General features: G+C 52.5%; 59 protein-coding genes and 6 tRNA genes (2 of these 65 running past the window's edge). 37 read left to right on the top strand and 28 right to left on the bottom strand.

What is annotated here, in order from left to right:
- Positions 1-2,346, bottom strand: the 5' portion of a protein-coding gene (locus M1158_04340) for a right-handed parallel beta-helix repeat-containing protein (protein MCL5100311.1). It extends 636 nt beyond the left edge of the window; only the first 2,346 of its 2,982 coding nucleotides appear in the window; the start codon lies at positions 2,344-2,346; its stop codon lies off the left edge, out of view.
- Between the two features lie 90 nt (positions 2,347-2,436).
- Here M1158_04340 and M1158_04335 point away from each other — a divergent pair.
- The 10 genes from M1158_04335 to M1158_04290 all read left to right on the top strand — a co-directional run bounded on the left by M1158_04335 (position 2,437) and on the right by M1158_04290 (position 10,673).
- Positions 2,437-2,508 (top strand) — tRNA-Thr (locus M1158_04335).
- Between the two features lie 213 nt (positions 2,509-2,721).
- On the top strand, positions 2,722-3,900 hold the full coding sequence (locus tag M1158_04330) for an AAA family ATPase (protein ID MCL5100310.1): 1,179 nt from the start codon (positions 2,722-2,724) through the stop codon (positions 3,898-3,900).
- A 172-nt stretch (positions 3,901-4,072) separates the two neighbouring features.
- Positions 4,073-4,570: a hypothetical protein gene (locus tag M1158_04325; GenBank protein MCL5100309.1), complete on the top strand. Its 498-nt coding sequence runs from the start codon at positions 4,073-4,075 to the stop codon at positions 4,568-4,570.
- Positions 4,571-4,682: 112 nt separating this feature from the next.
- On the top strand, positions 4,683-5,078 hold the full coding sequence (locus M1158_04320; GenBank protein ID MCL5100308.1) for a metal-dependent transcriptional regulator: 396 nt from the start codon (positions 4,683-4,685) through the stop codon (positions 5,076-5,078).
- Between the two features lie 11 nt (positions 5,079-5,089).
- Entirely contained in the window at positions 5,090-6,079 is a 990-nt protein-coding gene (locus M1158_04315; protein ID MCL5100307.1) for a hypothetical protein, read from the top strand.
- Between the two features lie 100 nt (positions 6,080-6,179).
- Positions 6,180-6,530 carry a translation elongation factor-like protein gene (locus tag M1158_04310; protein ID MCL5100306.1) on the top strand — a complete coding sequence of 117 codons (351 nt, stop codon included), beginning with the start codon at positions 6,180-6,182 and terminating at the stop codon, positions 6,528-6,530.
- Positions 6,531-6,592: 62 nt separating this feature from the next.
- The gene (locus M1158_04305) at positions 6,593-8,611 is read left to right on the top strand and encodes an MFS transporter (protein ID MCL5100305.1); all 2,019 of its coding nucleotides are present in this window, start codon (positions 6,593-6,595) and stop codon (positions 8,609-8,611) included.
- 41 nt (positions 8,612-8,652) lie between these two features.
- Positions 8,653-9,735 (top strand): tyrosine--tRNA ligase, encoded by a 1,083-nt coding sequence (locus tag M1158_04300; GenBank protein ID MCL5100304.1) that lies wholly within the window; start codon positions 8,653-8,655, stop codon positions 9,733-9,735.
- A 162-nt stretch (positions 9,736-9,897) separates the two neighbouring features.
- Positions 9,898-9,996, top strand: a tRNA-Leu gene (locus tag M1158_04295).
- A 20-nt stretch (positions 9,997-10,016) separates the two neighbouring features.
- Positions 10,017-10,673, top strand: coding sequence for a peptidase C39 family protein (locus M1158_04290; GenBank protein MCL5100303.1), 657 nt, complete (start codon positions 10,017-10,019; stop codon positions 10,671-10,673).
- Between the two features lie 140 nt (positions 10,674-10,813).
- On the opposite strand, the gene M1158_04285 is transcribed toward M1158_04290, so the two are convergent.
- From M1158_04285 to M1158_04275, 3 genes are all read right to left on the bottom strand, one after another.
- Positions 10,814-11,119 (bottom strand): hypothetical protein, encoded by a 306-nt coding sequence (locus M1158_04285; protein MCL5100302.1) that lies wholly within the window; start codon positions 11,117-11,119, stop codon positions 10,814-10,816.
- Between the two features lie 171 nt (positions 11,120-11,290).
- On the bottom strand, positions 11,291-12,394 hold the full coding sequence (locus M1158_04280; GenBank protein MCL5100301.1) for a hypothetical protein: 1,104 nt from the start codon (positions 12,392-12,394) through the stop codon (positions 11,291-11,293).
- A complete protein-coding gene (locus M1158_04275; GenBank protein ID MCL5100300.1) occupies positions 12,391-12,630 on the bottom strand; it encodes a DUF357 domain-containing protein in 240 nt (79 codons plus the stop codon). The genes M1158_04280 and M1158_04275 overlap by 4 nt, the downstream gene beginning before the upstream one ends.
- 56 nt (positions 12,631-12,686) lie before the next feature.
- Between M1158_04275 and M1158_04270 the strand changes: the two genes are divergently transcribed.
- On the top strand, positions 12,687-13,286 hold the full coding sequence (locus M1158_04270) for a hypothetical protein (GenBank protein MCL5100299.1): 600 nt from the start codon (positions 12,687-12,689) through the stop codon (positions 13,284-13,286).
- Complete coding sequence (locus M1158_04265; GenBank protein MCL5100298.1) at positions 13,273-13,863, top strand: AAA family ATPase; 591 nt, start codon at positions 13,273-13,275, stop codon at positions 13,861-13,863. The genes M1158_04270 and M1158_04265 overlap by 14 nt, the downstream gene beginning before the upstream one ends.
- Position 13,864: 1 nt before the next feature.
- On the opposite strand, the gene M1158_04260 is transcribed toward M1158_04265, so the two are convergent.
- Together M1158_04260 and cca are read right to left on the bottom strand one after the other, a co-directional pair.
- Positions 13,865-14,674: a hypothetical protein gene (locus M1158_04260; GenBank protein ID MCL5100297.1), complete on the bottom strand. Its 810-nt coding sequence runs from the start codon at positions 14,672-14,674 to the stop codon at positions 13,865-13,867.
- Positions 14,641-16,044 carry a CCA tRNA nucleotidyltransferase gene (cca, locus tag M1158_04255; GenBank protein MCL5100296.1) on the bottom strand — a complete coding sequence of 468 codons (1,404 nt, stop codon included), beginning with the start codon at positions 16,042-16,044 and terminating at the stop codon, positions 14,641-14,643. Before cca ends, M1158_04260 begins: the two co-directional genes overlap by 34 nt.
- 104 nt (positions 16,045-16,148) lie before the next feature.
- Here cca and M1158_04250 point away from each other — a divergent pair, with 104 nt between their 5' ends.
- The gene (locus M1158_04250) at positions 16,149-16,727 is read left to right on the top strand and encodes a hydrolase (protein ID MCL5100295.1); all 579 of its coding nucleotides are present in this window, start codon (positions 16,149-16,151) and stop codon (positions 16,725-16,727) included.
- A 44-nt stretch (positions 16,728-16,771) separates the two neighbouring features.
- Here the strand turns inward: M1158_04250 and M1158_04245 are convergent, their stop codons facing one another.
- Both M1158_04245 and M1158_04240 read right to left on the bottom strand, forming a co-directional pair.
- Positions 16,772-17,443, bottom strand: coding sequence for a DUF973 family protein (locus M1158_04245; protein ID MCL5100294.1), 672 nt, complete (start codon positions 17,441-17,443; stop codon positions 16,772-16,774).
- A 37-nt stretch (positions 17,444-17,480) separates the two neighbouring features.
- Complete coding sequence (locus tag M1158_04240) at positions 17,481-18,116, bottom strand: DUF973 family protein (GenBank protein MCL5100293.1); 636 nt, start codon at positions 18,114-18,116, stop codon at positions 17,481-17,483.
- Positions 18,117-18,231: 115 nt separating this feature from the next.
- Here M1158_04240 and M1158_04235 point away from each other — a divergent pair.
- The 4 genes from M1158_04235 to M1158_04220 all read left to right on the top strand — a co-directional run bounded on the left by M1158_04235 (position 18,232) and on the right by M1158_04220 (position 23,084).
- Positions 18,232-18,303, top strand: a tRNA-Ala gene (locus M1158_04235).
- A gap of 21 nt (positions 18,304-18,324) precedes the next feature.
- Positions 18,325-20,361, top strand: coding sequence for a prolyl oligopeptidase family serine peptidase (locus M1158_04230; GenBank protein ID MCL5100292.1), 2,037 nt, complete (start codon positions 18,325-18,327; stop codon positions 20,359-20,361).
- Between the two features lie 97 nt (positions 20,362-20,458).
- Positions 20,459-22,204 carry a 2-oxoacid:acceptor oxidoreductase subunit alpha gene (locus M1158_04225; GenBank protein ID MCL5100291.1) on the top strand — a complete coding sequence of 582 codons (1,746 nt, stop codon included), beginning with the start codon at positions 20,459-20,461 and terminating at the stop codon, positions 22,202-22,204.
- A 4-nt stretch (positions 22,205-22,208) separates the two neighbouring features.
- Entirely contained in the window at positions 22,209-23,084 is an 876-nt protein-coding gene (locus tag M1158_04220) for a thiamine pyrophosphate-dependent enzyme (GenBank protein ID MCL5100290.1), read from the top strand.
- 60 nt (positions 23,085-23,144) lie between these two features.
- On the opposite strand, the gene M1158_04215 is transcribed toward M1158_04220, so the two are convergent.
- Complete coding sequence (locus M1158_04215) at positions 23,145-23,711, bottom strand: DUF981 family protein (GenBank protein MCL5100289.1); 567 nt, start codon at positions 23,709-23,711, stop codon at positions 23,145-23,147.
- 155 nt (positions 23,712-23,866) lie between these two features.
- On the opposite strand from M1158_04215, the gene M1158_04210 reads away from it, so the two are divergent.
- Complete coding sequence (locus tag M1158_04210) at positions 23,867-24,211, top strand: winged helix-turn-helix transcriptional regulator (GenBank protein MCL5100288.1); 345 nt, start codon at positions 23,867-23,869, stop codon at positions 24,209-24,211.
- Positions 24,212-24,216: 5 nt separating this feature from the next.
- On the opposite strand, the gene asnS is transcribed toward M1158_04210, so the two are convergent.
- The 6 genes from asnS to gatC form a co-directional block, all read right to left on the bottom strand.
- A complete protein-coding gene (gene asnS, locus M1158_04205) occupies positions 24,217-25,524 on the bottom strand; it encodes an asparagine--tRNA ligase (GenBank protein MCL5100287.1) in 1,308 nt (435 codons plus the stop codon).
- Positions 25,525-25,641: 117 nt separating this feature from the next.
- The gene (gene aspS, locus M1158_04200) at positions 25,642-26,934 is read right to left on the bottom strand and encodes an aspartate--tRNA(Asn) ligase (GenBank protein ID MCL5100286.1); all 1,293 of its coding nucleotides are present in this window, start codon (positions 26,932-26,934) and stop codon (positions 25,642-25,644) included.
- Positions 26,935-26,980: 46 nt separating this feature from the next.
- A tRNA-Asn gene (locus tag M1158_04195) sits at positions 26,981-27,053 on the bottom strand.
- A complete protein-coding gene (gene gatB, locus M1158_04190; GenBank protein MCL5100285.1) occupies positions 27,044-28,444 on the bottom strand; it encodes an Asp-tRNA(Asn)/Glu-tRNA(Gln) amidotransferase subunit GatB in 1,401 nt (466 codons plus the stop codon). The genes M1158_04195 and gatB overlap by 10 nt, the downstream gene beginning before the upstream one ends.
- Before the next feature lie 4 nt (positions 28,445-28,448).
- Positions 28,449-29,699, bottom strand: coding sequence for an aspartyl/glutamyl-tRNA amidotransferase subunit A (locus tag M1158_04185; GenBank protein MCL5100284.1), 1,251 nt, complete (start codon positions 29,697-29,699; stop codon positions 28,449-28,451).
- A 154-nt stretch (positions 29,700-29,853) separates the two neighbouring features.
- Positions 29,854-30,147 (bottom strand): Asp-tRNA(Asn)/Glu-tRNA(Gln) amidotransferase subunit GatC, encoded by a 294-nt coding sequence (gene gatC / locus M1158_04180; protein ID MCL5100283.1) that lies wholly within the window; start codon positions 30,145-30,147, stop codon positions 29,854-29,856.
- A 166-nt stretch (positions 30,148-30,313) separates the two neighbouring features.
- Between gatC and pdhA the strand changes: the two genes are divergently transcribed.
- From pdhA to M1158_04150, 6 genes are read left to right on the top strand one after another with little or no spacing between them, the layout of a single operon-like run.
- A complete protein-coding gene (pdhA, locus tag M1158_04175) occupies positions 30,314-31,384 on the top strand; it encodes a pyruvate dehydrogenase (acetyl-transferring) E1 component subunit alpha (protein MCL5100282.1) in 1,071 nt (356 codons plus the stop codon).
- Between the two features lie 9 nt (positions 31,385-31,393).
- The gene (locus tag M1158_04170; GenBank protein MCL5100281.1) at positions 31,394-32,359 is read left to right on the top strand and encodes an alpha-ketoacid dehydrogenase subunit beta; all 966 of its coding nucleotides are present in this window, start codon (positions 31,394-31,396) and stop codon (positions 32,357-32,359) included.
- 8 nt (positions 32,360-32,367) lie between these two features.
- Positions 32,368-33,597 carry a 2-oxo acid dehydrogenase subunit E2 gene (locus tag M1158_04165; protein ID MCL5100280.1) on the top strand — a complete coding sequence of 410 codons (1,230 nt, stop codon included), beginning with the start codon at positions 32,368-32,370 and terminating at the stop codon, positions 33,595-33,597.
- 13 nt (positions 33,598-33,610) lie between these two features.
- Positions 33,611-34,978, top strand: coding sequence for a dihydrolipoyl dehydrogenase (gene lpdA, locus M1158_04160; GenBank protein MCL5100279.1), 1,368 nt, complete (start codon positions 33,611-33,613; stop codon positions 34,976-34,978).
- Positions 34,979-34,982: 4 nt separating this feature from the next.
- A complete protein-coding gene (locus M1158_04155; GenBank protein ID MCL5100278.1) occupies positions 34,983-35,738 on the top strand; it encodes an alpha/beta hydrolase in 756 nt (251 codons plus the stop codon).
- 35 nt (positions 35,739-35,773) lie between these two features.
- Positions 35,774-36,505 carry an FAD-binding oxidoreductase gene (locus M1158_04150; GenBank protein ID MCL5100277.1) on the top strand — a complete coding sequence of 244 codons (732 nt, stop codon included), beginning with the start codon at positions 35,774-35,776 and terminating at the stop codon, positions 36,503-36,505.
- Between the two features lie 42 nt (positions 36,506-36,547).
- Here the strand turns inward: M1158_04150 and M1158_04145 are convergent, their stop codons facing one another.
- Together M1158_04145 and M1158_04140 are read right to left on the bottom strand one after the other, a co-directional pair.
- Positions 36,548-37,240 (bottom strand): helix-turn-helix domain-containing protein, encoded by a 693-nt coding sequence (locus M1158_04145; protein ID MCL5100276.1) that lies wholly within the window; start codon positions 37,238-37,240, stop codon positions 36,548-36,550.
- 9 nt (positions 37,241-37,249) lie between these two features.
- Positions 37,250-38,023: a hypothetical protein gene (locus M1158_04140; protein MCL5100275.1), complete on the bottom strand. Its 774-nt coding sequence runs from the start codon at positions 38,021-38,023 to the stop codon at positions 37,250-37,252.
- 159 nt (positions 38,024-38,182) lie between these two features.
- On the opposite strand from M1158_04140, the gene M1158_04135 reads away from it, so the two are divergent.
- Together M1158_04135 and M1158_04130 are read left to right on the top strand one after the other, a co-directional pair.
- Positions 38,183-39,235 carry a hypothetical protein gene (locus M1158_04135; GenBank protein MCL5100274.1) on the top strand — a complete coding sequence of 351 codons (1,053 nt, stop codon included), beginning with the start codon at positions 38,183-38,185 and terminating at the stop codon, positions 39,233-39,235.
- Between the two features lie 29 nt (positions 39,236-39,264).
- Positions 39,265-40,656, top strand: a complete 1,392-nt coding sequence (locus M1158_04130) for a hypothetical protein (GenBank protein MCL5100273.1) — start codon at positions 39,265-39,267, stop codon at positions 40,654-40,656.
- Here the strand turns inward: M1158_04130 and M1158_04125 are convergent.
- Positions 40,643-41,869: a replication factor C large subunit gene (locus tag M1158_04125; GenBank protein MCL5100272.1), complete on the bottom strand. Its 1,227-nt coding sequence runs from the start codon at positions 41,867-41,869 to the stop codon at positions 40,643-40,645. The genes M1158_04130 and M1158_04125 overlap by 14 nt on opposite strands.
- A 165-nt stretch (positions 41,870-42,034) precedes the next feature.
- Between M1158_04125 and uppS the strand changes: the two genes are divergently transcribed.
- From uppS to M1158_04110, 3 genes are read left to right on the top strand one after another with little or no spacing between them, the layout of a single operon-like run.
- Positions 42,035-42,748, top strand: coding sequence for a polyprenyl diphosphate synthase (gene uppS / locus M1158_04120; GenBank protein MCL5100271.1), 714 nt, complete (start codon positions 42,035-42,037; stop codon positions 42,746-42,748).
- An 11-nt stretch (positions 42,749-42,759) separates the two neighbouring features.
- Complete coding sequence (locus tag M1158_04115; GenBank protein ID MCL5100270.1) at positions 42,760-44,604, top strand: DUF2070 family protein; 1,845 nt, start codon at positions 42,760-42,762, stop codon at positions 44,602-44,604.
- Between the two features lie 16 nt (positions 44,605-44,620).
- Positions 44,621-45,436: a hypothetical protein gene (locus tag M1158_04110; protein MCL5100269.1), complete on the top strand. Its 816-nt coding sequence runs from the start codon at positions 44,621-44,623 to the stop codon at positions 45,434-45,436.
- Here the strand turns inward: M1158_04110 and M1158_04105 are convergent.
- The gene (locus M1158_04105) at positions 45,412-46,287 is read right to left on the bottom strand and encodes a deoxyribonuclease IV (protein MCL5100268.1); all 876 of its coding nucleotides are present in this window, start codon (positions 46,285-46,287) and stop codon (positions 45,412-45,414) included. The two genes, M1158_04110 and M1158_04105, sit on opposite strands and share 25 nt — an antisense overlap.
- Before the next feature lie 132 nt (positions 46,288-46,419).
- Between M1158_04105 and M1158_04100 the strand changes: the two genes are divergently transcribed.
- Positions 46,420-46,746, top strand: coding sequence for a hypothetical protein (locus M1158_04100; GenBank protein MCL5100267.1), 327 nt, complete (start codon positions 46,420-46,422; stop codon positions 46,744-46,746).
- A gap of 23 nt (positions 46,747-46,769) precedes the next feature.
- Here the strand turns inward: M1158_04100 and M1158_04095 are convergent, their stop codons facing one another.
- A complete protein-coding gene (locus M1158_04095; GenBank protein MCL5100266.1) occupies positions 46,770-47,834 on the bottom strand; it encodes a hypothetical protein in 1,065 nt (354 codons plus the stop codon).
- A gap of 75 nt (positions 47,835-47,909) precedes the next feature.
- On the opposite strand from M1158_04095, the gene M1158_04090 reads away from it, so the two are divergent.
- Positions 47,910-47,983, top strand: a tRNA-Arg gene (locus M1158_04090).
- Positions 47,984-48,094: 111 nt separating this feature from the next.
- On the opposite strand, the gene M1158_04085 is transcribed toward M1158_04090, so the two are convergent.
- The 4 genes from M1158_04085 to M1158_04070 all read right to left on the bottom strand — a co-directional run bounded on the left by M1158_04085 (position 48,095) and on the right by M1158_04070 (position 50,090).
- Entirely contained in the window at positions 48,095-48,403 is a 309-nt protein-coding gene (locus tag M1158_04085; GenBank protein ID MCL5100265.1) for a hypothetical protein, read from the bottom strand.
- Between the two features lie 16 nt (positions 48,404-48,419).
- Positions 48,420-48,659: a hypothetical protein gene (locus M1158_04080; protein ID MCL5100264.1), complete on the bottom strand. Its 240-nt coding sequence runs from the start codon at positions 48,657-48,659 to the stop codon at positions 48,420-48,422.
- Between the two features lie 14 nt (positions 48,660-48,673).
- Complete coding sequence (locus tag M1158_04075; GenBank protein MCL5100263.1) at positions 48,674-49,315, bottom strand: hypothetical protein; 642 nt, start codon at positions 49,313-49,315, stop codon at positions 48,674-48,676.
- 109 nt (positions 49,316-49,424) lie between these two features.
- Positions 49,425-50,090 carry a GTP cyclohydrolase II gene (locus M1158_04070; protein ID MCL5100262.1) on the bottom strand — a complete coding sequence of 222 codons (666 nt, stop codon included), beginning with the start codon at positions 50,088-50,090 and terminating at the stop codon, positions 49,425-49,427.
- A 79-nt stretch (positions 50,091-50,169) separates the two neighbouring features.
- Between M1158_04070 and M1158_04065 the strand changes: the two genes are divergently transcribed.
- Positions 50,170-50,243: transfer RNA gene (locus M1158_04065), tRNA-Arg, on the top strand.
- A 135-nt stretch (positions 50,244-50,378) separates the two neighbouring features.
- Here the strand turns inward: M1158_04065 and M1158_04060 are convergent.
- The gene (locus M1158_04060; GenBank protein ID MCL5100261.1) at positions 50,379-50,657 is read right to left on the bottom strand and encodes a hypothetical protein; all 279 of its coding nucleotides are present in this window, start codon (positions 50,655-50,657) and stop codon (positions 50,379-50,381) included.
- A gap of 110 nt (positions 50,658-50,767) precedes the next feature.
- Between M1158_04060 and M1158_04055 the strand changes: the two genes are divergently transcribed.
- Entirely contained in the window at positions 50,768-51,346 is a 579-nt protein-coding gene (locus M1158_04055) for a hypothetical protein (protein ID MCL5100260.1), read from the top strand.
- Between the two features lie 44 nt (positions 51,347-51,390).
- Positions 51,391-51,996: a hypothetical protein gene (locus M1158_04050; GenBank protein ID MCL5100259.1), complete on the top strand. Its 606-nt coding sequence runs from the start codon at positions 51,391-51,393 to the stop codon at positions 51,994-51,996.
- A gap of 21 nt (positions 51,997-52,017) precedes the next feature.
- Here the strand turns inward: M1158_04050 and M1158_04045 are convergent, their stop codons facing one another.
- Together M1158_04045 and M1158_04040 are read right to left on the bottom strand one after the other, a co-directional pair.
- On the bottom strand, positions 52,018-52,884 hold the full coding sequence (locus M1158_04045) for an NUDIX hydrolase (GenBank protein MCL5100258.1): 867 nt from the start codon (positions 52,882-52,884) through the stop codon (positions 52,018-52,020).
- A gap of 183 nt (positions 52,885-53,067) precedes the next feature.
- Complete coding sequence (locus M1158_04040; protein ID MCL5100257.1) at positions 53,068-53,382, bottom strand: hypothetical protein; 315 nt, start codon at positions 53,380-53,382, stop codon at positions 53,068-53,070.
- 249 nt (positions 53,383-53,631) lie between these two features.
- Between M1158_04040 and M1158_04035 the strand changes: the two genes are divergently transcribed.
- Positions 53,632-54,243 (top strand): NADPH-dependent F420 reductase, encoded by a 612-nt coding sequence (locus tag M1158_04035; protein ID MCL5100256.1) that lies wholly within the window; start codon positions 53,632-53,634, stop codon positions 54,241-54,243.
- A 2-nt stretch (positions 54,244-54,245) separates the two neighbouring features.
- Here M1158_04035 and M1158_04030 read toward each other — a convergent pair whose 3' ends face one another.
- Positions 54,246-55,691 carry an RtcB family protein gene (locus M1158_04030; protein MCL5100255.1) on the bottom strand — a complete coding sequence of 482 codons (1,446 nt, stop codon included), beginning with the start codon at positions 55,689-55,691 and terminating at the stop codon, positions 54,246-54,248.
- A 159-nt stretch (positions 55,692-55,850) separates the two neighbouring features.
- On the opposite strand from M1158_04030, the gene M1158_04025 reads away from it, so the two are divergent.
- Positions 55,851-56,072: an ATPase gene (locus M1158_04025; GenBank protein MCL5100254.1), complete on the top strand. Its 222-nt coding sequence runs from the start codon at positions 55,851-55,853 to the stop codon at positions 56,070-56,072.
- Between the two features lie 18 nt (positions 56,073-56,090).
- On the top strand, positions 56,091-56,425 hold the 5' portion of the coding sequence (locus M1158_04020; protein MCL5100253.1) for a V-type ATP synthase subunit E family protein. The gene runs 256 nt beyond the window's last position; 335 of the gene's 591 nt are visible here — the first part of the coding sequence; the start codon lies at positions 56,091-56,093; its stop codon lies beyond the right edge, outside the window.

Genomic DNA, 56,425 nt, shown 5'->3' with positions numbered 1-56,425 from the left:
TGTAAACTGGTAGGTCGTAGGGGACGTGAATGCAGTGCATATGCTCATTACGGGCTGCGTGATGGCGGCCAGCCACGAGCAGCCGCTCTTCTTCGTGCCGTAGTTCACGCCACCGTTCTCCGCTTCGAGCGAGCTGGCCGATGGGCTGCAGGCGTAGTCGTAGGTGCCGCTGAGCTGCACCATATTGTTAGACACAGTATTGTTCAGCGAGCCCTGGCCGAAATACATGCCCATCGAGTCACCGGACATGAAATTGCTGTAAACGTCATTGTTGAGCGATGCATTCATCGTTATGCCAATACCAGGCGAGCCCTGTGTCACGTTGTTAGAGTATATGCTGGTGTTGCTGACAGACAGCATGCTTATTCCTGCAACAGAGCTTGAGGATATGCGATTGCCATGCACAGATGAGTTTGACACCCTGTAGAGTGATATGCCTGTAGGGCTGGAGCTTATGCGCGATGAGTTGACGTGTACGCCAGTTGCGTTCCTTACCGTAATTCCGCGCGTGAACGATACGATCGTGCAGTTAGATAGTGATACGTTGTTCACATTTGCGATCTGGAATGCCGTGCTGTTGATGCTGGGCTTCAACTGAGTTATGGAGAAGCCGTTGCACGAGAACCGAACATCGTTGGCGGTTATGCCCAGGCACTCCGGCGAGCCTGTGAGCACGTTGCTTGTCAGCGTGTAGTTGCCTGACCTGCTTACTATCATGCATCCGTTCACCGGATAGTACTTGAGCAATGGGGAATAATGCTGCGCGCATGTGGCCCATGCAGCATCGGTTAGGCCGCAGGACGTGCCCTGCATCAGGTTGTAGTTCTGGCCTGCTGAGCTGTTAGTCGCGAAGACGTCCATCCGGCTGTTATTCTGGGCCACGCCGCGCGTGAAGACATTGCCGGTCGAGTTTGCCAGGTATATGCCGTACGTGTTGCCCGATGCATTGAATGACTGCACCGTGTTAAGCGTTGAGTTGGACAGGTATATGCCGCTGGCATAGCCGGTGGCCTTCAGGCCGAGCAGCGTGTTGTCCCTTGATTTCTGGATAAGTACACCTGTGCTCCCGGTGGCGAGCGTGCTGTTGGTGACGTTCGAATGAACCACGTTGTCGAACGCTATGCCTATCTGGGAATCGCTTATGTTGCAGTCGCTGAGCTGTATTCCTGATTCAGAGGCCGCGCTTATCCCTATATATGCGCCGGTTATCGGCATGCGGTTGCAGCTGAGCTCCACATTGCTGGCGTTCACCGTTATGCACGGCTGCACGGACAGGCTGCGGCTTGCATTGAGGCCGTTCTCCAGGCTGTACAGGCCTGGCGAGTTTATCGAGCCGCACGTGCGTATTGAGCTGCCAAGCGATATGGCCGAGAAGTTGAGCGGCATGTTCGTGCCCATGCACGTGGCAAAGTCACAGCCGTTGTTGTTGTAGCATGTGTTTGACAGCGCTGTGCTGCTGTTGGGGAATCCATACACAGGCACACAAGTGAAAGAGTACTGCGACCCGTTAATGTAATTATCTTTGAATGAGTTGCCAGACGAATCAATGTAGATGCCAGACTGAGTGTTGTTCGTTATAGTGTTGTTGTACACGCTTGTGCCAGCAGTGTCGCCAGACATGTAGAGGGCGCCCTGGTAGCTCGGTGCCTTTGATAGGTAGTTCATGCTCAGCGTGCTGTTCGGCGAATTGTAAAGGTACACGTCAGCCATTGCGTTCTGCGAGACGTTGTTGCGCGTAAGGGTTAGAGAAGGGGCGTACGTTGCGTATATGCCGTATGAGAATGCGCTGACAACGCAGCCGCTTATGGTGTCATCGCTGCCGTTGACCGCGATCCCATACGTGTAAGGCGTCGAATTGCCGTACGGCCCAGAGCCGGTTATGCGGTTCTGGTTGCATATCAGCGAGACGTCGCTTGCTTTTATCGTTATGCATGCGCCAGAGCCATGCGATGACACGTCGCCCGACAGGTAATACGAGCCTGACGCGTTTATTGCCTGGCACGATGATATTGCGCCGACGGGCATTGCCGTAGTAGTGGCTATTGTCGTGGTTACAGTGCGGTGGGTTAGCACACCTGACGCGAATAGTACGCCGATTACGGCAACCACCACGATAACGCCTATTATCGCTATATTGCGCACAGGCGGCCCGAACCGCGCGGGCTTGTAGTATTGGGGCTGCACGGGGCGGGATGGCGTCACATCGAATTTCGTGCCTTGGCTCTGCCAGTCCTGCTGCGGTATGCCAGGCGTGGAAACCGCTTCTTGGCCTGGGATGCCCGGGTCAGGCATCTGCGGCTCTTTGCCAGCATCGCCGCTTTGCATGTCAAAAGGCTGGTCGGCCATCCTCAATACCTCAGCAAATTAATCAGGTAATCAACTGCGTTTATCTTTAAAGCTTTATATGTCTAAGCATAGGATTGGAAGGCGGCGCAGGCCCCGGTAACTCAGCGGTAGAGTGCCAGTTTCGTAAACTGGAAGCCGAGGGTTCAAATCCCTCTCGGGGCTCTTAACTTTAAGTAAGGAACCCGCTTAGGTTCATACTAAAGTATAAAGGCGATGAAGGCCTAAAAGAAAAGAGTCTATTTTTATGCTCTTTTATACATGGTTTGATGGATTAAGATTAGGTTTATTTGGTTTATTATAACAAACAAGATGCATGCATTTCGTTTATTGTAGTAAACAAAATGTATTTATAATTATCATTACCAATAGATCCATATGGAAAGCGAGATATTTTCAAGGCTAGAGCTTAACAGCGGAAAGCAGATAGAAAAAGCAAAGCGTTTAGGCAAACATAGGTACATTTTTGAAGAACTCAAGGCAGCATCGCCAAAATTTTACCATGGCATATATGGGATAAGAGGCATTGGCAAAACAGTTCTTCTGCTGCAGTTGGCCGCCTTAAAAGAAAAATCACTTTATATACCGGTAGATGCAAAATATCTGTTAAAGTATGACATTTATGATATAGTATCATATGCTTTAGATAAAGGATATAAGAATATGTATATAGACGAAATCCATACAAGATCAGGTTGGACTTCGGATATTAAAACGCTTTATGACGAAGGCAATGCAAACATAATATTCACAGGTTCTTCGGCAATTGAATTGCAAAAAGGTGCAGACCTTAGCAGGCGCGCAATAATGCACGAGTTGAAACCTGCCTCTTTAAGAGAATATTTGAATATAAAGAAAAACGAGAATTTAGAATCTGTGCATTTTGATGACCTTATTCACCTTCCAAAACGCAGGGATATTTTAACAAAGTATGCAAGATTTGCCCCGTATATGGAAGAATACTATAGATATGGAGGCATATTATATGATGATATTGAGAAAGAATACCCAGAAGCGATACTAAATACTATAGAAAAGATGCTTGTTACTGATTTGGCAAGCCTTAAAGAGATTGACATAAATTCGACAAACAAGCTTTATAAGCTGCTTTATAAAGTGGCTGCCTCGGGACCGTATGAGGTAAGCTACTCAAGTATAGCAAGTTATTTGGAAATAAGCAAGGTAACAGCAATAAAATTCATAAACGACCTTTCGAAGGTTGGGATTATTTTGCAGCTCTTTCCATGCAAAGAGGGCTTTAGGAAGGAGCCGAAGATATTCTTAAGCATACCTTTCCGCCAGGCCCTTAATAGTTCACAAAAGGCAGATACCGATATTGGGGCAAAAAGGGAAGAGTTTTTTGTGAATTGTGTGAAGCCAAACTGTTACTTTAAAACAGAAAGGGGAGAAAAGACCCCAGATTTTGCAGTAAATGGAACAGTTATAGAAGTAAGCGGCAAATGGAGGAAGACAAGCAATGCCGATTACATTGCAGTAGATTCGATCGATTTCCAAGAAAACAAGATACCTTTATTTTTATTCGGATTTTTGTATTAGTTACAAATGCAACAGAAGATGCACAAATACACCCAAAACCAGTACAGCAAATAGAAGTATTTCAACTCTTGTCAATTGTGAGTTGGCTTGCGTGGAGGCGTGCCCTCTCGGGGCTTCTGAAATTCAGTTTAAGTCCCATAAGGCTTATATAGTCTGACTGGATGTTATACTTATGGCCGGAAGAACGCTTAATAGATACGGGCTTGAAGGAGCGGCAAAGGTACTAATCGTTATTGGAGTGCTGCTTGTTCTCTCTGCTTGGATTGTAGGTGCGCATTATTTAGGGACCACAAGCAGGACAACGGCATTGTTCATAGCTCCGTTTGTGTTCACGTGCGTACTGGTGGTGCTCCTTCTGATAATCAGATACAGGTACACGCTATTCGAGAGATACCCATACCTTATGAACCTGCCTTCGCTGTTCTATCATATCGGGGAGCAGAAGGACGGCAAGAACAAGCAGAGCATTGCGTTCAGCATGATATTCACGGTGCACGCATTGGTAATCGCATTTTTGGGAGTGCTGAGCGTAGTTTTGACGATCAGCATAGGCTCCAGTGTCAAGGGCAGCGCCTCCCCATTCCTGTACGCATACCTTACAATAATCGTAGTTCTGGTAGCGGCGGTGCTGCTGCAGTACCGTAGGATTTACATAAGGTTCGCAAAGTGAATTCTGTAAGGCTGCAACCAAATCAGAGACTCGATGCTCCAATACGAAAGCCTTATTAATTAGTAGCATACTAAATTATTTAGTATAATACTAAATTATTGGTGGCACTGACATGGGGATAACCAGGAGAGAGAAGGACTGCCTCGCGGTGATAGCAGATGAAGGCAGCATAAAGCTCACGCGCCTGAGCAAAAGGCTAGGCATAAAGCCGTCTACCGCCTATATGCTCGTGAAAAGGCTTGCCGGGGCCGGAATGGTGAAGAGGAGCAAGGATGGCCTGGTGGAGATGACCCGGCTCGGGATGGAGGAAGAGGACGGCATAAGGTTCAGGCACAGGGTCATTGAGACGCTCCTTGCAAGAAACGGCGTCGGAGTGAAAGAGGCATGCAGCGAGTGCAACAAGCTGGACTTCCTGATAAGCAACAAGACCGCGATAAAGATCTTTGAAAAGCTGCGCGAGCCAGGGCTTTGCCCCCATGGCAAGCCGATACGGCCGGTGCGGAATTAACGTGGTGCGACATGCCTATAGCGTTAAACCTCAATTTTTGGAATCCAACCAACGTGACGATACTCGAGGCGATCATACTTTCGTACGTCCTTGGCATAATACACGGAATAACGCCCGATGAGCACACGTGGCCGATAACGTTCTCGTATGCGATAGGCAGCTACAGCGTAAAAGGAGGAGCGAAGGCAGGGCTCCTGTTCTCCACGGGCTTCACTGTGCAGCGCGCAATACTCTCTGAGATCGCATTCTTCGCACTCGCGGCTATTTTCATGTCGAACTTCGCGTTCGGCGTCACCTACATAATAGTCGGCATAGCGATGGCCGGCGCGGGGTTCTACATAGCCGGAAGGGGCAGGTACCCTCACTGGCACTACATTGAGGAGAGGCTCGGCGAGGCGCTCGGCATACACAAGCACGGCAGCAAGGAACAACACCTAGAGCTTGAGCACAAGGTAAATCCTGCACTCTGCTGCGATGACAGCATATCCACTAAGCCGGTGCCTTCAAAGCTCGCGCTCGTGCATGGCTTCATAGCGGGATTCGGATTCGGCGCATTCGCACTCATCATATACACGGTGCTCTCTCCTGCAATGCACTCAGCATGGCTGGGCTGGCTGCCTGGCGCGCTCTTCGGGCTCGGCACGATGACGATGCAGATAGCGTTCGGAGCGTTCTTCGGCGGGTACATGCGCAAGATCAAAAAGCTTACCGAGAAGGGGCTGCGCTTCGTATCCGTCTACATGTCAACTTTCGTGCTGAAGTACGGCGGGATCGTGTTCATTGTAGGAGGAGCGCTGATACTTACATTCCCGCAGATTCTCGGTTTCGCTATAGCAACTGGCATAAAGGTGCACAACCTTGACTCGCTGGGCATAGGCTTCTTCCTTGTAATAATAAGCGTAATCGTATTGGGTTATGCCGGATACGTGCTTGCGATGCGCTCGGCCAAACAGCTTGGCTATATGGGCACGGCCGCCGCAAAGCAGCAGCAGGGCGTTTGAGCAGGCAATTGGCCGAGCATAGGCATCCCTGCGCCCTTGCTACGGGGCCCTTACCGACTGTTATTTAATACTGCGATTTGCATGGATTAGCAGTGGTCCAATGTGGGGAAAGGGCAATGCGGACAACATAGACTCCCTCGTAAACGACCAGAATGAACTCGATGCCAGGGAACACCAGCAGGAAGGGCCTGGCGAGCAACGCGTCCTTGTGGGCAAGGTCGAGCACTTCTTCAGCAAAATCGGCGTGGCCGCGGTGGTGCTTACCGGGCACCTGAAGGTTGGCGACACGATAGAGGTGGTGAAGGGCGAGGCGCGGCTCAGGCAGAAGGTGTCGAGCATGCAGATAGAGAGGCAGGACGTCAGCGAGGCAAAGAATGGCGACGACGTCGGCATAAAGACCGATGAGCCGGTAGCTGAGGGCAGCCTAGTCTATGTCGTGGGGCAGGAGTAGTGCATGCATAGGCAGCAGCATGCGCGCAGGGACAGGGTGAGTGCGAATCCATTGGTGCTTTGATGGCTGAGGCAGACAGGCCTGGCAGATGGATGTATCTCAACATTCCCTACCAGATTGCGTACGGCACGCTCTCCAGCCTCGTCATACTTTACATACTTGACCTTCATGGCAGCGTCATTGACGCATCTTACGCCATAACGTTCTCGAATGCGCTGTGGGTGCTGGCGAGCATATTCTGGGGGCGGCTCATCGACACGTACAACAGGCGCCGAGTGTTCATCGCGCTCTCTTTCATCGGCCTGATAGGCTCGCTGCTCGCGATGTACGCGTTCAGGTCCATAATCATGATCATAGTGAGCTACGGCGTGCTCTCATTCATGATAACTGCCAACAGCATGCCGATGAACCTGCTCATTATGGAGACAAATTCCAAGGAGCGCTGGGCCGAGGGCTTCTCCAGGCTGCAGATGTTCATGGCGCTTGGCGGCATGGCCGGCTTCATGCTGGTGACGTTCCTATCTGGTTTCGTCGGAATCGGTATCATAATGCTCGCGCTGGTTCCGTTCGCCGTGGCTGCCCTGCTGATGACCGGGCTCATAAAAGAGCCTGCCAGGCTCCTCGAGAGGCGCTCGCTGCTTGGCAGCGTGCATGCGTTCAACAGCCATCTCATCACGTCGCGCTTCATCTTCCTGAGGAAAATGACAATCGACGGAACGAGGGCTTTCATCGCAAAGCTCTCAACGTCAAAGCTGCTCAGGATGCCCGCGAAGACCAACCTGAACATGCTGTATGCCGCGACGCTGACGTTCTACGTCAGCGCGACCATATTCAACACGGCATATCCCGCGGGCCTGCGCTTCAAGGGCCTTGACAACTTCCAGGTGCTGCTTGTGCTGCTGATGGGCTACATAATCCAGACGATGGCGTTCTACAATTCGGGCAGGTTCGCGGAGCGCAGGGGAAACAAGCTCGGAGTTGCGACGACATCGCTTGAGGTTCGCGGCGTAGGCTATGCGGCGCTGGGAGTCATATTCCTTGTGCTGGGAGGCGCTGCGAACTTCGTCGGCGGCTTCATTCTCTATCCTATTGCTGCAGGCATGGCGTACGCGCTATTTTACACAGCGTTCAACACCATACTCTTCGAGGCGCTGGGCGACGAAAAAAGGGGCAGGAAGCTCGGCGTATACAGCGGCATGGCCGGCCTTGGCTCGCTTGCCGGCGCGCTCATGGCAGGCTATCTCTCGTTCTACATAGGCTACTGGTTCGCGTTCATACTCGCGCTGGTTCCGTTCGCCGTGGCTGCCCTGCTGATGACCGGGCTCATAAAAGAGCCTGCCAGGCTCCTCGAGAGGCGCTCGCTGCTTGGCAGCGTGCATGCGTTCAACAGCCATCTCATCACGTCGCGCTTCATCTTCCTGAGGAAAATGACAATCGACGGAACGAGGGCTTTCATCGCAAAGCTCTCAACGTCAAAGCTGCTCAGGATGCCCGCGAAGACCAACCTGAACATGCTGTATGCCGCGACGCTGACGTTCTACGTCAGCGCGACCATATTCAACACGGCATATCCCGCGGGCCTGCGCTTCAAGGGCCTTGACAACTTCCAGGTGCTGCTTGTGCTGCTGATGGGCTACATAATCCAGACGATGGCGTTCTACAATTCGGGCAGGTTCGCGGAGCGCAGGGGAAACAAGCTCGGAGTTGCGACGACATCGCTTGAGGTTCGCGGCGTAGGCTATGCGGCGCTGGGAGTCATATTCCTTGTGCTGGGAGGCGCTGCGAACTTCGTCGGCGGCTTCATTCTCTATCCTATTGCTGCAGGCATGGCGTACGCGCTATTTTACACAGCGTTCAACACCATACTCTTCGAGGCGCTGGGCGACGAAAAAAGGGGCAGGAAGCTCGGCGTATACAGCGGCATGGCCGGCCTTGGCTCGCTTGCCGGCGCGCTCATGGCAGGCTATCTCTCGTTCTACATAGGCTACTGGTTCGCGTTCATACTCGCGGGCATTCTCGCCGTGGCAGCCGGCTACCTTATAGCGACGACAGTGCGCGCGAGGGCTGGCACCGCGCCATAGAGAAGACTTAAAGGCTTTGTTGGCATGTATAATGCGGTTCAATGGATGCGGAAGGGAAGATAGCGGTAATAAAGAGCTTCGCCCAGGAGATAGTCACCGAGGAGGAGCTCCGGCACCTCTTCGAGACGAAGGAGCACCCGCTGGCATATGATGGTTTCGAGCCATCCGGCCTCGCGGCCATACACTTCGGCCTGCTGCGCGCCAAGAACGTAAAGAAGATGCTTGGCATAGGCATCAGATTCAACCTCTACATAGCGGACTACTTCGCTTTCGTGAACAAGAAGCTCGGCGGCGATATAGACCACATAAGGAAGGCCGGCGAGTACTTTGTCGAGGTGTGGAAGGCCGCAGGCATAGACATGGACAAGGTGAAAGTCGTCTGGGCCAAGGACCTCATGGACAACTTCTCTTACTGGGACCGGTTCCTCACTGTTGGCAAGGCCATATCGCTTGACAGGGCAAGGCGCGCCATCACGATAATGGGCAGGAAGGAGGGCGAGGCGCTCGAAGTGGCGCAACTCTACTATCCTGCCATGCAGGTAACCGACATATTCCAGATGGACATAGACATCTGTCAGCTGGGCATCGACCAGAGGAAGGCCAACATACTCGCGAGAGAGGTGGCGCACAGGTATGGCTGGAAGGTGCCTGTGGCCGTGCATCACCCCTACCTGCTCGGCCTGAGAGGCGTGCCGCAGGGCATAAATGGCAAGGACGAGGAGGGGCTCATGAGCTTCAAGATGTCCAAATCAGACACAAACTCCTCCATATTGGTGCATGACAGCGCAGCAGACATAAAGAGGAAGATAGACTCGGCATACTGCCCGGAAAAAATCGTAGAAGGGAACCCGATCATAAACTTTATCGACATGCTTATCGTGGAAGACAAGTCAGAGCCGATTACCATAGACAGGCCACAGAAGTTCGGGGGCCAGATAGAGCTGAAGGATTTCAGCGATCTGGTAAGGCACTATGAGAAGGGGCTCATACATCCGGCCGACCTCAAGGCCTACGTAGCGGAGCAGCTCGAGAGGAAGGTCAGGCCGATAAGGGAGCACTTTGAGAAGAACGCCAAGGCGCGTGAGCTCTATGAAACAGTGAAAGGCTACCAGATAACAAAGTAGGCGTTTCCGACGGAGCAGAGGCGCAAGCCTTAAAAAGCGACGTGAATTTTACGTGGAAAGGTATAAATATCAAAAGAGAGCAACACTCACTGGGCGCGATCTCCGGCGGTTATCAGCGTTGCATGCATAATATTATGTATATGATGTTAGATAACGTACCGTGCAGGGATGGCGGAGCCTGGTCAAACGCGACGGACTCAAGATCCGTTGGCTTAGGCCTGCGGGAGTTCAAAAAAAATTGAGCAAATCTCCCTCCCTGCACTTGCGTTCAGGTGAAAAGCATGGCGAAGAACAAGGCAAGGGCTTCATCGAAGCTCAAGAAGTCAAGGATGTTCGAGATACCGAACTATGCGCAGAGCGAGGAGTTTACGAGCTCGGCAGCGTGCGCCATGATGGTATTGAAGTATGTTAACAAGAACTTCAAGTCAAAGAGGGACGAGGAGTTCAACATATGGAAGGAAGCGGTGAGCGGCAGCGTCTGGCACGGCTCCAGGTACGGCCTGGCATACGCGCTGGCCAAGCGCGGCGCAAGGCCCGAGATCATAAGCACGAACGTGAAGGACGAGGGCTACGAGAAGAAGCTCGCTGTGTATGAGGGGATAAATCTCGATACGTTGAAATCATCGTTCAACGAGATACGCGACCACGTGAAGGAAATGCACATAAGCGAGGAGCACGGCCAGGTGACCGTGAGCTCAATAAAGAAGGCGATAAACAGTAACAAGATACCAATCGTGCTGGTCAATGCGAACGTAATAAATCCGTACCTCGAGGCGTCGCCGCACTGGGTTGTCGTGAAGGGCTACGACGAGGACACGCTGTACGTCAACGATCCTTATTCAGACAGCACAATGGCCATGGAACCCAACGTCTTCAGGGACGCGATAGGCTATGAGAACGAGTCCCACATGGTTGTCGTGTCGGCGAGGAAGCGCTGAGCGTTTCGACTTTTCGATAAGTTATAACGTCATGCAAGGGCGTGCGTGAGCTGCGCATTCCTGCTATGCGGGCAGTACGGCACAAATAAGGTGGAGTTCTTAGGAGCGAGCGAACCCTCTACGAATGCGGCCTTCCGGTATTATTTGGCGCCCTGCACTATGCTTTGGGCTATGCTGCTGCCTACTGCTATGCGGCGTATAAAGCTCTGTCTCTGCACTGCCGGCGCTCTCACGCGGCTCTTTCTCGCCATCATCGCGTAGCACTCCACGCATGCCAGCCTCTCCGATAAGTTCATGCTGGACTTGCTCAGAGCCCTCGATGGCAAGACGAATTTCACTTCCGTCTTGCCTAGCTGCCTCCCGCATATTGCGCAGCTGTGTTTTGCCCCTCTCGCAGCGGCACCAATGCCGCTTACTCTAACCCCTGCCTCTCCGCTTTTCGCCATTTTGTCCCCCACTCACCCTTTCACCCTTGTTAGGGATTTTGATTTTCCACCTATTTATAACTTACAATTCCGCTAATACGCGCAAAACAAAGAAAAGCGGAATTGCGGGATTACGGCGACAAGCCCGAAAACTTGCAAGGACAAGATTTTTATATTGGTAGTTTTGGGCCATCAGCGCCTGGAAGAGGCGCGCTTCACGGCATCGCGCACCGCTTCTATGCCAGCAGCAGTCTTTATGCAGTTAGCCTCGAGGCTTGTCCTCGCCGCGATAGTGCCGGCCCGCCTTAGCTCGTCTATCACTGCGCCTATCGGCACCGACGGGATGCCCATGCTCTTGGTGATATATGGCAGGCTGTAGTAAAGCGGCACGTCAGGTTCGCTGGCCATCATGGACGCGAACTTCCGGTCCGGAGCCGGAATGCCTTCGTCAGTTGTATACTCAATAAGCGCCTTCGATGCGGCTGTGCTTCTCAGCGCGCCCAGCCAGAGAGGCCCTGCACCCTCGACTTCCGCACCGCAGAAGCCGCACATCTGCTTCTCCGGAACGCGCCCCTTCACATAGAAGGCGTTGCAGCATTTCCTGCAATAGTATGCGTAGCCTATTTCCTTAGCGGTAGCATCGACGCTCTTCGCTCCGTGCCTGAGCACCAACATAGCCCGCATGTAATGCATGTAGGTGAACGCGAGCTCCACGTCTATGCCGAGATCATACTGTGCGGCTGTGCGCGCCACATATCCTATTAGTATACGGAGGCCGGTCTCGTGCGACAGTACATTGTGCATAGGCAAAGCGTCGTACATGCGAACGCACGCCTTGGCGTGGGCGCCGCAAAGGACTGCAGTATCGGTGGCAGTGACGAAGAATGCCGTGTGGTCCTTTGCAAGTTTGAGCATGTCGTGTATGTAAGGGGCTGCGCTCCCGAACGGATCCAGGTCTATGAGGTCGAACCTTTCATGCGATGTATTGGCAAATTCCTGAACGCTTGTGTTCAGTGCCCTAGCATCAACGCCGCGCGGCATGCCCTTGACGTTCAGCTTCAGGTCCTTGTAAGCAGATTTGTTTATCTCCAGGAAGGTGGCACTTCCGGCACGTGCTTCGAGCGCGTAGCGCATGCCGCGTATGCCTGTTGCAGCGGTAGGGTCTAGCACAGAGTAATGATTTGGCAATAATCGCACGGCCAGAGCCGTGCCGATGTCGCGCGTGAACCTTGCGTGCGGGTTGATGAAAGCCTTGGAGTGGTAGCGTATTACCGCCTTGCCCTCTTTGTATGTCATTCAATCCCCTCCATAGCCTTTAGCGCGTCTATGAGCCCGTGGGCGTATGCTATTGCTGAAAACGATGTGTATAGGTCTCCCTTGTCCAGGAAGCTCCTTGAGTCAGAGGCGTACATCTTCGCGAGCTCTAGCACCTTGGCCTGGCCGCCCGGCTGCGCTTTGATGCCGCGCACCGACTCTTCGAACAGCGCAAGGTCCTTCTCTATGCGCTTCCTAACCTGCGCATCGTCTTCCAATGCCTCACCTAAGCAAGTTTTTTAATATGAGCTTGGCTATAAATAACGGTGTCTTGATGCCTGACAACTGGAGCGAGCCTGCCGGGATTCTCATAGACTCGGTAGAGCCCACAGTGAAGCAGAAATACAACATGTCGCTGCGCGGCCTCCTTGCCAGTCCTGGCAGGTATTCCGGCACGGCCAACCTCAATACGACCATTGACAACATACGCGAGGACATAGACAACTACGTCTCTGAGACCATAGACAGCATGCCAGAGGAGCGCAAGAGCTTCGAGAGTGATGCGCTGAAGTGCGATTCCATAACCAAGCAGCTCGGCCAGAACATCTCGCTGCAGGCCAAGCAGAACAGCGTGCCAATGATAAAGCCTGACGCGATGGACAGGGACGAGACGCGCGACGAGGTGTTCTACATAAGCAGCGTCGACAACTCAGTGCTGTCTCTGGTGCAGAAGCTCGTGGCCGCGTCGACTGTCGTGGCGGACTTCAGCCGCACGTACAGGAACTACAACATAGGCGAATGGCTTTTCAGCACGAACGCAAAGAACTACGTGATAAGGGTGAATCTGCAGCCGAACGCAATAGTGACGATAGATGCGGCGCGCGACGAGGTCAACGGCCTGCTCGACGGAGTGATGACCTTTGCCTCGAAGTAATGGCAGCAGGCTTGTGGTCGTGGTTACAGGCACGCCCGGCACGGGCAAGAGCACATTCGCAAGGACGCTTGCCCTGCACATAGAAAATCCTTCGGTCATAGAGATAAACGATGTTGCAAGGGAGCTTGGGCTCTATACAGGCAAAACGTGGCACGGCTCCAAGGAAGTTGACATGAAAAGGCTCGCCAGCGCAGTGAAGAGGCGCATAGGCGCGGCGAAAGGGCTTGCCGTAGTGGTAGGCCATCTGGCTCCGGATCTCGGCATAAAGTGCGACATTGCCGTAATCACAAGGTTGAGCCTGAAGAGGCTTGTCGTGAGGCTAGCTGCAAGGAAATACCATGCAGAGAAAATAAGGGAGAACATAATCTCTGAGGCCCTCGACTACTGCGGATTGTCGATGGATGGACTGGCCAGCGAAATTTATGAGATTGAGGAGCGGAGCGAGTATGAACTTGTCAAACGTTACATAACTCTAAGGGCTTCGGGAAAGAAGGCAACGGCCCCGAAGCTGAAATCACACGACAAAATCAGAGCGCTTGCAGGCATGGCAAGGAGCGGCAACAGGTACAAGCTCTGACTTATACGTTCATCTTTATCTCGTACGCGAGGCGCAGCATCTTAGCGTATCTCTCCGGCAGTGCGCCGATAAAGAGGTGCGCGTGCTTCTTGCCTATGTGCGACGGGAAGCCGAACTTACTATCTGTTAGGAGACGAGACAGCAGTTCATGAGCATTTGGAAACTGGGCGCTCTCCAGCGAGAAGAGGCGCTCGCCCTCGATCGAGACATTTGATCCGTGCTTGTGCTTCTTGTAGAAAAGCTCTGCACCCTCGGCCATGCCGACTGGTGGGCCTTCCACCACCCTCGCATTCATTTCCGTCCTGTTAGTGACGAACGACATTATCGCTTCGTTGCCGTCCATGTACTGCAGTGAAAGCAACGGCTTGAAGCCCTCGCTCTCCATCCTTCCGGAAATCGACCCGGCAAGGCGCTTGAGCTGCGGCCAGAGCGTGTCTTCTGATATGCTCGGCAGCTTTACAGCTATCGTGTGGACGTCGAAGCCATAGCTCTTGATGAGCTGCGAGAGCCATGCACGAGAAGCGATATCTGCAATCTTCGGTCCATAGAATGATTTGACGGAAGGGCTGCGCAGCAGCATCCTAGACGCCATCACCAGCCTGGAGAGAGACTCGATTGAGACATTGGCCGCGACATTCCTGTTGCTGTCCGTCGGGTCTATGACTATGAACCGCGAGCCAAAGCGCTTGAGCGCAGCCTCGACTTCTCTGCTGTCAGTGACCTCCTTGTTGCCCAGTATGCGTATCACGAGAGGGAGCTTCAGGGCGGAGAGCTTCTCTATTGCGGCAATGAATGAACCGTAATGATATATGAGAAGCTCGCAGAGATAGCCGGAGAAACCAGAGACGCGCGCCTCGGCGCGTGCTTCTTGCCTATGTGCGACGGGAAGCCGAACTTACTATCTGTTAGGAGACGAGACAGCAGTTCATGAGCATTTGGAAACTGGGCGCTCTCCAGCGAGAAGAGGCGCTCGCCCTCGATCGAGACATTTGATCCGTGCTTGTGCTTCTTGTAGAAAAGCTCTGCACCCTCGGCCATGCCGACTGGTGGGCCTTCCACCACCCTCGCATTCATTTCCGTCCTGTTAGTGACGAACGACATTATCGCTTCGTTGCCGTCCATGTACTGCAGTGAAAGCAACGGCTTGAAGCCCTCGCTCTCCATCCTTCCGGAAATCGACCCGGCAAGGCGCTTGAGCTGCGGCCAGAGCGTGTCTTCTGATATGCTCGGCAGCTTTACAGCTATCGTGTGGACGTCGAAGCCATAGCTCTTGATGAGCTGCGAGAGCCATGCACGAGAAGCGATATCTGCAATCTTCGGTCCATAGAATGATTTGACGGAAGGGCTGCGCAGCAGCATCCTAGACGCCATCACCAGCCTGGAGAGAGACTCGATTGAGACATTGGCCGCGACATTCCTGTTGCTGTCCGTCGGGTCTATGACTATGAACCGCGAGCCAAAGCGCTTGAGCGCAGCCTCGACTTCTCTGCTGTCAGTGACCTCCTTGTTGCCCAGTATGCGTATCACGAGAGGGAGCTTCAGGGCGGAGAGCTTCTCTATTGCGGCAATGAATGAACCGTAATGATATATGAGAAGCTCGCAGAGATAGCCGGAGAAACCAGAGACGCGCGCCTCGGCGCCGTATATCCTGTGGCTGTCAAGGAAATGCTTGAGCAGCCTTACGTCATCGAGCTGGCGCACGCCCAGGTGCGCCTTCACGAACTCGTTGTGGAGCTGCGTGCGGTCCACCGATGTGCCCATGTCGCCCGCGTCGCGTATCTTGAATGCCGGCACTATGTCGGCAGTGAATCCAAGTTTTCTGTTTATGAGCTTGAGGTAGGGATGCTCCGCATAGTTTATCTCGTAGCTTTCGCCGTCCTTCCTTGACACGATCTTCTTTGCGACCCTGAGCGCCTCTGCTTCCATGGTGCGCTCCTGCACGCCCTTCGGGAAGAGCAGGAATATGTCTATGTCAGACGCGCCGCGTATCTGCGTGCCGCGCGCAACAGAGCCCGCGAGTATTATCTCGACGTCTTTTGGCAGGACGCGCCTCAGCCTGCCCATCAGCTCGTTCGAGTACCTGCTGGCAGCTGCTATTTCGGACTCGGAAGGGCGTATGTCAGCTACAATCCTGGAGAGAAGTGCTGCGAGCTTCTTATCATGCCCTTTTCCACCTGCCATAGTGTCACGCTTAATGTATTGCACCGCAGTATTTTAAAACAGGCACTACTGCGCTTCCAGCGCGCCGCGTAAATATTTTTCTGTGCGATTAAGAGTGTGATTTGATGGCAGACACTCTCGATAGGAATAAGACCGCGCTTGTCGTGATAGATATACAGAAGGGAATAGCAGGTATGGCAAGGCAGCTTGCACCGCACAGCGCAAATGAGGTTGTGGCGAACGTAGCGAAGCTCGTCAGCAAGTTCAGGGAGGCCAGAGCGCCAGTGTTCCTGGTGCATGTTACAAGCATCGACGGCAAGGATACGCTCTCACCCATAGCTGACCAGAAGATGCAGTGGCAGGGCGAGAGGCCCGCTGATTGGGCCGACTTCATGGACGAGATAAAGCCAGTGCAGGGCGACATAGTAATAACCAAGAGGCAGTGGGGCGCATTCCACGGCACGGAGCTTGACCTGCAGCTCAGGCGCAGGGGCATAGACACGATTGTACTGTGCGGCATATCGACGAACATAGGCGTTGAGACCACTGCGAGGGAGGCCTACCAGCACGGCTACAACCAGGTGTTCGCTGTCGACGCTATGTCAGCAACCACGGAAGAGGAGCACAACGCAACGCTGAAGTTCATATTCCCGCGGATAGGCAGGCTCAGGACCACAGAGCAGATAATCGGCATGTTAGGGTAGAGCATGCAGAAGAGAAAACGCGTTACCGGGATTAGACTAGAAACTCACTTGGCCAGGTCGTCAAGCCCCATGTACAGGATGATCAGCCCTATGAGCCCTATGAAGATCGAGAGTATGGCGCCCACCTCGACCATTGAGTTGTTGTACTGCGAGCCCAGCCTGTAGAGCGTGAGTAGCTCGGCCAGCAGGCCTATGGCGCCGATAATAAGTCCGACGACTATGCAAATAAACCCGATTGCCATAAACTGACCGACGTAAGCTGGCGGGTATGTGGATATGGGCAGGAGCAGTGCCGCGAACACAAGTGTAAGGACAAATCCTATGATACCAATCAGCGCCCCGATGTGGCCGAGACGGTATCTGCGGTCCTTAGAGGCAAGGGCCCTAAACCCGGTGCGCAGCTCAAGCAGCGCCGCCGCCCACAATATCAGCCCTATCGCGAGGGTGGCGAAGAATGGGATGAAGACCCATATAGCAGAAATGCCTGACGGCGAGCTTGATGCGATACCCGACGTGGTGCCTGTCGTTGCGTTGATGCTTGCAAGACCCAAAAACACAGTAGAAGCGATGGCGCTGATATAGAGCATGGCGGCCGCAGCTATTATGACTAAGCTGGCTATGATGCCCAGCAATGTGCCTAAGCGAAGCTTGTCTATACCTGGAACCGGGCGAGCCGGTGCTGCGCCGCGGGCGCTGCCAGATTTGGAGGATGCCATTTTCGATCACATGCCGGTTCCTGCCTTAACGCTGCATTTACTGGCCTGCTGCGCCCTGACCAGAACTTGGCGTACCGCGCTGTGCGTCCTTCAGCCCTATGTACAGCAGTATCACGCCTATGAACGGTATCAGCAGGTAGAGTATTGCTCCGGCCTTCACTATTCCGCTGTTGGAATCCGAGCCGATTCGGTAGAACCCTACCACCAGCAGTATTGTGCCGATGAAGGCAAGCAGTCCGCCTATGCCGAACAGCGCCAGGGCAGCCAAGCTGCCGCCTATGCCTACTCCCACTGCGCTGAGGCCGCTGCTGGGCGATGCAGACGAAAGCGACAGAAGAGAGACGAATATGACAATCACTGCAAGCACAACTAGTATGATGCCGATTAGGTCAAGGAGCGCGCCCGTAGCGCCCAGCTTGTAGTTGCTGTTGCTGCGCGCCAGGATAGAGAACCCGGACCTCATGTAAAAGACCGCAAGTATTGCAAGCACAAGGCCGATTATAAAAATTGCCAGATAGGGTATGAGCGCAGCAAAGTTAGATGTGACCGGAACTGCGCCGCCGCCCAACGCCTGCGAAACCCCGTAGATGTAGCCAACAATGCCGAGTATAGACCCGATCAGGTACAGCAGCATAGCTGTTCTCAATTTCCCAATTCCAGACGTGTCGGACATAGTTTAACCTTCAAAGGATAAGTATAAAAGGTTTGACCTTAGTCGGAACGGCTTGTTGAGTACGATGCAAGCAAGTAATAAATACGCTCGCGCTTCATATACCAAAGTTAGAACCGGGCCCTTGGCTCAGTAGCAGAGCACCTCGTTCGCAACGAGGGGGTCGCGGGTGCAAATCCCGCAGGGTCCACTCATATTACTTAGTGGTCCGATGGCTGATGATGGCGGCGTTACAGAAACGCTTCATGGAATAAAAATAACTGATGAGTATAGGTGGCTAGAGGACGCCGGTAGCGCAAGAACTAAGGAATTCGTGGATGGGCAGGACAAGCGCGCCATGAATCTCCTCAGCGGGCTGCCGCTCAGAGACAGAATAAGGGACAGGATACTTGAATTGACAGATATAGATTTTTTTGGAGTCTTCAGGCCGTACAAGCTCGGCGATGGGCGGGCCAGATATCGATATTTCCAGACCAGAAAAAGGCCCGGGCAGAAATTCGCTGCTATTTATTATAGAGACGGCCTTGAGGGTAAAGAAAGGCTGGCTCTTGATCCTAACACATTCAGCGAGGACGGCACCCTCTCCCTGCAGAGCATGTACATCTCAAGGGACGGGGGCAAGATAGCATATTCAGTCTCTAAGGGAGGCAGTGACAGAGGCGACACGTACGTGCTGGACCTGAATTCAGGCAAGAAGATGCCCGATGTCATCAGCGACGTCAGATATTTAGAAGCCGCATGGCTGCCAGACGGATCAGGCTTCTATTATACTAGGGGAAACGATCCCAACAGCGAGGTGGACAGAAAGTATGCGTACAGAGTCTACTTCCACAGGCTCGGAACTGATTCGGGCAGCGACACACCGCTCTTTGAAAAGGACATCCAGACGTTCATTGTTGATGTGTACGTGCCGAGGCACTCGAACTATTTGTTTATATACAAATCAACCGGATGGTCGAAGACTGACATCTATTATAAGGACCTTGACTCAGATTCCGGGATAATGCCCTTTGTTGTAGGGTTGGATGCGAAGTCAAGAGTGCTGGATGTCGTAGGGGGCTCAATATATATGCTAACGGACTACGAGGCACCGAACGGCAGGGTTGTGAAATTCAAAATTGACAATCCAGGAGTAGAGGGATGGCAAGAGGTATTGAAAGAGAGCGATGGCGTCCTCGATGAATTTGTAGTGTCTGGCGACAGGGCTATTGCCATTTACTTGGACAATGTTAACGAAAGGATATTTGTCTGCGACGCAGATGGCAAGAACCTGAAAGAAGTTGAGTTGCCATCTATCGGGGTCGTCTCTGGAATGGCTGTAGAACCTGACGGAACTAGAGCGTTCCTAATACACGAATCGACAATAAAACCCGCTACCCACTACATGCTTGATATAGGAAAACCTTCTTTGGAGGAACTTGAACGATCCAAGGCTAACATTGACAGCGACGACTTTGAGCTTAAGCAGGTATGGTACAAGTCGAGAGACGGCACTGAAATACCTATGTCGGTCGCAAACAAAAGAGGGCTTGCCTTAGATGGCAAAAATCCAGTGCTATTGACGGGCTATGGAGGATTTGCAGTCCCCGAACTGCCGGTTTTCAGTTCGTTGTACATGGCGCTTATCGAGCATGGCGTCGTCTGCGCCTCCGCCAACATTAGAGGCGGCGGAGAATTCGGGGAGAAATGGCACAGGGCCGGAATGCTAGAGAACAAGCAGAACACCTTCGATGACTTTATTTGTGCGGCGGAATTTCTGATCGCGAACAAGTACACTAGCAAGGACAGGCTGGCCATTATTGGAGGGAGCAACGGCGGACTGCTCGTCGCCGCATGCATGGTGCAGCGGCCTGACCTGTTCGAGGTGGTTGTCTGCTCAGCGCCGCTTCTTGATATGATAAGGTTTCCCAAATTCGCTGGCGGACAGCTGTGGATAAGCGAGTATGGGAACCCTGAAAAGGAGGATGAATTTAAGTACCTGCTCAAGTATTCGCCCTACCATAACCTGAAGAAGGGCCAGCGCTATCCCCCTATATTGTTCATGTCTGCAGAGAACGATGACCGCGTCGACCCGATGCACGCACGGAAAATGGCGGCTAAGATGCTTGATTATAATAGGGACGGCCTGGTGCTTATCAAGACGGAAAGGAACCTCGGGCATGGGGCTGGCGCAACCGTCGCCACTTATGCTGAGTCTGCGGCAGACAAAGCAGCGTTCGTTCTTTGGCGGCTTGGCGTTGAAAAATGATTCAAGCCGTGGCATTTAATGGCTGCATCAGCCTGACATTCCGAAATCAATAAAATGCTTGGGTGGCAATCTGGCATGTATTGGTTTTGGTGTTCTTATGGCTGAGAGCGTTTCTGTCAGGATAGGGGGTGCGAATGGCGACGGCATTGATTCTACAGGGCAGCTCCTTGCAAGGCTGCTCGGGCACAGCGGGCTCCATGTCTTCGCGTACAGGGGTTACCAGTCGGTCATACGCGGTGGCAACGTCTGGCAGCAGGTCCGCGCCTCGCCAGACAAGCTTTATTCGTACGGCGACAGTATAGACGTGCTCATAGCGCTCACCAAGGACTCGTTGGAGAGCAACATGCGCCTCGTCGCAAAGAACGGCATTGTAGTATACGACAGCAAAGTGCCGGGCATCGAGGAAGCAGCCAGGGCGAGGCAGGATGTACAGGCAGTGAGCATGCCGCTCACAGACATGGCGGTGCAGAGCGGCGGCTCTTTCATCTACAGGAACAGCGTGGCGATAGGCTTCGTCTGCAAGCTCATCGGCGTTGACAGGGACGTAATAGACAAGGCCGTGGCCAACGCATTCAGGCTAAAGCCAGATATCGTCAAACCGAATGTCGATGCCGTCAATCTCGGCTACGGCTTCGAGTCCAATGTTGCGCTTGGCAAAAAGATTGAGATCGCGAGCGCGCCGAAGGCGCGCTACCTCATTGACGGGAACGAGGCGCTGGCTCTTGGGGCATATGCAGCGGGCTGCAAGTTCTATGCCGCATATCCGATGACGCCCGCCAGCAGCATACTCGAATGGTTTGCCAAGCACGAGAATCTCGGCGTTCTGTTCAAGCAAACAGAGGACGAGATAGCAGCCATAAACATGACGATAGGCGCGGCGAGCGCGGGAGTGCGCGCGATGTGCGGCACCAGCGGCGGCGGCTTCTCGCTCATGGTAGAGGCGCTGGGCCTTGCTGGCATGATAGAGGCGCCGATAGTCGTTGTTGAATCGCAGAGGAGCGGGCCAAGCACAGGCCTTCCAACAAAGACGGAGCAGGGCGACCTGCTTTTCGTGATGCACGCCTCGCAGGGTGAATTCCCGAGAATAGTCGTGGCACCACGCAGCATAGAGGAATGCTTTTATGTTGGCGCCAACGCCTTCAACCTAGCTGAAAAGTACCAGTGCCCGGTAATAGTTCTGATGGACCTGTTCCTGTCAGAGCATATGGAGAGCATAGACATGGACCAGGGTAGGATAACAGTTGACAGGGGGCTTGTTGTGACGGATGCGCCGAAAGATGGCAGGTTCAAGAGATACGCGCTCACCGAGAACGGCATATCTCCGAGATCGATACCAGGCACGAAGGGCAATGCGTTCGTGGCCGCAAGCGACGAGCACGACGAGTACGGCAACCTGATCAGCGACGTGCTGGTCGGCCTTGAGGAGTATACCAAGCTCAGGAAGAGGATGCACGACAAGCGCATGCACAAGCTCGACACGATGCTCAACGACGGCACAATAGAGATGCCGCTTGTTGTCAACAGCAACGCAGACATATTCATAGTGACGTTCGGCTCGACCACTGAGAGCGCGACAGAGGCGCTGCAGCTGCTCAATGCACAGGGAGCCAATGCAGGGATGATATCGTTCGCTTACCTGCTGCCGATGGATGCAGGAAAAGTAAAGGCGCTGCTTTCCGGCAAGCGGCTTGTGGACGTCGAGTGCAACGCGACAGCGCAGCTCGCGAAGGTGATCGAGATGAACACCGGCATCGAGATAAAGGACCGCGTGCTGAAGTACGATGGCGAGGCGATAACCGCCAGCGAGATCGCAGAAGGCGTGCTCGGTTATGCTAAAAGATGATCATATGCTGACGCAACAAAACTACAAATCAGACATCAAGCCGATATTCTGCCCGGGCTGCGGGGACTACGGCGTGGATTCTGCCATACTGAAGGCCATGACAGACCTGCAGCTCGACCCCGACAATACAGTCGTGGTTTCCGGCATAGGCTGCAGCTCCAGCATGCCGCACGATCTCAAGACGTATGGCATACACGGCATACACGGCAGGGCATTGCCGATAGCTGAAGGCGTGAAGCTCTCAAACGAGTCGCTTACCGTGCTTGTTGCTGGGGGCGATGGCGACGGCTATGGGATAGGCATGGGGCACTTCGTCCACGCGATAAGGCGCAACATAGACATAACCTACATAGTCATGAACAACGAGATATATGGGCTCACTACAGGCCAGGCATCGCCCACCAGCATGATGGGCCAGAAGACGAAGTCGACGCCGTTCGGCGTGATAGAGAGGCCCGTAAACCCGATTGCAGTGGCGTTGGCCGCAGGTGCGACATATGTCGCGAGGGGCTTCTCCGGCGACCCGATGCACCTTGCGAAGCTCATAGAGGGCGGCATAAAGCACAAGGGCTTCGCGCTGATAGACGTGCAGAGCCCGTGCGTCAGCTTCAACCACTTCAACACCTACGACTGGTTCAGGCCAAGGGTATACAAGCTGGAGGAGCAAGGGCACGACCCTCACGATTTCAATGCAGCTATGCAGAAGGCCTTCGAGTTCGACAACGATAGCAGCAAGTTCCCGATAGGGCTCTTCTACGAGGCCGACAAGCCGATATACGCTGCGCTCGACGTGGCGCTAAAGAAAGGCCCGCTGGTAAGCCAGCCGATGCCCACAAAGGAAGAGATAGCTGAAGTCATGTCCGAGCATATGCTGGACTAGCAAGAAGAAAAATGGGTGCCGAGGCGTTTAGCCCCGGCAATCCCGCCGTATTTTACGGCTTTATGGTGGAGAGCCCAAGTGCTCGTATATCGCCGTGTAGCCTATGAAGAGCAGCAGGAACGTGGTTATTATCAGCAGAGCGAACAGGAAGTAGTATGCATACTTCAGGCCGCTCTTTGAACTCGTGTACACCAATGGCGAGAATATTCCTGATAGCGCAGCGAACACGTAAAGGCCGAATGCCGGCAGGAAGTTGGCGCCGCTCTCGAGGCCGAAAGCAGGTATGGCCACAGCCTGCATGGCAAGATATATGCCGAAGAAGAACCCGAATATCGTCAGTATCTTGATGTCGATGTTCTTGTAGAGCATGTATCCGCCCATGAGCATCAGCAGGCCGAGGACAAGCTGCGCATCGCCGAAGAGCATGTTGTATGCGCCGGGCATGGGCCATGCGAACGAAAGGAAGAAGCCGCTTATGAAGTTGAACATTCCGAGAACGAACATTGGCACAGCGAGATTAGCAAGTCCTTTCTTGCCCCTTGCAAACATAAATGCGTATATCGCGAGCAGCAACGTGCTCAGCCCTGCTACAAGCAGCATTACAGCAAGCGGGTCTACGAAAGCCATTGACTCATCCGTTTACCACATCAAAAGCAAAGAATTTAAGCATTTCCAGAATGCAAGCGCTTTTGGTAAAACAAGTATACCTAGGGGAAGCGCATTGCAGCGGCGCAAGCGGCAATACCTTTATATAGAGGATGAGAAATTGGCATGGTGCTTTTATGGCTGCGGAAAACTGCCCAGTGAGCAAGATTATGCGCGACGAGAAGCTCAGCCCTAGCGAGGTCGGCCACATAATGAGAGCTAACTGGCGCATGGCCGTTGTAAGCATGCTCGCGCCAAGGCACGACGGGATGTTCTACAACGAGCTGCTTGCGCAGTCAGGTCTCACGGCCAAGACGCTCTCCGCTGTGCTCAAGGATTTGGCAAAGGCCGGCTTTGTAGACAGGGAGGTAATCGACACTGCGCCGATCAGGGTGAAGTACGCCCTCACCACTGCAGGGATAAAGCTCATTGGTTTGGGTTGCCCGCTCATAGAGCTCGCTGCAGCGCAGAGCAGGAAATGATTCCATTAAGGCGCAAGCCTGTTGACCATGCGCGGGAATGGTATCGCATCGCGTATGTGCTCCAGGTTCAGCAGCCATTTTATAGTGCGCTCTATTCCCATCCCGAAGCCTGAGTGCGGCACCGAGCCGTACCTGAGCAGATCAAGGTACCACGAGTAGTTGTCAAGGTTGAACTTGACGCCCTTCGCCTTCTCCACCTCGTGGAAGCGCTCCATCGCCTCGTCATATTTCCATATGCGCTGGCTGCCGCCTATTATCTCTCCATGGCCGTGGGGAGCCTGCAGGTCTGCGCAAAGCACGGTGCGCTCGTCCTTCGGGTTCACCGGCATGTAGAACGGCTTGAGCTCCCTGGGCCAGTAGGTTATGAAAACAGGCTTGTCTTCGTCGGCCATCAGCAGGCGCTCCTCGTCCACGCCGATGTCATCGCCCCAGCTCAGCTTTTTGCCCTTGTCGGCCAGGACGTCGAGCATCTTCTCGTAGGTCAGGCGCTTAAACGGCGGCTTTATTTTCAGCAGCGCCTCAGCATCTGCGCCAAGCGCCTTCAGTTCGTCGGCATGCTCAGCGCCGAGCTTGTTGGCTACGTAGCTAACCAGCCTTTCCTGGAGCTTCATGCTCTGCTCGTTGTTGTAATAGGCCATCTCCGGCTCGAGGTGCCAGTACTCTGATAGGTGCTTGTTGGTCCTCGATTTCTCGGCCCTGAAGGACGGCACGAATGAATACACCTTCTCCAGCGAGTATATCATCGCCTCGGCATAGAGCTGCGACGATTCGGTCAGGTAGGCTTTCTGCCCGTAATAATCGATTTCGAACATCGATGAGCCGGTCTCGCCGCCGGCTTTTGTTATGAGCGGCGGGGTTACCTCGTAGAAGCCGTGCTTGTCCATGAACGCGCGCGTATACCTGAAGATGATAGAGCGCAGCCGCATTATTCCCACCATCTTGGTGCTTCTCAGCCAGAGGTGGCGCTTGTCGAGGAGCAGCTCAGTGCTCTGGTATTCTGTTATCGGGAATGGTTCGGAGGCATTTGTGAGCTTGAAGGCAGTGGCCTCAACCTCGAAACCTGTCGGCGCGCGCTCGTCGGCCTTTACCGTGCCCGATATCTCAATGCTCGATTCAACGCTGGCCTCTGTGGCTGCCTTCCACGATGCTTCGCCTACGCTGCCCTTCTTTACAGCCACCTGCATTATGCCGGTGAGATCCCTGAGCACTATGAAAGCTATGCCCCCGCTCTCGCGCTTCCTGTGCACCCAGCCGCGTAGCTTTACCTCCTTGCCGACGGCCTTCTGCGCCGCGGATACATGCAAGTATGACATTGGACCACTCTAGAGGTAGCTGCGCCAAATCTTATATTGATTCTGTTTCTGCACAAACGAGCTCGTGATTGCGAAGCGCGGTGCATTGCAACGGCCCGAAGGGAAAGGAAGCGCAATCTACGGGAACAAGCGCTTGATGTCCCTGAAAGCGAAAGTCACCTCGCGCACGTTATCGACGCCTAGCAGCTGCATCAGCAGCCTGGTGAGCCCGAAGCCGAAGCCGCCGTGCGGCGGCGCACCGAACCTGAAGAAGTCGGTATAGAACTTTATGTTCTCCTCGCCTAGACCCTTCTCCTTGGCCTGCCCAATGAGCACGTCGTGCCTGTGCTCCCTCTGGGCGCCGGTGGTAACCTCAAGACCCTTGAAAAGGAGGTCGAAGCCTTTCGTGACGCTGGGGTCGCTCTCCTTCCTCATGTGGTAGAAAGGCTTGGCGCTCCACGGGTATTCCGTGATGAAGATGAACTCGCTACCATATTTCTCCTTGGCCATGGCGCCCAGCGTTCGCTCCTCCTCAGGTACGAGGTCGTCGTTTGCGACAGCAATTCCCTTTTCTTTCAGGAACGCCTTCGCTTCCCTGAACGTCATCCTCGGGAACGGAAGCCCAGGCACCACAATGTCCACGCCGTACAGTTTCTTTATTTCGGCGCCGTGCCTTTCCCTTACCTTTTCCATCACGTGCGCGAGCCATCCCTCCTCGAAGCGCATTACGTCCTCATGAGACTCTATCCACGACATCTCCATGTCGACAGACGTATACTCAGTGTCATGCCTGGTGGTGTTAGAGGGGTTGGCCCTGAAAACAGGCCCGATCTCAAACACGCGGTCCAGGCCTGCGCACATCGCCATCTGCTTGTAGAACTGCGGCGACTGTGCAAGGAACGCCGTCCTGTCGAAATACACAACAGGGAACAATTCGGCTCCGCTCTCGCTCGGAGAGCCCATGAGCTTAGGCGAATGTATCTCGACGAAGCCGTTCTTGAGCCAGTACTCCCTCATCGCGGCCTCTACCATGGTCTGCACCTTGAATACCAGCGCGTTCTTCTGCTTCCTAATGTCTAGGAACCGCCAGTCAAGCCGCGTGTCGAGCAGCGCATCGGTCTTTCCGTATACCTGTATCGGCAGCTTCGGTTCGGCCCTGCTGAACACTACGATCTCTTCCGGGATTATCTCAATGCCGGAGGAGACCTTTTCGTTTTCGTTGACAGTGCCCTTTATCCCGATTGTCGATTCCTTGGCAAGATCGCCGATTTCATCGAAGGGCTTCGTGTCGCTCCTCAGGGTTAGCTGAACGGTGCCGCTCACGTCTGCAAGCAACGCGAACTTGAGCTTGCCCACGTCACGCACCTCCCTTAGGAAGCCCATGACGGTCACGCTCTTGCCATGCATGCCTTTGCCTATGTCTGCGAGCATGCAGCTCCTCTTCCAGCCATTGCTTTCTACCATACATACACCATTACGCCTCCGGTAGGACTCGAACCTACGACCTACTGGTTAACAGCCAGTCGCTCTACCTACTGAGCTACAGAGGCATTCCCAGCGCATTTCTTATCAATTTTGCTATCTCCCTCGGGTCTCCCCGTTTCTTCGTCTTGCTCAGCACGAGCCCTATCAGGTACTGCATAGCCGCCTCTTTGCCTTCCCGCAGCTCGGCCGCCGCCGTGGAATTCTCGCTTACCACATTTTTAACAGTTCTCTCCAGCTCTTCAGGCGTAAGCGGCTCCCCTGCGCTCCTTGCCAGCTCTGAGGGGCTTGCACCTGTATCGACGTATTCCTTTATCAGCTCCTTAGCGTATCTCTCGCCTATGCTGCCCCTGTCCATCAGGCCGAGGAGCTCGGCAAACGTGTCCGGCCTCACCTTAGATTGCGATATGCGCTCGGATCTCCAGTTCAGGCTCTTGAGCAGGTAGTTCGTCATCCACCTTGATACGGCGAGTGGCTTGCCGTGCAACCTGCACGTTTCCTCAAAGAATGCTGCGAAGTCGCTGCCGGTGTAGACTATCACCTTCGCATCGTACCTGCTTATGCTGTAATCCCTTGCCAGCCTTTCCACCATGCTGTCAGGCAGCTCGGGCATGCTGCCCCTTATGCCTGCAATCCACTCCTCTGACAGGCCAAGGACCGGCAGGTCCGGATCGAATATGTAGCCGTAATCCTCTTCGAACTCCTTCTTCCTTAGGGGGCTTGTTGTCTTAGCTATCTCGTCGAAGTGCCTGGTCTCGCGTTCTATCTTCCTGCCCAACCTGAGCAGGTTCTGCTGCCTGACTATCTCGTAGTTCAGTGCCTTCTCGACGCTCTCGAAGCCAGTAATATTCTTTATCTCAGCGCGTTCGCCCCCTTCTATCGATATGTTGGCGTCCACTCTTATTGATGCGCCCCTCGCCTGGTCGTAGACCTTCAGGTAGTCCAGAATCGTAGACAGCTTGTCTAGGAAAGCGCGCGCCTCTCTCGGGCTCTTGATGTCGGGCTCTGTCACTATCTCGGCCAATGGAACGCCTGCCCTGTTGTAGTCCACCAAGACGTAGCTCGTGGTCTCGAGGTTACCGTTCGCGTATATTATCCTTGCCGGATCCTCCTCGAGGTGCACGCGGCGTATCCTTATTGCCGAGCCGTTCACGTCAATCTTGCCGCCCATAGCTATAGGAACCTCGTACTGCGTTATCTGGAAGTTCTTCGGCATGTCAGGGTAGAAGTATGTCTTCCTTGAGAAGTATGTCTCGCTGTTTATCGCACAGCCAAGGGCGAGGCCAATGCTTATCACGTGGTCCACGGCCCTCTTGTTCAGCACCGGCTTGGCCCCTGGATAGCCAAGGCAGACCTCGCATGTCGATTCGTTGGGCTTTGCATCGCTGAGGTATGCCTCGCACTGGCAGAAGAGCTTGCTCTCGGTATTGAGCTGGCAGTGCACCTCCAGCCCTATCATTACCCTAATCATAACCACCTTCCAGCGCCGAGGCGGCGCTTATAAGCCTGCCCTCCTGGAAATGATCGGCAATCAGCTGCATGCCGACAGGAAGCCCGTCGACCTTGCCGGCGGGCACAGATATCGTCGGGAAGCCGCACAGGTTAGGCGCGGTCGTCATCTTGTCCATGTTGTACTTCTCGAGGGGCGACATAGCGCTTATCTCGTCGAACCTCGGCGGCAATATAGGCATTGAGGGCGTTGCAAGCGTGTCGATTTTTGAGAATGCCTCCTTGAATTCCCGTATAAGTAGGGCGCGGACCTTCAGCGCCTTGGTGTAATATGCATCCCTGAAACCGGCCGCGCGCACGTACGTTCCGAGTATTATCCTGCGCTTGGCTTCTTCGCCGAAGCCCTTCGAACGTATTTTCGAGAAATATTCAGAGAACTCGCCAGCTATTTCGTCATGGGCTCCATATCGCATCCCGCAGTACCTTGCCAGGTTTGTCGAGGCTTCGCCCATCGCTATTATGTAATATGCGGAAATCGCGTACCTCGTGTACGGAAGGCTTACGTCGACCAGCTCGGCGCCAATTGCTTCGAGCTTATGTATCGCGTCGTACACAGGCTTTGAGATCTTTCCGTCCACGCCTTCAAAGTATTCCTTTGGGATTCCTATCTTGATCCCCTTTATGCTCTTGCCTACGTGCCGTGTAAAGTCCTCAGGTCCGGCCTTGTGACTCGTCGAGTCTAGAGGATCATGGCCTGATAGCACGGAGAGCATCAGCGCAGAGTCGTACACCTCCCTTGCTATCACTCCGATCTTGTCCATGCTGTTGGAATAGTCTATAAGGCCATACCTGGATACGCGCCCGTAGGTAGGGGTCAGCCCGACTGTGCCGGTGAACGCTGCCGGTGCAGTTATGCTGCCGCCTGTAGATTCTGCTATCGCTATGTGCGGGAAGTCTGCCGCTGCGGTCAGGCATCCTGCACCACCGCTGCTGCCCCCGCAGGTCCTTTCGGGATCTAGAGGGTTCTTTGGCACTGAATACGCGCATGTGTCTGAGAACGTACCAAACCCGAATTCATCCTGTGCCGTCTTCCCAAGTATCAATCCGCCGGCGGCCTTGGCCTTTGATACCGCAGTCGCATCATAGGTAGGCACGTAACTGTCGAGAATCCTCGAGCCTGCAGTGGTCCTGAGCCCCTCTGTGCATATGCAGTCCTTCACAGAGACAGGGAGATAGGATAAAGCGCCGCCGCTTTTACGCTGCATGCCAAATGAGGGATTTATCGTTATGAAAGGAGAATATATTTCCTGTATAGATTTGGCGCTTTCCTTGACTTTTGCCGCAAAGTCCTCAAGGTCGACACGACCCGCCCTGACGTCCTCCAGAAATGTCTTTACGTCTATTAATAGAACCGCCTTGTCATACTAGTTTTGGACCCACTATATAGCCGCCTTCCAGCGCATCTGTGTTTTTCTTTATGTCAATCTTTCTTTTCCTTGCCGGGGCATCGTCACGCCAGACATTCTCTACCGCAGTGGGGTGATAGGCCGGCCGCACGCCCTCCGTTTCGGCTTCGCCTATCGACCTGAATGCCGCGAGTATCTCCGACATCTCGGTGACGAACCTCTCCTTTTCTGAGTCGTCCAGAGTGAGCTTTGCGTCTGAGCAGATGCGCTCGAGCAGCGTGGCATCAACCTTCTGAAAATCGACCATACACCTCTAATTGGCTGCAACTCCATTTATAATTCTTTTGTGCATCGGCCAGGAAACTTAGCGGGCATGCCAAATGGTACTTAACAAAAGGTAGCACCATATATTCCTTCGCGTTGCGGAAACATTAAAATAAGATTGCAGAGATATACGGAAATCTGGCGATGTGATGCTGAAGGAGGTCTACAACGGTTCTATAAGTTACATGCAGGTAATGGATGAGAGCGGCGCTATAGACGCCAGCCTGATGCCCAAGGAACTCACTGACGACAAGATACTGGACATGTACAGGAAGATGAGCTTCGCAAGGGCCCTTGACGCGAAGACGCTCAGCTTGCAGAGGCAGGGGAGGGCTGTAACGTATGCACCGCTGATAGGCGAGGAGGCCGTCCAGGTGGGCAGCGCATCGGCTATGCGCCAGAACGACATCTTTGTGCCGAACTTCAGGCAGCATGCAGTTTATCTTGTGAGAGGGCTGCCGCTCGAGGATTTCTTCGTTTACTGGCGAGGCTTCGAGGAGGGGAATGCGGTGCCGAAGAGCGTGAACGGCCTGCCGGTGGCGGTGCCTGTGAGCACGCAGCTGCCGCACAGCGTTGGGATGGCGTACGCGCAGAAGTACAGGAAGACCGGATCTGCTACGATAGCGTACGTCGGCGACGGCGGCACGTCAGAGGGCGACTTCTACGAGAGCATAAACTTCGCTGGCGTCTTCAAGCTGCCGCTTGTCATTATCATAGAGAACAACCAGTGGGCCATATCGGTGCCCAGGTCGAAGCAGTCGGCGGCACAGACGCTCGCGCAGAAGGGCATCGCCGCAGGCATAAAATGCATGCAAGTGGATGGCAATGACGTAATTGCCATGTACAAGGCCACGAGCGACGCGATAAGCGACACCGCGACAGGGCCGACGCTCATAGAGGCTGTGACGTACAGGATGAGCATGCACACGACGGCCGACGACCCGACGAAGTACAGGCCTGACGCTGATGTCGAAGCATGGAAGGCGAAGGATCCGATCGCGCGCGTCAGGAAATATCTAGAGGGCAAGAGGCTCTGGAACGACAGCATGGAAGGCAAGATGCAGGACGAGCAGCTGAAGCTCATAGACGAGGCAGTGGAGAAGGCAGAGCAGTTCAAGCCCGACCCCAGGAGCATGTTCGAGAACGTTTACAGCTTCATGCCTGATGTGCTCAAGGGCGAGGAGGACGAGGCCATAAGCGCAGGCTTCTGGCAGGGTTGAAGCGATCGCATGAACACTAATATGATAGGCGCGCTTAACAGCGCAATGGACCTCTGCATGCAGGAAAATCAGGACATGGTGCTTCTCGGTGAGGACATAGGCAAGGACGGTGGGGTGTTCAGGGTCACCGATGGACTCTTCGACAAGTACGGCGCAGACAGGGTCATAGACACGCCTCTAGCAGAATCGGGCATAGTCGGAACTGCCATAGGGATGGCGCTGGCAGGCATGCACCCGGTGCCGGAGCTGCAGTTCGCGGGCTTCATGTACCTGTCATTCAGCCAGCTGGTCAACCATGCCGCAAGGTACAGGAGCAGGACGCGCTCTGCGATGAGCCTGCCTATGATCATAAGGACCCCGGTAAGCGGAGGGGTGCGCACGCTGGAGCACCATTCTGAGAGTCCCGAGGCATTCTTCGCGCATCCGGGAGGCATAATAGTCGTCGAGCCATCCACGCCTTACGACGCCAAGGGGCTTTTCATAGCTGCCGCGCATCTCAACGATCCGGTGCTGTTCCTGGAGCCGACGAAGCTATACAGGCTCTTCAAGCAGGAGGTGCCCGATGCGATGTACGAGGTGCCGATAGGAAAAGCAAGCATTCTCAAAGAGGGCGATGACGTGACGATAATAACTTATGGCACGATGGCTAGCCTGGTAAACGATGTGGTGGAGAAGAAGAAGGTGTCGGCGCAGGTCATAGACCTTAGGACGATAAACCCGCTCGACGAGAAGACGGTTCTCGAAGGCGCTAAGAAGACTGGAAGGGTGCTCATCGTGCACGAGGCGCCGACGAGCTTCGGGGTGGGCGCAGAGGTATCGGCAAGGATAGCCGAGAAGGCCATGTACGATCTGGATGCACCGATAATGAGGGTCGCGGCCCCAAGCTTCCCTTATCCATTCCCCGGCTATGAACAATATTACCTGCCGAACGAGACCAGGATAGGCAATGCAATAGACAAGCTGCTGTCGATGTAGGTGTTCCAATGAAGGAGCTGAAATTCGTTGATGTTGGAGAAGGAATAACAGAGGGTCATATACAGAAGTGGCTCGTCAAGGACGGCGAAATGGTGAAAGAAGACCAGCCAATAGTCAAGGTGGAGACCGACAAGGCAGTAGTCGACGTCCCGGCGCCTGGCAGCGGCATGGTAAAGGTGGTGGCGAAGGAGGGCACTGACGTGAATGTCGGCGACACCATAGCTATTATAGGCACAGCTGAGGAACTCAAAGGCGTGGCTGCTAAGCCTGGCCAGGCCCAGCAGCAGTCGCAGAAACCGCAGGCAGCAACAACAGCAACGCAAGCCAAACCGGCAGCAAAGGAGGCAGAAGCCGCGCCGTCCGTGCGCAGGCTGGCGGAGCAGCTCGGAATAGACATAAATGTGGTGCCTGGCACAGGCCCACACGGGCGCATACTCGAGAACGATGTAAGGGCGTTCGCTTCCAAGTCTAGCGCCGCACCGCAGCAGGCAGCCGCTACGCCCAAGTTCTCCGAAGTGCTGGAGGAGCAGCACGGCGAGACTGTGGAGCGCGTGCCGCTGACCCAGACGCGCAAGGCGATTGCGAAGAACATGGAGGCGTCATGGACCATACCAAGAGCATCGCATATGGACATCGCAGACGCTAATGCCCTCTTTGACGTGATGCAGAAAGAAAAGGGCAAGATGCTGGAGCAGTTCGGCGTCAAGCTCTCCTACCTGCCGTTCATAATCAAGGCGACAGTCGAGGCGCTCAAGGAGAATCCTCATTTCAATGCGAGCTACGACCGCGACAAGCTGGAGATAATAGTGAAGAAGTATTACAACATAGGCCTCGCAGCTGAGGGACCTGACGGGCTGAAGGTCGTGGTGGTGAAGGACGCGGACAAGAAGAGCATACTTGAGCTCGCCAACGAGATAGCAGAGCTGCACAGGAAGGTCACCGACCAGAGCATAACGCTGGACGAGATGCGCGACAGCAGCTTCACCATAACGAATGTTGGCAGCCTGGGCGGCGGATTCCTTGCAGTGCCCATGATAAACTACCCTGACGTGGCTATACTGGGCGTGACCGTTGTGCGCGATTGGCCCGTTGTGGAAAATGGCATAGTGAAGGCCGGAAGGATACTGCCTTTCACGCTGACGTTCGACCACAGGGTTGTTGACGGAGCGGAGGCCGTCAGGATGGGCAACGCCTTCAAGAAGTACATAGAGGATCCAGACTTCCTGGAGATGCTTTGATTGTGGTGCTCGCATGGTAATGGGTGAACTCCCGGAGAACGTCGACATTGCCATAATAGGTGGAGGCGTGGGTGGCTATGTCGCAGCAATCCGCGCTGCAGAGCTTGGAAAAAGCGTGGCATTGGTGGAGAAGGAGAAGCTGGGAGGGCATTGCCTGAACTATGCCTGCATACCCTCGAAGACACTGATACACATATCAGACATATTCTACGAGGCCAAGAACTCTGAGAAGTTCGGCATCCATGCTGATAATGTGACGCTCGACGCGAAGAAGATGTACGAGTGGCGCATGGCGGTGTCAAAGAAGCTCGAGGATGGCGTAGCGTACCTGTGCAAGATGAACCAGATAGACGTGTTCAAGGGCACCGCAACATTCCTGTCGAACAGCAAGCTGCAGCTGAGCACCGGCATAGAGCTGGACTTCAAGAGCGCGATAATAGCGACGGGCTCGGTGCCCGCACCTATGAAGGGCTTCGAGTTCGACGGCAAAACCGTTCTGGATTACAAGCAGGCGCTTATGCTCGACTACGTTCCGAAGAGCATGACGATAATCGGCGCAGGATACGTATCTGTCGAGATAGGCATGCTTTATGCGAAACTTGGCACCAAGGTATCGATAGTAGCCAGGTCTGATGTACTGTCGAGGTTCGACAAGGAGGCGGTCGCAGTAGTAAAGAAGAAGATGGCGAGCCTTGGGATAGATGTCCGCACTGCCGTGACACCAGTCTCCCGCGATGGGGCGGCAGTGAAGCTCAGCGACGGTACAATGCTGAACTCCGATATTGTTGTAGTGGCAGTTGGGCTCGTTCCCTATACTGACGGCCTAGGCCTTGACAACACCAAGGTGGAGCGCGACCAGAAGGGCTTCGTCGGGGTGGATGCGCACCTAAGGACCGCAGAAGGCAATATTTTTGCCATAGGAGACGTCATCGGCGAACCGATGCTGGCCCACAAGGCGATGAGGCAGGGTGTAGTTGCGGCGGAGGCCGCGGCAGGAATGCAGGTCTCGTACGACAACAGAGTCGTACCTGCAGTCATATTCTCCGATCCTGAAATCGCAATAGCAGGCAGCATCGAGGAAGGCAATGGCATAACGGTCAAGAAGTTCCCGCTCACTGCCCTCGGCAGGGCGATAGCGTTCGACGAAACTGCAGGGTTCGTGAAAATCGCATACGATGGGGACGGGATCGTGAAAGGAGTTGAGATAGTCTCGCCTGATGCCAACGCCATGATTGCAGAGGCGTCGCTGGCCATAGAGATGGGAGCCACCGTGGAAGACATAGCCTCAACAATACACCCGCACCCGACGTTCAGCGAGTCTGTCCAGGAGGCGGCGGAGGCTGCGGCAGGCAGACCCGTTCACTTCTTCTACGGCAAGTGATGCGATGGACTATTCAAAGGATTTTACCAGGCAGGACGTCAATACCAGCATAGGTATGCTGCATTCGCTCCGCCACGCAGGCAACGGCCCTAAGCTGTTGCTGATTCACGGGCTGGGAGGCACGACAAGGGCATGGGAGAGGTTTGTGGGGTTCATGCCAGAAGATTACGACGTGACGCTTCTCGACCTTCTCGGCCATGGGGAATCAGATGCCCCAAGGATAGAGTACACGGTAAAGGTGCAGGTTGATGCGCTTAGGGGATTCCTTGAGGCCACGCATTACGGCGATGCGTGCATAATGGGCAATTCTTATGGCGGCTGGGTAGCCGCTTACTATGCCTCGCTTTACGAGATAAAGGCGCTCATACTTGAGGATGCGGCTGGGCTGGAGGAGCAGTTCGACGAGCTGCTGAGCAATGGCGACATCGAGGCACGGCGCGATGATATGATCAAAAAGCTCATCATGACGAACGACAACAGGGAGTATGTGATGAGGAGCATAGCAGGGGAAAACGCAACGACGGACCAGCTCACGAGCAACATATTATCAAGGATAAACGCCCCCACGCTCATCATATGGGGTGCTGACGACAAAACGATAGACAGGCGTTTCGCGGACGTCTTCGCCAAAGGCATAGGCAACAGCCGCATCAAAATAATAGATGGCGGCGGCCACACGCCGCATTTCTTAGGCGCTGAGGAGACCGCAAATGCCGTGGTCGCCTTCATTGGAGAGATTCAAGCACGCACCAAGCTTTAAATTAATTCGAGTGCATTCAAATAACCCGTGATTATATGCCAGATGTTGCGTATCCGGTAACAAAGAAGCTATATGAAATAACGCTTTCAGAGAGCGCGACGCCGGAGGTCCAGCTTGTGCGGATGAAGGCGGTTGACGGCAGCGCATTGAACTTCGATGCCGGCATGTTCGCCATGATATATGGCATAGATGCTAGCGGAAAGGAGTGCGTAGGCAGGGCCTTTTCCATAGCGTCTGAGCCTAACGCGCCCGAGCTCGAGTTCTTCGTGGTAAAGGAGCACGGCGGGCACGTTTCGCACTTCATGGAGACCAAGCCGGGAGACAGGTACAACGTTGTGGGCCCGCACGGACAGTTCAAGTTCGTTCCGGGAGTTGACAAGAAAGTCCTCTTTATTGCAGGCGGCACCGGCCTTGCGCCGTTCATGTCAATGATACGCCACCTTAAGCGCCTGGGCACCACGGCAGACGCGGTGCTGCTCTACAGCGTGAAGTTCCCAACAGAGATACTCCTCAAGGAGGAGCTCTTCCAGCTAGCGAAAGACCTTAACATAAAGCTCGCAGTCACTGTCACGAGGCCGCAACCGGGAGACGGTTGGCAGGGCGAGACCGGCCACATAGGAGCCGACATGATAAAGAAGCATGCCCCGGATGTGCTGGAACGCGTGAGTTACATATGCGGGCCGCTGCCTTTCGTCAATGCGCTGAAGGACGCGCTCGTGCAGCTGAACGTGCCTAAGGCGGAGATAAAAGCCGATGTCTGGGGCTGATTACACAGTCGTAATAAGCCCAAGAGCAATACGGCCATTCGATCATATCTTGCTAAGCCTGTTCACCATCTCTTCTAGAGGGAGCTTCGTGGTGAGCAATGGGATGTTTTCTATCTGCGCGATCTTCACCGCAAGCTTGTCCACGTTGGTCAGATTGTGTATGAGCACGACCTTGGGCTTTATCGGCGCGACGCGTATCACCACCATAGGCGACCTTCCAGTCGACACGTGCTCGAATATGAACACGCGCTCGGTCGTCGAGCCGAAAAGCTTGGGATACTCTGACAGTTGCATCTCCAGTATGACGCGTATGCTGTCGAGCTCGGTGTAGCCGAAAAGCTTTATGGAGTCCATTGTTGAGGGATTCGCCACTACCTTGCCCTCTATTATGCGCGTGAAGTCCATGGCGCTTATAGGCGTTGTGAAATCGTGGATCTTGTATGGCGGCTCGGCATCCTTGTTCCCTCCTGAGAACTTCTCGAGGCTCTGCCTCACCGCGCTGCCCCTGCTGTCGTCTATGCTGAAGAGCGCCGTCACGAAGCGCTTTATGACGCCGACGCCGGGGCTGAGCCTGCGGTTGCTCTCGTAGTCGCTTATCGTAGAGGCCGAGATCTTTATCACCTTGGCAAGGTCGGCCTGCGTTATCCCGAACAGCTCGCGCCACTTCTTCATGACGCCGCCCGGGCTGTCCGAAAGTGCGATCTCGCCCGCAATGCGCTCTTCAAGCTCGTCCATGGTTTATCATCATTGGCTTGCGTGCCTTGGCCGCTTCGCCCCATCCTTACCTGTTTTGGGGGCTCCAGTCTTCTTATACCTATCGCTTCTTATGCCATGATAGAGCGCGTCTACTTCTGCCTGTGTGGGCACTCCCTTCGCGGCCTGGGCAGGGCTGGGCCGCATGGCGCCGTACACAGCAAGCACTATGCCTGCCACGAACAGCAGTATTGCGGCTATGCCCTCTGCACTGAACCTGATAAAAGACTGGCTGGCCAGCTTGGAAGTGACGGCCGGAAGGTACACGAACGTCGCGTTTATCGGGTTTGCATTCACGAGCGTGCCGTTCATATTCTCTATGACCGCATAATACGCCCCTGCAGGCACCACGCCGGTGCTCTCGTTAAGCGCGTTGCTGATATATGCCGGGGGATACGATAGCGTCGGGGGCACGAGCGCGGCAGGCGTCCCGCCGTATATGACCATAGCGCCCATGCCTTCCAGCGACTCGGCAAGCTTCAGGCCGTTGTACGGCTGGCTTGGCATGCTGCTGTTCCATGCAGTGAAAGCGCTCTGGTTGAACAGGAACACGTTTGATGCGCTGCTCGATGCCGTATAGAACTCGATTGCGGATGTACCGTTGGCCGTTATCGGCATTGCCTTGTAACCTAGCACGGGTATTGTCATGTTCTCGACAAGCTGCTGGCCGTGCGGCACGTTCAACGACGATGATGATACTGAAACAAAGAGCGCAACAGATAGTGCCATGAGCAGCAGTCCTATGTACACTATTTTCTTGCGCATGCTATCGCTACCCTTTTCTCATGCAGGTATTAAAGTATTACCAGAACGATTAATAAATTGAATGCGAAGATAGGTTAGGCAGTAGGATGGAAGGGATTGAAGGCCCGAATCGGCGACAATCTGTTCCAGAGCGTTCGTCATTAGGCAGAGCTGACATCTATGGCGTGGTTTAGGCGAAAGGCCGAGGAAAAGGAAGCTCAAGGCAATGCGGTACGGAGGGAGCGCATGGTGCTGTCGCACAGGGACCGCGTGCTCATAACATTAATAGGCATAGGCGTGCTGCTGGTCGCGGCGCTGGTGCTGTCCGTGCTTGACGCACTGGCCGTGACCCCGCTGCAGGGATGCGGGCGCATACTCCTGCCGGCGCAAAGGAACGCATGCTATGCGCAGCTGGCCAACTCCACGGAGAACGCCACGATATGCGGCTTAGTAGGCATTGAGCAGCAGAGAAGCACGTGCGCGCTCGGCCTTGCCGAGCGGGAAGGCAATGCAAGCGCATGCTATGCCGCAGGCATGACGCAGGCCGATGCAGCCTTATGCGCGACCGATGCCGCACAGTACTCCGGCAGCTTCAGCGAATGCCTGGCATTGGGCAATTCCACGTACAAGTCCACTTGCATATACGACCTAGAGCAGGAGCACGGTTTTGACAACGTATCGTATTGCAGCGACATACCGAATTCGACGGAAATCGCATACTGCCAGGACACATACTACTACAACAGGGCGCTCGACACGCTCAACGCCACATACTGCAGCATGCTCCCTGATTCTTCGAATGGCACCCCATTGTATGTGCTCATGCAGGTACAGGCGGCCAACTCAAGCAGCGTGGACTCGCTGAGTTACCTTGAGGCCAACCCTCTTGCTACGCTCAACTCCACCGACCTCGCGATGTGCTACTACCAGATCGCGGCGAGGACAGGCAACCAGCAGCTTTGCGCGCATACAAGCGGCACGCTCAACGACCTTTGCCTCTCGGAAAGCGGGGCGCAGAAAAGCACGAACTACACGAACACCACAATCACGCCTGCGAGCGTCGCGGAATCGTGCGGATCTGCCGGGCTTAGCGGCACGCTGCTCAACGCGTGCGAGAACTACCTGTTCCTCAGCGCAGCAGCCTCGCACCACAACGAGACCTACTGCAGCTATATAACAAACGCCTCCATAAAGACTACCTGCATCTCCTATGCGACGAACAGCAGCACCTAGGCGCAGCAACGTTCGAGGATATGATATTCATGGCAGACATGGAAGGCATAGTAACCGCGATAAAGCTAGGAGGCCGTGACGGCGACAACGTATATACTGTAGTATCTGACTCCGTGATGCAGCTGAGGAGCGACATGAGGCTCGAGCTGTATGACAAGGTTGCAGTCGCCGAGCAGGGCGACGGCAGTTTCAACGTGCGCGTCACAGGAAACGGAAAGAACGAATGGAGCGATAAGGTGCGGCGGCTTGCCAGCAAGATAGCCATAGGCGAGCCGAGCACAGAGTACCTGAGCAACGGCGCAGCAGGCGTTATGGCGAAGATGGCGCCGGCGTTGAAAGATGCAGCCAAGACGCTCCTTGAGGCGCTGATAAGCGGCGCGCCGGTCCTGGTAAGGTTCCACAATGATGGTGACGGTGGGAACGGGGCGCTTGCGCTCTACAAAGCGGTGGAGAGCCTGAAGGAACGTACGCACTATTCGCTGGATAACGTCATATGGATAATCAACCCGGGAGTGGCATACGGGCTTGATTCATTTTATTCAGACACGTTGCTGTTGAACAGGTATGCCAGCGCATTGCGCCCGCTCATAACCATCATAGACTTCGGCACCGCCAAGGAGAGCGAGGCGAGCATGGGCGAGGCGAAAGGCAAGTACGATTTCCTGTGGATCGACCACCATCCGATAAACGGTTTCGACACGCAGGGCGCAAGGCACTACATCAGCCCGTGGCTTGCCGGGGGCGATTCAAACATAACGGCAGGTTTCGTGGCGGCCTGCTTCGCGGAGATGATAAGCGGCCTGAGCTTCGCCGTGTTTAAGATGGCATCGCTGGTAAGCGACCACAGCAGCTATGCCGATAAGGGCGACACGAAGGCATGCGACATCGCAGTTGTAGTCGACGCGCTGACTGTGCGGCCAGAGGCGCCGTCAGGTCAAAGAATCACGCCGAAATACATCGACGGCATACTAGAGAGCAAGGAGAAATTCGACGACATGCTGCGCGATGTGAAGGGGCAGTATGCGAAAGCGATGGACATCGGCGTGAACTCGGCCAAGCATTACGTCGGCATGTTGGGCATGAGCGTGTACGTCGTCGACTACAAGCCCATATTCGACCTGGGCATGCAGCATGTCACCAAGGGCAAGTACTGCTCTGGCCTGCAGGACGAATTCGAGAAGAGAAGCGGCGACAAAACGATAACGATCGTGCACAGCAACGGCTCAGCCTCGATAAGGATCAGCAAGGCCATGGCGCCCGCGATAGGCATAGGGAAGATCATAGAGGAGATGAAAACAGAAGCCAGCTACATAGACAGCGGCGGAGGCCACAACGAGGCCGCAAGCATAAGGACGAGCAAGGAGCATGACAGGGAGCTTGTCGGACTTCTACTCAGCAAGCTCGGAGTCACGCGTAGTTAGCTTCCATCCACGAGATTTCCTTGGGCGTAAGGCCGTATTTCTGCATGAAGAAGTCGTGCACAGCCTCTATGTCCATGCCTGACTGCTGCGAGAGGCGCGCCATGTGCGCCAGCAGCGCCATGTCGGTCCTGCGTATCTCCCTTATGTTGGAGTTTATGACGCGCTGCAGCTTGCCCGCTATGGCGACGCCCGTGCTGCGCTCCTCCTTCGATGCGCTAAGCGACTTGATCACTCTGGGAAATGCATAGCGCTCGGACGTGCTGGGATAGTTGTCCTTTGCCAGCGAGACGCCGCCCGACATGAGCACGTTCGCATACCGCCAGTACGTGTAGTAGTGGGAGCGGTTGGCGCGGTTAAGGTACTTCGACGCGTCGGCTATGCTGGACATCGCCCTTGACAGGTCGGCGCTGTTTGCATAACGACGCGGCACGTTCTCCTCCAGATAGTTAACGAGCATCTCGGGCTCCAGGCCGACCGATGATGCGGCGCGCAGAGAAGCCGCAAGCGTGTTGGCCATGAAAATATGGTCAAGCGTCGCGAAGGCATCGTGCTTCTTGTCGCGCATGCCTATGACCTCTATCGTTTTCTGCTGCGCGCTCGCCACTGCGTACATGTCGTTTATGGCGCTCCTGACGTCGCCGTCGGTCCGGGCAGCTATTTCGTATAGGACGTCGCGCTGCACGCCCATGCCGTGCGCGTCTGAGAGCCTTTCCAGCACACCTACGATCGACTGCACGGAAACCTTCTTGAATGCGACAGGCATGGTGCGCGACCTGAGGAACGAGATCGACCTGCTCCACCTGTCGTTGGCTATGAATATTATGGGGTTGCGCGACTGTTCGATCAACGATGATACTGCAGCCTGCGCACCGCTGTCAAACCTTGCGCTGAGCTCGTCTATCTCATCCAGAAGTATGACGTTCCTCGTGCCGAACAGCGACGACGAGGTCGCAGAAGATATCAGTATGCGCTTCACCGTGGCGCTGTCCCGGTAGTCGCTGGCGTTGAGCTCTATCAGGTTCCAGTTGTGGCGGGCCGCAAGCGCATGGACAGCTGCAGTCTTGCCTGTGCCCGGCGGCCCATAAACGAGAGGGGGCATCTGGGCGCGTTTTGCCTGTACCTCTATGGCAAAATCGGACAGCTGCCTCACGGCCTCGTCGTTCCCCTTTATCTCGGAGATGTCGCTTATTTTGTAGAGGTCGAAAAGGTCCATTCTGGCACCGGACGGGCTTGGCTAGGGTTAGCAATATTTAATAATTCCCATTAATATAAGTAATAACAAATGCAGATATTTAATGCTGATTGATGACAGGGTAACCAGAGGTACACGGCGTAGTTAGACGCTGTTTTGCACGTTCAGTGCATTCGATGCGGTAACATGCGTAGGGAAATTGAGAACATACCGGAGAACGTCGCGCTCATACCTGATGGCAACAGGCGCTGGGCCAGAAACCATAGGATGACGCTGCTAAGCGGGTACGGCCTCGGCATCAAGAAGGCCATAGACTTCGGCATATGGCTGAAGAAGCTCGGCGTGAAGACGTTCACGGTGTGGGCGCTATCTACTGAAAACCTGAATGGCAGGAACAGGGCGGAGCTCAGCGTGCTGTACAGGCTCTACATAAAGACGGCGCACGACAGGAATGTGCTCGGCCTTCTCGCCAAGAACGGCGCGCGCGTCAAGATCTTCGGAAACATGGAGCTTCTGCCACAGAACGTCAGCAGGGCCCTAAGGTCGCTTGAATCGAAGACGAAGAGGTACAAGGACTTCACGATAAACCTGCTCATAGCGTACGGAGGCAGGGAAGACATACTGCATGCGGCCAAGATCCTCGTCTATAATGCGCTGCGCGAAAAGCAGAGGCGCATAACCGAGGCGCTGCTGCGCAGCCAGCTGCGCACTGCCGCAGTTCCAGAGCCCGACCTGATAATAAGGACGTCCGGCGAGCTCAGGCTGTCCGGCTTCATGCCCTGGCAGTCGTCCTATTCAGAGCTATACTTCACGAAGAAGTACTGGCCCGACTTCTCCGAGAGGGACCTCGGCAGGGCGATCTCCGAGTTCTCAAGAAGGAAGAGGAGGTACGGCAGGTAGGCAGTGTTCTCATGGCTTACAAGAGCTACAGCGGTTCGCTGAGGCACGTAGGCCTGTTCTCCAGGCATTTGCCGAACAGCGCCTGGCTCCTCGCGCTGCTTGTAGCAGTAGGCCTGGTGGCAGGCACGTTCGACGTTCTGCTCTCGAATTACAGCATGGCAGCCACGCACTTCCCGCACATCCTGATAGGCGGGGTGCTGACCGGCCTTCTTGCCATAGTGCTGCCAGCGATCCTCACCGTGCTGATAGCAAAGTCTGCGCGCCGGTACGTAGGGCTGAAATACATCCTTTTTGCCACGCTTGTAGCCACGGTCTCGTACTCCGTGTTCCTGGTGCTCAGCGGCACCGTGTATGCCCTGACGCACCTTTACTACATAAGCGTGATAATAATACTGCTCGGCGATGCAAGCCTGTTCAGCTGGTGGATCTTCGTCAACAAGATGCTGCTCCACAGGGGCAAGGCAGCGGCGCTATTGTCGGTTGCGCAGCCCACGCTTAATGTCCTGTTCTTCATACCATCAAGCAGGTTCACGTTCGTGACGCTGAGCCCGCTGGGGCCACTGCTCATCAAGCTTTATGCTGGCGTCTTTGTTTTCCTTATCATGACATACCTGGTGCTCTACCTGGTAGACTCGCCGCTGCGCAAGAGCCTTGGCTACAGCGGCATAGACGCATTCACGCAGATGCTGCAGAACTGGCTCTTCAACATAAACGTCACCACTCCGGCCAGGAGCGGTGGAGCCCAGGTCGGCATGCGCATACCGATCGACACGCACACTATAGTGATGAAGAGCAGGGCTGGCAAGATCCTGGGCACGTTCTTTGTGCCTGACATACATTACGGCCCTGTCGGCACGCTGGGCAGCAGCAACTTCCCGTACATGCTGGAAAGGCGCGGCAACGCACTTACAAAGGCTCCGACCTTCGTGATGCACACAGCGGTAAACGATGACTACAACGCCATATCGAACGACCAATACGCAGTAGTGAGGCGCTCGTTTGAGGAGGGCCTGAATGGCGCGTCTCCGACAGGAAAGGGCGCGGTCCTGCTGCGCAGCAGGTACGGCGATTCGAACATAACGGCCATCGCATTCGGGAACGTAGGGCTTACCCTGCTCACAAGGGCGCCGAAGATAACCGAAGACATAACGCCCGAGGCTGCTGCTGTAATAAGGAAGACGCTCGAGAAGCACTTCGAGAACCCGGTGCTGATAGACATGCACAATTCCAGGTACGAATCTGCATCAAAGGATGAGCTTGCCACCATAAGGTTCCCGTCGCGCAGGCTTGACGAGTATGTCAGCGCCGCAAGGTCGCTCGTGGTGGAGCACAGGTCGGCAGGGCTCTCGTTCGGCGCAGCTGCCGTGGAGATGCACTCGCTTGCTGGCTCTACCGACATAGCTCCAGGAGCGCTGAATGCCGCCATTTTCTCGATAGGGAGATGCAAGTACGCCATACTGCAGTTCAACGCCAACAACATGCTGCCGCAGCTCAGGGACGAGATCATAAAGCACGTGCGCAAGAGGCACGGGCTTGAGGCGGAGGTGCTGACTACAGACACGCATTACGTGAACTCGCTTGGCAGCGTGGCCAGCAACGTGCTTGGGAGGACTACCAGCTTCAAGAAGCTGGCTCCGTTCGTAGACGCAGCGATAGAGAAGGCGCTAGCGGGCATGGAGCCTGCAAGGCCTTTCTACATGCACGGCGTGATGGAGAGGTTCAGCGTATGGGGCTCGAACCAGCGCGAAAAGGTTGTCACAGCGCTGGATTCGATGGTGGCATCGATGAAGATGCTTGTGCCGCTGATAATAGCGGCAGGCTTCTTCGCAGCCGCCTGGATCATATATTTCATATGATACGACATGGGATTAGATGGGGTATGGCGTGCAGCTTCCGATGTATGCGCTTGGAGTATCAGTGGCAGCGCTCTCGGCCCTGCTCGCATGCTACTACAGGAGCAGCCTCTTCAAGTTCACGCTCGGCATGACGGCACTTGTAATAGCGTTCGTGTTCTTCACATATGCCGGGTTTTTCGACATTTTCATCGGAGCTGTTGCGATAGGCGGCCTGGCCGGATGGATTGTGGCGTCGGCATATGAGAAAAGGCAAAAGCGCAAGGCCGATCATCGCGTTGAGCGCAGGAGGGACATAGTCCATGCAGTCATCGGCGTAGTCGTGATAGCGCTGTTCTATTTTACTGGGCAGACGACCGCACGGTATGTGCTCCTGGCCGGCATGTTGGTACTCTATATGCTGAATGCCGCCCTGAATCATTACAAAGGCGGCCCAGTGGCTAAGTTGCTTGGAAGGCTGGAGAAACCCGATGTAATATATGGGAAGGGCGCAGCGCTGCTGGCGTTCGGGGCGCTTCTTGTCGCATCTTTCATATACCAGAACAGCTATTTGGAGTTCGCATTCGTGGCGCTGTTTTTAGGCGACGCTGCAGCTACGCTCACTGGCACATTTTTCGGCAGGATAAAGCTACCATATTCGAAGAACAAGAGCCTTGCGGGCTCTCTCGCATTCTTCGCAGTGGTTGGAGCACTTGGCGTGCCGCTGATAGGGTGGTATGCACTGCCGGCCGCGCTCGCGCTTGCATTCTTGGAAAGCATCGAAACGCGCGTTGACGACAATGCGCTTGTCGCAATAGGGGCCGTGGCGCTCTACGCGATCTTTGCTGCCATCTGATTAGCAGTCAGATGCACCTTGGCAAGGATCTTGAGAAGCGCCTTTGTATTGCTTGCCTCGCCGCCTTGCGCGTTTATAGGTGTTTCCATCACGAAGCTCCCGTGCCTGAATGCTTCATTGGAGAAAAGCGCCTCGAAGCCCTTCTCTCCTATGAATCCCTTGCCTATGTGCCAGTGCCTGTCTAGCCTGCTGCCCTTCTCGAACTTAGCGTCGTTCAGGTGCACAAGGCCCAGCCTGTCGAGGCCTATCCCGCTTTCAATCTCTTTTACCATTGAGCTTATGCCTTCAGGCGTGCGCAGCTCGTAGCCGGCTGCGAATGCATGGCACGTATCCAGGCAGAGGCCTAGGCGCCGCGAGCCCACGCCGTCTATTATTTCGGCGATCTCGCCGAACTTCGAGCCAATGCTGTTGGTGTAGCCAGACGTGTTCTCCAGCAGTATGCCGACGCCGCCCACCGAGTCGAGAGCGCTGCCTATGGATTCAACAGCCATGGCTATGCCGTAATCTGTGCCTTTCCCGAGGTGCGAGCCGAGGTGTATTACCAGGCTCTTCACTACGAGCATGGCGCAGTTCTCCAAGTTCTTTACGAGCATGGACCTGCTTTTCCTGAGCACAGGCAGGTTGGACGAGGCCGGATTGCACAGGTAGGGTATATGCGCATAGGGCTCGGTGCCGCATTCTGCGACGTAGTCCCTGAAGGTCTCGGCATCGCCCTTGCCTATTGGCTTCTGCTCCCACGACCTGGAGCTGGCGGTGAAGAGCTGGAAGGCACCGTAATGCTTTGAGCATGCCTCCATCGCGGAGTTGGACACGCCGCCAGCTATGGAAAGATGGAACCCAAACCTTATCATTATATCGACGACAGATTTGCATTTGCATGAATGCCGCTACTCCGCGGCACGTAGCTTAATTTAAAAGCCTTACCTTTAATAACTACTCTGCACTCTTGGGTGCTAATCTTCACATTTTGGGGGGCAGGTAATTTGAAACAGAGAGGATTTAGTCTCTACGACGTCGAGGAATTCCTCAAGAAGGCAGGTGCAGAGCGCATAAACGAGAATGCGGTCGCGTGCCTTGAGAGGGAGATCGAGGAGACCGTCAAGGACATGGTAGGAGAGGCGAGGCTCTATGCCAATTATGCTGGCAGGAAGGCGCTCATCAGGCACTCGGATTTAGAGCTTATAGGCACAAATGGCGGGCGCGTGCTGGTTTACGGAAACCCGACCAAAAAACGCGCAGCGGTAAGGCGCAAAGCCAGGCCGTTCAGGCGACCTACAGTCGACGTGATCAGGGCCAAAGTTCAGCCATGACCAAGCACAATCAAAAGCCGGGCTTATAAGAGATTAAGGAACTTTAGCCCGAAGGCCAGTGCCACGAACCCTATTTCTATCAACCACATGTAGAGCGACACTTCCCATTCCTTGCAGCGCTTCATGTTCATGATAAGGTGCGTCCAGCTGTAGACCTTCTTTCCGTACTGTGACGCCAACGTGCCGTCAGGCTGCAGCTTGCCCAGGTCTGTGACCTTGAACTTCTTGCGCAAATGCAGGAAGAACTCCACGAAGAAAGGCAGGAATATTATCACTCCGAAAGCCTCCATGTTGCCCAGCACCATTATGCCAAGGAGGGCTGCGCCCACGCCAAAAGTAAAGCTGTCGCCAGGTATGATCTTCGCAGGATAGACGTTGAAGAGGAAAAACGCGAGCACTGTGGCGAAGAGCACGCCTGACAGAAGCGCGCCTATGTAGCTGCTGAACAGTATGCCGTAGAGCAGCATGGCCCCGCTGAGGACCAGCGCGCTGCCGCTCGCTATTCCGTCGAAGCCGCCGAGCAGGTTGAATGAGTTTGATACGAATATGACGGCAAGCGGTATTATCAGCAACGGATAGAAGAGCCCGAACGACACCTGGCCTATGAACGGCAGCTCTATCGTAGACACGCCTGCATTGATCGCCATGAATGGAAGCGCCCCTACCAGCGTGAGCAATGGCCTCTGCCACTGCCTCAGGCCCCTCTTCGTGTCCTTCCTGTCCTTTGTGACAGTGAGCTTCTGCACATCGCCCCTGAACACCAGCTCGTCAAGGAACCCGCTTACAGTTATCAGCAGCACTGCAGTAAGAACAGCGAACAGCTCGTACAGATGCACCACTGGCGAATAGAGATTGAAGCTGCTACCGAATATATATGCAAGCAGGCCTATGGTGAAGCCGAACGCGACTGCTATGCCGCCACCGCTGGGCAGCTTCCTTTTGTCGGCCTTGTTGTGGTCGGTTATCGTTATTCCTGCCTCGCGCATGTAGCCGATGATAAACTTTGTCGCGATCAGCGTTATCACAAACGCGACAATGGCAGGTATCAAGATTGTTAAATAGGTGTGGAACACGCTAACATCGCTCAAACCGATGATAAGTGCGCGGTTTTAATAAGCAAACGACACTGATATATAAATAGTTATCAGATATTGCTTTACTGTGCCCCCTTAGTATAGCTTGGACAGAACGCGAGCTTGCGGAGCTTGAAACCCGGGTCCAAATCCCGGAGGGGGCGTTTAACTTCAAGTAAGGAACCCTTATAAAAAGGTTTGAACACTTATTTGGTTTTCCTGCGTGATATAAAGACGATGAATGCTTGAAAGAAAATTATCTCTTCTTTACAATTTTATACAGGGTTTGATGGAGGAAGATTAGCATTTTTCTTTTTTTGTTTTAGGTTTTTATTCAGCAGGATTAAATGTAAATAACTTATTATACCACTAGCAGCTATGGAAATAATAACTAAAACATAAATATAAAACATCGTTATTCCTTTTATTATAGATATGGAAATAGAACTAACAGATAAAAGTATAGCAGTAGTAAGTAGAAATGTGTTGACCCCGATATTTTTTATTGAAATCTTTTGATTTTCGATTAAAATATTTCCGATTTTATCTATTTTTTCTAATAGTTCCTTGTCTTCCTTTTCCATATAATCACTTATACGTTCATTTACCTCTTTCTGCTAACCATTTAGCTCCTTTGGGATAAACCCATATTAACCCTATCGCAAAGAATATAGCTCCTGCTATTATACCGATAAAGAACCAAAATATGCCGGTGAACAATGAGCCAAAGTTAGAAACGCTTGATACTGCTTTATGGTAATAGTTAGTATAAACTATGTCAGATGCAACGAATAATATAATCGCTATAGCTACGAAGATTGAGCCTAAATACTGTTTCATTTTAGTTACTATTTTTACACCTTTGCTTTAATCTTTTTGAAATAAGTCATTTTTACTAGTAGGCGTTCATAAAGTAGCTCTATTGGCGCAGATATACCTAGTAGCATAAGCATAATTGATAAATCCATTAACATTATGTCTCCTGGATAAGCTGAATACATTAAAGCACTAACTATGAAAAACAAAGCAATAACAGTATATACAATAGGGAAAAATGCCATATCTATTTCTTCTTTGAGTTTTTCTTTGTCTTTTGTTTTAATATTTAGAATGTAGTTTTTAGAGTCTTTGTAAAATTCTAGTCCTATCAGTATGCTTATGGTGCTAGCAATAACTAAATCTCCACAAATATCTATAACTTGTTGAGATGAGTTTATACCGATTGAAGAAGCGGCTATAATAAAAGAGGATAATAACACTAGTAAAATAACTTTGAATCTAAATTTGAGCTTTTCAGTGGTAATCCCTTTTAAAAATTTGTAGAATAGGCATATTGCAATCACTAAAAATATTAAAGAGAAAATAATTTGTAAAACATATACAGAATATGAGTATATTCTTAAAGAAATCGAGATTATGGCTAAAATAAAAAATATTGTGAGAATTTGGGAATTTTTAGTGTAACTATCTACTTTCTTTTTAGCTCTTTCTACCATAAGCCTCAAATATCTATTATATTAGATAAATCTAAATGTTTTATTCTCGCTAAAATATAACTTTATCGAAGGCGGGTTCCTTAATTTACGAGGGGAGACGGAGGGGGCGTCACTTCACCTTCAGATGCCTGCCGTTTATGTTGTGCCCGAGCTGCTGGGCCTTGGCGGCAAGGTGTTCGGCAACGATCTTGTTCTTTGGCGATATGTGTATGTTGACCGCCTTTGTAGGTATGCCTGCCTTTTCCAGCCCTTCGATCTTGCTTGGATTGTTGGTGAGCAGCCTTACAGATTTCACGCCTATGTATTTCAGCATAGCAGCAGGGGCAGCGTAGGACCTCTGCTCCTTCTTGTAGCCGAGCTTCTCGTAAGCCGAATAGATGCTCAGGTCTGCGCCGGTCTTCTGGTCCTTGGCAGGCACGACATTGCCGCCATCCCACCTAAACGCCTTGGCGTAGGCCTTGATCTTGGCCTCTATGCCGTTTCCGGCGCCTTCCTGGTCGAGATACACGAGCACGCCCCTGCCTTCCCTCCTTATCCTGCGCATGGCCTCGTCGAGCTCCTCCCTGCATTCGCAGTTGTTCGCATGGAAGAGCTCGCTGGTCGCGCACGAGGAATGCACTCTGACTAGCACGCCATTGGGATGCGCCTTTATGTCGCTCGGTTTCCTGTATACCATCATGGTGTGCTGCCTGCCATCGGCGCTGTCGCGGAACACCATGTATGTCCAGCCGCCCAGGTCTGTGGGCAGCGGCGTCTCTCCGATAAGTTTCAGCATTGGATTGCCTATGCACTATGTGCACGCACTCTTTGCACATGAAGGACTTTAATTATTGCCGTGGTATGATTGCTGTCAAGCTCCCATAGTATAGCTTGGACAGAATGTGGGCTTCCGGAGCCTGAGACTCGGGTTCAAATCCCGATGGGAGCAATTAATAGTGGGGGTTATATATAACTCAAAGATTTTGGACATCAAAATTTCAGAAAAATGGAAATGAATAAATATTTATTCGGAAAGAAGTTAATACATGGATGGTAACAAAGATTCTTTCAAAGAGGGATTTGCTCACCCTTTGTTTGCAGTAACATTTTCTATAATTTTTTCAGCATTAAGCAATATACAAGGCTTTAACTTTTCGTTTCTGAAGACATCTAGTTTTGAAATTTCATTTCTTATGATGCTATTTGAAATTGCAATCGGGGTTGTGTATGCTTCTAAATCCGCTTGGAGTGGCTTATTATATGTTGGTGGTATAACACTTATAACATACTTGCTGCTAATAAGTTCTATAAAAATTGATTTGTTCGGATGGATTGGTGGATTCGGGGCTGTTGTTTTTGTCATCTTAACAGTGCTAAGAAAACACCATTTAAAATATAGCTCCATTAAAATTTAAAACCATTTAAAATTGTAATAAACAAAAAATTTATAAGATGTGTATGCAAAGTAATAGTATGGCAAAAAGTTTACTAGTCTTTATATTTGGTCTTATTATAGGAGGAATTTTAGTATATTTGTTACTACACTATTCTATTATTACAAATATAAATTCAGTTATTTCAACAAACACAAACTCAAATATCGTGAACTCTCAGGTATCTTATAATCAAAGTATTATACAAGCATGCGAAAACAATGTTAATCAAAACCTCGGTATTTTAGAAAACAAAATACCTTCTTCTACCTCAATAAACATTGTAAATGTAAGTGTATTTAAAAAAGGAGCAAATATTAATAATTGGTTAGCAACATGGTCTTATGTTGGCTTACCAATGAACAGTGGCTATCCTGAATCTTTTACTTGCGAGCAAGGAACAGACATTTACTTTTGCAATGACTTACAAAATTTGGAACAAAATAGCTCTATGTCTCTGGGTATCGCCGTATCTGTTAAGGCCGCAGTTCAGAATTATGGAGGACATCCTGTAACGTTTTTGATACCTGTTCTGTGTGGAGTAAGTAATACCAAAGTACAATTAATGCCCCAATCATCTTTGTTTTTAATTAATGGTGATTTATATTTTCTAAACTAGTTTTAAAACATTAAAAATTAGTTTATAATAAAAAGGGACTACATATGAGATCAAATAAAATATTAAAAAACTATTATAAGCTAATATTTTGCATAGTCATACTTCTACTCCTAATTGTCTTTGTGATTGTTGGAATGGAGTTTTCCGCTCTTGCTTCAAAATCGTTATGGGAAGACATACCTTTTGCAATTACTATAATTACAATGTTAATCATCATATACAATTATTTTTCTAAAAAACAAAGAATAATTACAGCTAATTTGCTTATTTATTTATTCAGTTCAAGTTTTACACTAGTTTATATATCAGCCATACTAGGACTGCTTAATATTTCCGCTTTGTCTCCTTCTTTAATTGCTGCTACAGGAATATTAGCTACAATCTCCCCACTAATAGGATTAGAAATTCTGAAAGAAGGAAGTAATTTTAAAAGTACTGCGATATTGTTTATGTTGACATCCATATTCTCTATATTATCCCTATTTTCAGAGGTGCTATTATTAATCACTGCATTAGACAAATTATTACAATTAGCTCTCTTAACTATAATATTCACCCTTTTACTATTTAGTATTATTACATTTATTATTGGTTTGTTAAATGTTTCTTACTTTAAAGGTTTATTAAATAGAAAAATCTTAAGCAAGTAGTAATTTTCTATTTTATACTTTTTACTTTTTGACTTCATTAATATACTTATCAACAATTGTTTTGGTAGTTCTGCTTAACTGTATTCCTGAATCTGGCATCCAATAAGCTAGATGATGTACATCATGATGATTTGGTTTTGGTGTTCCTTTAGCTTCAATTAGAAAGACCTTGTGTAAATTACGTATTTTTCTTCCGTCATCAGGTTCATTATATTCAAACAAAAATGTTACTTTGGTTGCCTTTAGTCCAGTTTCTTCTCTAAGCTCCCTTATTGCCGCTTTTTCTCTGCTCTCTCCTTTATTAGCACCACCACCTGGCAACAACCATGTTTTGTGATGAGAAGCCACTAATATACCGTTTGGTGTGTCAACTATTGCTGTACCTCTTCGTCTAATTATTTGATTAATGCTATGATATTCGTTTAGCAAAGATAAGTACTTACTCATATCTGCAGTATTAGATTCAGATAGTTTCTTTATTTCAACAACATAATCTACATGAAGCCACCCTTTTTCTTTATACACTTTTTTATCAAAAATTAGATCAGAATTCGGAATTTTAAGTGTAAGCAGCACTTGTTTGCTGTGAGGTTTTCTAAGGTATACGCTGCATGTATCCTCATTTTCAACCTTGAAGTTACAGGGTAAGCTCCTATCTTTATATCTTGCTTTAACACTTATGTTTGTTCTTATTCGTTTTGTCCATTCTTCCCTTATACCTGGTTGAGGCGATGGTAAAATAATCTTTGTGTAATTTTTATTTATTCTTATTGTTTTTGGATGGTACAATACACCTATTCGTGGGCGAAAACCTCGCCTCCACAATAGAAAGAAATTTTTAATTTTAGTGGAGAATGATGATGTATCTCCTAATTTTGATTTTACCATACACTGAACCATTCGACTTTTTTAGCAATCTCTCTATATAATTTAATCTTTACCTTCTTTTATGTGTTTCGTCAGCACAATATTTACGTTTTATAGATAGCGTAGCTATATTCATATAATCAGTTAGTCACTTTGCAAGAAGAAAAATAAGCTATTAATGTTCGCTTCAATTAATCTACGAAACTACGGCCATCGTTTATTTTCTCTTTGTGCTTTAATCTTACCCTTCTCCTCGTAATATCCCTTCATTTCGCTCATTTTCTCAAATTCTCTATGTTCTCTTTTATTTGCATCGTATTGTCTTTGGTCTTCTATACGTCTACTCCGCCATGCTCTAAAACCACCGCGTTCATGGACAGTTGCTATTGATGCTGCTATAATAAATACCAAGAATAAGACTAGGAAAATTAGTCCTAAAAGAGTGTCAGTGAAAACAAACAAAGCTCCCAATATAAAGAAAATAATGCTTACGGCAGCTAATTTAGTTGATCTCTTCATAATTATACTTGAAAAAGAAATAATAAAAAGATTACCAAAAAAATGTGAATTTAAAATTTTGGTTCTACTCACCTATTTTACTCATAACCTTCCTATAAACCTTAATCTTCTTTCCTTCTTTTATATGTTCCTATGTGTACTACGATCCTTTCCGTTCATATGTGGAAACAATAGCTTATTCTGGAATTTGGTACAAACCAGCACCGACATGCTTTAATACTTTTAATGCGATAACATTGGGGGATGAAAATGAGGATCGCTATAATAGGCACCGGGCACGTTGGGACAAGCATCGGCACTGCGCTTCTCGAGAAGAAGCATGAGGTCATCTACGGCTCCAGGAACCCGCGTTCCGCTAATGTTCCGAGCGGCGCGAAGGTCGTCGATCAGGCAGAGGCCGCGAAGAGCGCAGACATAGTCGTAATGGCAATACCCTATTCTGCGCTTTCCGATACCGTAAATGGCATTGGCGCCGACGCATTCTCTGGCAAGACCGTCATAGATGTCAGCAACGTCTATACCAAGAACATGGAGTGGGCATTCGGATTCAGCACCTCCGGCGCGGAGGAGCTCGCGAAGCTTGTGCCCGATGCAAACGTAGTGAAGGCCTTCAACACCATATTCGCGAAGCACATGAGGGTCGGCGCTCTGAAGGGTGAGAAGCTGACGCTCTTCATGGCGGGCGACAGCAAAGAAGCAAAGGCTCGCGTCAAGGAGCTTGGGGAGAGCATAGGCTTCGATGTGGTAGATGCCGGCAAGCTCAGGAATGCAAGGTACCTTGAGGCACTCGGCATGATGAACATAGACTTAGGCTTCAATCAGAAGCTGGGCGAGGACATAGGCTTCAGGCTGGTAAGGTAAACCTAGCCCTTCGCGACGCCGAGCGGCACGAGCCTGGCAACTATGTTTGATATCTTGGCGCCAGCTACGCTAGCCACAACGTCATCAACGTTCTTGTAGGCCCATGCAGCTTCCTCGCTGATGAGCTTCCTGCTCCTGACCCTGAACTCGACGTGCTTGCTCTGCAGGTCGCTCATAGTCTTAGATGCAGGTATGTCGCGTATCGCCTGGTGCCTTGACATGAGTCTTCCAGAGCCGTGGCACGATGAGCCGAAGCTCTCCTCCATTGCTTCCTGCCTGCCGGCCAGCACATAGCTCGCAGTGCCCATGCTGCCCGGTATTATAACAGGCTGGCCGACTGCGCGGTATATCTTCGGCACGGCCTCGTTGCCAGGGCCGAATGCCCTGGTGGCGCCCTTCCTGTGCACATACAGCTTCATGCGCTTCCCGTCAACGACGTGCTCCTCCAGCTTTGCGATGTTGTGCGCAACATCATATACGAGCTCCATGCCGAGCGCGTCTGCGCTCTTTCCAAACACCTCGGTGAAGCTCTTCCTTACCAGGTGCGTCATGATCTGCCTGTTTACGAACGCGAAGTTCACTGCAGAGCGCATAGCGGCAAGGTAGTTGTCGGCTTCCTTCGAGCCCGTGTATGCGTAGAGCAGCTCAGGGTCAGGCAGGGCTATGTGCTCCTTTGCCCTGTATTCCTCGAATGTGCGCAGGTAGTCGCTGCATACCTGGTGGCCGTAGCCGCGTGAGCCGCTATGGAGCATTATCACTATTTGATCCTTTTCCAGGGCGAACGCCTTGGCGATGTTTTCGTCAAGCACGTGCTCCACCTTCTGCACTTCTAGGAAATGGTTGCCCGCGCCAAGAGTGCCGAGCTGCGAGACGCCGCGCTTCTTGGCCAGGTCGCTCACCTTGTCCGGATCTGCGCCCTTCATAGAGCCGTTCTCCTCGGTGCGGTCGACGTCGTCGCTGAAGCCGAAGCCCTTCGAGATTATGTAGGGCACGCCTTCTATTGCTACCTTCTCAAGGTCGCCCCTCGTGAAGCCCAGGCTTATCTTGCTGCCTACGCCGCTTGGCACGTTTGCGAACAGCCTGTCCATGAGCTGCGGGAGCCTTGGGCGCACGTCGCTCTCCTTCAGGTCTGTCTTTATCAGTCTGACACCGCAATTGATGTCGAAACCAATAGCCCCAGGCGATATTATGCCATTTTGAGCATCGAATGCTGCAACACCACCTATCGGAAAAGAATATCCTTCGTGGCCATCCGGCATTACAAGCATAGAGCTTACGATCCCGGGAAGCGATGCTGCGTTGACCGCCTGCATGAGCGTCCTGTCCTTGCCGATAGAATTTATTATGTTCTCGTTGGCATAGATGCGCACAGGCACTTTCATGTTGCGCGATGGGTCTATCGCTATCTCATGAACGAAGTCGCTTACCTTTTTGAGTTCGAATCCCATCTGACCATCGCGTTGGAGTAAAAGTATGACGAAAAAGCGCCGGCTTAACCATACCTTTAGACTGCTGAGCCTATATAAATATTTGGTTACAAAATAATCCGAAGAATCTTTCAAAGCGAGTCGTGCCTTCGTTTGGATTTACGTTTAATCGGTGAACTTATGGCAGCAGATCCGGAATTTGCAATCGCGGCTGCAATCGCGATAGCTGGAGGACTAATAGGCACTGGAATGGCGCAGCAGGGAATAGGCGCAGCAGGCATGGGAATAATAGCGGAGAGGCCTGAGAAGTTCGGCCAGGTGCTGTTCTTCTTCGTTATACCCGAAACCCTTTGGATAATCGGCTTCGTGCTCGGCCTGATATTGCTCCTGCAGATACTTTGAACCGTCCAAGTGCTTAAGATGGGACTCGAAGACATCCTGGAGAACATAAACAGGACTACCAAGGAGAGCGTCAAGCGCATAACGGACGAAGCCAAGGGCGAAGCTGATAGCATACGTGCCGAAGCCGAGGCCAAGGCGCAGAGCATAATGCAGGAATATTCCGCAAAGGCCGAAAGCGATGCGAAGCAATTGGCCACAAGGGAGCTGTCAAAAGCCAGCATAGCGGCGAAGATGGAATACAGCGCCGAGGTGAACAAGAGAGTGAGCAAGGCCATCGACTCAATACGCGGCAATCTCCAGAAGTATGCGAAGAGCCCAGCATACAGGAAACTGCTTGCAGCACTCGCGCAGAA

The organism is Candidatus Marsarchaeota archaeon (assembly GCA_023473665.1).
Taxonomy (GTDB): domain Archaea; phylum Micrarchaeota; class Micrarchaeia; order Micrarchaeales; family Micrarchaeaceae; genus JAMCYM01.
This window is presented reverse-complemented; position numbering and strand designations above follow the sequence as displayed.

Coding starts and splice junctions, on each gene's coding strand:
- M1158_04135 (MCL5100274.1), top strand. CDS start 38,183: ATGGCGTGGTTTAGGCGAAAGGCCGAGGAAAAGGAAGCTCAAGGCAAT.
- M1158_04040 (MCL5100257.1), bottom strand. CDS start 53,382: ATGAAGAGATCAACTAAATTAGCTGCCGTAAGCATTATTTTCTTTATA.
- M1158_04300 (MCL5100304.1), top strand. CDS start 8,653: ATGGATGCGGAAGGGAAGATAGCGGTAATAAAGAGCTTCGCCCAGGAG.
- M1158_04165 (MCL5100280.1), top strand. CDS start 32,368: ATGAAGGAGCTGAAATTCGTTGATGTTGGAGAAGGAATAACAGAGGGT.
- M1158_04185 (MCL5100284.1), bottom strand. CDS start 29,699: ATGCAGCGTAAAAGCGGCGGCGCTTTATCCTATCTCCCTGTCTCTGTG.
- aspS (MCL5100286.1), bottom strand. CDS start 26,934: ATGCTCGCAGACATAGGCAAAGGCATGCATGGCAAGAGCGTGACCGTC.
- M1158_04250 (MCL5100295.1), top strand. CDS start 16,149: ATGGCAGACACTCTCGATAGGAATAAGACCGCGCTTGTCGTGATAGAT.
- M1158_04140 (MCL5100275.1), bottom strand. CDS start 38,023: ATGCGCAAGAAAATAGTGTACATAGGACTGCTGCTCATGGCACTATCT.
- M1158_04225 (MCL5100291.1), top strand. CDS start 20,459: ATGGCTGAGAGCGTTTCTGTCAGGATAGGGGGTGCGAATGGCGACGGC.
- M1158_04325 (MCL5100309.1), top strand. CDS start 4,073: ATGGCCGGAAGAACGCTTAATAGATACGGGCTTGAAGGAGCGGCAAAG.
- gatB (MCL5100285.1), bottom strand. CDS start 28,444: ATGATAGGGCTGGAGGTGCACTGCCAGCTCAATACCGAGAGCAAGCTC.
- M1158_04285 (MCL5100302.1), bottom strand. CDS start 11,119: ATGGCGAAAAGCGGAGAGGCAGGGGTTAGAGTAAGCGGCATTGGTGCC.
- cca (MCL5100296.1), bottom strand. CDS start 16,044: ATGGCAGGTGGAAAAGGGCATGATAAGAAGCTCGCAGCACTTCTCTCC.
- M1158_04035 (MCL5100256.1), top strand. CDS start 53,632: ATGAGGATCGCTATAATAGGCACCGGGCACGTTGGGACAAGCATCGGC.
- M1158_04130 (MCL5100273.1), top strand. CDS start 39,265: ATGGCAGACATGGAAGGCATAGTAACCGCGATAAAGCTAGGAGGCCGT.
- M1158_04025 (MCL5100254.1), top strand. CDS start 55,851: ATGGCAGCAGATCCGGAATTTGCAATCGCGGCTGCAATCGCGATAGCT.
- M1158_04170 (MCL5100281.1), top strand. CDS start 31,394: ATGAACACTAATATGATAGGCGCGCTTAACAGCGCAATGGACCTCTGC.
- M1158_04150 (MCL5100277.1), top strand. CDS start 35,774: ATGCCAGATGTTGCGTATCCGGTAACAAAGAAGCTATATGAAATAACG.
- M1158_04145 (MCL5100276.1), bottom strand. CDS start 37,240: ATGGACGAGCTTGAAGAGCGCATTGCGGGCGAGATCGCACTTTCGGAC.
- M1158_04155 (MCL5100278.1), top strand. CDS start 34,983: ATGGACTATTCAAAGGATTTTACCAGGCAGGACGTCAATACCAGCATA.
- M1158_04125 (MCL5100272.1), bottom strand. CDS start 41,869: ATGGACCTTTTCGACCTCTACAAAATAAGCGACATCTCCGAGATAAAG.
- M1158_04060 (MCL5100261.1), bottom strand. CDS start 50,657: ATGACAAAAACAACAGCCCCGAATCCACCAATCCATCCGAACAAATCA.
- M1158_04070 (MCL5100262.1), bottom strand. CDS start 50,090: ATGCTGAAACTTATCGGAGAGACGCCGCTGCCCACAGACCTGGGCGGC.
- M1158_04305 (MCL5100305.1), top strand. CDS start 6,593: ATGGCTGAGGCAGACAGGCCTGGCAGATGGATGTATCTCAACATTCCC.
- M1158_04080 (MCL5100264.1), bottom strand. CDS start 48,659: ATGAAACAGTATTTAGGCTCAATCTTCGTAGCTATAGCGATTATATTA.
- M1158_04220 (MCL5100290.1), top strand. CDS start 22,209: ATGCTGACGCAACAAAACTACAAATCAGACATCAAGCCGATATTCTGC.
- M1158_04030 (MCL5100255.1), bottom strand. CDS start 55,691: ATGGGATTCGAACTCAAAAAGGTAAGCGACTTCGTTCATGAGATAGCG.
- M1158_04085 (MCL5100265.1), bottom strand. CDS start 48,403: ATGGAAAAGGAAGACAAGGAACTATTAGAAAAAATAGATAAAATCGGA.
- M1158_04320 (MCL5100308.1), top strand. CDS start 4,683: ATGGGGATAACCAGGAGAGAGAAGGACTGCCTCGCGGTGATAGCAGAT.
- M1158_04215 (MCL5100289.1), bottom strand. CDS start 23,711: ATGGCTTTCGTAGACCCGCTTGCTGTAATGCTGCTTGTAGCAGGGCTG.
- M1158_04330 (MCL5100310.1), top strand. CDS start 2,722: ATGGAAAGCGAGATATTTTCAAGGCTAGAGCTTAACAGCGGAAAGCAG.
- M1158_04280 (MCL5100301.1), bottom strand. CDS start 12,394: ATGACATACAAAGAGGGCAAGGCGGTAATACGCTACCACTCCAAGGCT.
- M1158_04315 (MCL5100307.1), top strand. CDS start 5,090: ATGCCTATAGCGTTAAACCTCAATTTTTGGAATCCAACCAACGTGACG.
- M1158_04050 (MCL5100259.1), top strand. CDS start 51,391: ATGAGATCAAATAAAATATTAAAAAACTATTATAAGCTAATATTTTGC.
- M1158_04210 (MCL5100288.1), top strand. CDS start 23,867: ATGGCTGCGGAAAACTGCCCAGTGAGCAAGATTATGCGCGACGAGAAG.
- M1158_04310 (MCL5100306.1), top strand. CDS start 6,180: ATGTGGGGAAAGGGCAATGCGGACAACATAGACTCCCTCGTAAACGAC.
- M1158_04075 (MCL5100263.1), bottom strand. CDS start 49,315: ATGGTAGAAAGAGCTAAAAAGAAAGTAGATAGTTACACTAAAAATTCC.
- pdhA (MCL5100282.1), top strand. CDS start 30,314: ATGCTGAAGGAGGTCTACAACGGTTCTATAAGTTACATGCAGGTAATG.
- M1158_04055 (MCL5100260.1), top strand. CDS start 50,768: ATGGCAAAAAGTTTACTAGTCTTTATATTTGGTCTTATTATAGGAGGA.
- M1158_04270 (MCL5100299.1), top strand. CDS start 12,687: ATGCCTGACAACTGGAGCGAGCCTGCCGGGATTCTCATAGACTCGGTA.
- gatC (MCL5100283.1), bottom strand. CDS start 30,147: ATGGTCGATTTTCAGAAGGTTGATGCCACGCTGCTCGAGCGCATCTGC.
- M1158_04230 (MCL5100292.1), top strand. CDS start 18,325: ATGGCTGATGATGGCGGCGTTACAGAAACGCTTCATGGAATAAAAATA.
- M1158_04105 (MCL5100268.1), bottom strand. CDS start 46,287: ATGATAAGGTTTGGGTTCCATCTTTCCATAGCTGGCGGCGTGTCCAAC.
- asnS (MCL5100287.1), bottom strand. CDS start 25,524: ATGTCATACTTGCATGTATCCGCGGCGCAGAAGGCCGTCGGCAAGGAG.
- uppS (MCL5100271.1), top strand. CDS start 42,035: ATGCGTAGGGAAATTGAGAACATACCGGAGAACGTCGCGCTCATACCT.
- M1158_04240 (MCL5100293.1), bottom strand. CDS start 18,116: ATGTCCGACACGTCTGGAATTGGGAAATTGAGAACAGCTATGCTGCTG.
- M1158_04245 (MCL5100294.1), bottom strand. CDS start 17,443: ATGGCATCCTCCAAATCTGGCAGCGCCCGCGGCGCAGCACCGGCTCGC.
- M1158_04115 (MCL5100270.1), top strand. CDS start 42,760: ATGGCTTACAAGAGCTACAGCGGTTCGCTGAGGCACGTAGGCCTGTTC.
- M1158_04290 (MCL5100303.1), top strand. CDS start 10,017: ATGGCGAAGAACAAGGCAAGGGCTTCATCGAAGCTCAAGAAGTCAAGG.
- M1158_04045 (MCL5100258.1), bottom strand. CDS start 52,884: ATGGTAAAATCAAAATTAGGAGATACATCATCATTCTCCACTAAAATT.
- M1158_04110 (MCL5100269.1), top strand. CDS start 44,621: ATGGGGTATGGCGTGCAGCTTCCGATGTATGCGCTTGGAGTATCAGTG.
- lpdA (MCL5100279.1), top strand. CDS start 33,611: ATGGTAATGGGTGAACTCCCGGAGAACGTCGACATTGCCATAATAGGT.